This window comes from Rhodococcus sp. NPDC127593 (genome assembly GCF_042671975.1).
Lineage (GTDB): Bacteria > Actinomycetota > Actinomycetes > Mycobacteriales > Mycobacteriaceae > Rhodococcus_F.
In genome coordinates this window covers 1-55,864 of the sequence record NZ_JBHXWI010000024.1, presented here as the reverse complement: position 1 = coordinate 55,864, position 55,864 = coordinate 1, and the positions used below count along the sequence as shown (strand labels likewise).

Below are 55,864 nucleotides of genomic sequence, written 5' to 3'. Positions count from 1 at the left end.
CAATGGTGTCGGCGTTCTCGAGCACCCCGTAGACGACCCGGTGAAAACCCTTGAGCCGGACCCCCATCTGATGGGTGCGGCTGCGGGCGGCGGACCGTTGTTCCGTTGTCCCCTCCATCAGGTCCCAGAGCAGCTGGTCGAGTGCTTCGGCGCGTGCGGCGCTGGCCGCGCGCTGCTGGAGCTGGGTGAGCGAACAGACCATGGCGGCCTGTCCGCACGCGACCTCCATGATCTCGGCGTCCTCGTTGCCACCGATCAAACAGACTGCACCGTACTGATTTTCGGCGGCGATGACCGGGTGGGCCCAAATGGTGCGGCCATCGCGTGCAACGAGCTTGATCGCTCGTTGTGGAAGGGCGCCGTTTCGGCCGGCCACGTCGTCAAGCAGATCAGCGGCGTCGAAGGCACGAGGAAAGGTGGCCTCGATTTCGCCGGTGTCGGAGATGATGGCAACATCGCAGCCCAGCTCGGTTCCGACGGTGCGGGCGACGGAGCTGGTGACGGCGGAGTTGGCGAGCACGATCTCGATCAACGAGTGCTGCAGCGTGGAGGAACGGTTGAGTAGACGTAGTTGTCGTTCGAGGGAAATGCGGGTGTTGTCGAGTTCGTCGACGGTGGCGCGTTGGGCGTCGTAGAGCCGGCCGTTCTCGATGGCGATGGTGGCGAGGTCGGCCAACGCCACCAGCCTCCGGACGTCGCGGTCGGTGAACGACGAGTAGCGGCGCCGCCATACCTCGAGGACACCGATCAGGTCACCGTGCACCACCAGTGGCACGGCCAGCGCCGAACGAGTCGCTTCCTGTTCGGCGAGGGACATGAAGTCCTTGCTGATGGTGGCGTCCTGTAGGTAACTGTCGATCTTGGCGACCTTCCCGGTTTCGAAGACAAGTCCAGCCACGCCCTGACCCTTCTTCATGCGCAGCCGCGCGGTGTCGATCACTCGGTGCCCGGCGCAGCTGCGCATGCGCAGCTCTTCACCCTCCCGGAGAAACACGCCGCAGATGTCTGATTCGGACATTCGCAAGGTCTGGGTGGTGATGTTGAGAAGCACCTGGTCGAGGTCCTGGGCGCTGAGGATCTGGTGGGCCACGGTGCGCATGACCGCGGCCTCGTCGTCGAGGGCTGCAAACTCCTCGGTGGAGGCATGCGCCTGGGCGGTCAGGTCGATCCAGACGCACAGCTGGGCCAGCAGGGTGCGGTGCGCCGCGACCATGTCATCCGGTACAACCGGGTCGACGACGACGGCGACGTTCCCCACCGTGGCCGCGCGCGGCATGAGCGGCCCGGCGGCGCATTCGAGTGCGGTCAATTGGGTCTGGTCAGCGTGGGCTTCGGTACCGGCGAGGACGGACCAGTCGAGGTCGTGACGCTGGAAGACGGTGACCGGGAGGCTACTGCCGAACGCTGTCACGACCGCTTCCGCGGCATCGGCGGCGGTCTGCGGCAGAGTCGCCAGCAGCTCCCGAAGCCGCTCGACGGGAAACGCCCCGTTCAGCATCGCGCTAAACGGGGTGGCCTCGCGTGACCGCTGAGAGCTTCTCGGGTCGTCCATTTCCGCCTCGTCGGTAGTGTGCCTAGGACACTTCGATGACTGCCTTCAGCGTACGGCGGTCAGTCATCGCTTCGTACGCGGCGGGCGAGTCCTCGAGGCCGACTCGCAGGTCGATGATGACGGTCGGGTCGATCGCCCCGGAGGCCACCAAACCAGAGAGCTGGTCACGATCGCGGATCGCGTTTCCGATCGCGAAGCGCAGCGTCAGCTCGTCGGCGAACGCCCGTCCCACCGGCAGCGGCCAGGTCGATTGTTGATGAACTCCGACCGAGACGACGGTTCCGCGGCGGCGGACCAACCCGAACGCGGTGTCGAGTCCGCGGGGGCCGCCGACGGCCTCGATGACGGCATCGGCGCCGCGCCCATCGGTCAGGGCGTCGATGAGGGGGCGTGCGTCCTCCGGGGACGCGACCAGGGCACCATGCGCCTGCGCGATCGCTCGCCGCTCCGCGACCGGCTCGACCAACACGACCGGCCCGGCCCCGCAGGCCTGCGCGGCGAGGCTGGTCAGCTGTCCGACCGGACCACCGCCGATGACCGCGACGGTCTCGCCGGGCGAGATGTCACACCGTTGCACCGCCGCGTACCCGGTTGCCAGCACGTCCCCGAAGAACAGGGTGGCCTCGTCCGAGACTCCGTCCGCGATGTGATGCAGGACGACGTCGGCGTGCGGTACCCGGACTATCTCTGCTTGAGCGCCGGCCAGTGCGGGACCGAAAGCCTCGCCGGTGCCGAAGAACTGGCGCTGACCACACTCCCAGTGATTGCCGTGGCGGCACCACCAGCAGTGCCCGCACGCGGTGAAGTCGGCGCCGCTGACGCGATCTCCGGACGCAAAGGTGCGCACCGCGGATCCGACCGCGACGACGGTGCCGGTGAACTCGTGTCCGAGAACGGCTCCGCGGGACATGCCGTCGGGATGGCCGATCGTGTGCAGATCGGTTCCACAGATCGCCGCCCGATGCACCTTGACCAGAGCGTCCGTCGGATCGACGAGAACGGGATCGGACACACTGGAGACCTCGACGGCGCCGACCCCAGCGAACACCACCGCTCTCATGACGGGGCCGGTGTTCGCTCGAGGTCGGCCACCCGTTCAGCGATCCGGGTAGCGGCCGTGCGCACTGCCGTCAGTTCGTCCGCCGCCAGCGGCAGCTCGACGATCTCCCGCAACCCGGTGCGGCCCAACCGGGCCGGCAGACCGACGTAGCCGTCGGCGATGCCGTACTGCCCGTGAGCACGCACGGTGGCGGCGATGATTTCGTCGGAAGTGGTCGCCATCGCCAAGACCATCCGGGCGGCGGAGGCACCTGGGGCGAAGAAGGCGCTACCAGATTTGAGGAGTCCGACGATCTCGGCGCCGGAGTTGCGGGCCCGGTCGACCAGTGCGGTGACCTTCGCCTCCGGCAGCGCGTGGGTGATCGTGGTGCCCCCCACCCGGGCTTGGGAGAGCGGGATGACCATCTCGTCGCCGTGACTGCCCAACGCCAAGGCGCTCACTGTCGACGGGGCGGCGTCGGTGGCCAACCCGGTCAACGCCTGGAAGCGGGAGCTGTCGAGCACTCCGGCCATCCCGATGACCCGCTCGGCGGGCAACCCCGAGGCGCGCCAGGCGTGGTGGGTCATCTCGTCGAGCGGATTGGTGACCACCAGCAGCACCGTCTGGGGCGAGATCGCGGCCGCGTCGCGGGCGATGCCGCCGACGATGGCGGCGTTCACCTCCACCAGGTCGGTTCGGCTCATCCCGGGCTGGCGGGCACGGCCTGCGGTGATGACCACATACTCGGCGGACCCGGCCTCCGCGAGGCTGGTGACGCCGCGGACCTTGGTGTCGAAGCCGAGCAGCGCCGTCGAATGGGTCAGATCCAGCGCGATGCCCGCCGCCAGGCCTTCGGCGATATCGACGAGGACGACTTCCTCGATGATGTTTGCCTCGGCGAGCTTCATCGCGGTGATCATTCCGACATGCCCGGCGCCGACGACCACCACTCGCTTGACCGACTTTCCGGTGCCTGCGACCTCGGGGCGTCGGGGGCGGGGCTGATACAGCGCGGCAGGTGCTACGGAGGGATGCAGCGGCGCCCCGCGCCGGTACAGAGCCGGGGCCGGCGGCTTCAGCGGCGCCGGGGGAGTGGACGAGCCGTTCGAGGACGGGGGAGTGAACACCGGTGTCACCAGGGGGGATGCCGGGGAAGTCGCCCCGTTTGAGGTGGCCGGGGCGACTGGGGCAGTGGCCGGGCGGGCGGTGGCGACGACGATCGTCACTCCCCGTTCGCGGGCCAACTCCCGCGCGAGCGGGGTGACGATGTCTTTCGCACCGACCGTCAGCTCGCTAGTCCCCGCTGGACCAGTGAGAGCTTCCACCGCATCGACACCGAAGACGGTCATCGCCGGGCCTCCTCAGTCCCCTCGAGGGCTTCGAGGGCGGCGACTGCGGCATCCCGGGCGGTCGCCACTTCGCTCTCGCTGCCGGCCAGGAACAGACGACCGAACCGGCCCACGGCGCGGATTTCGATGACATCGATGTCGGCGGCCTTTTCCGCTTCGTTCGCGGCCAGCGCCACATACGCCGCGGGGGAAACTTCCATGACAAACAGACTCGACCCGGGCATCAGCAGAGTGCCCTTACGCCACTTGTTGAGCAGCTGCGCCTGGTAGCCGTGCACATTGGTGATGAACTGGGTCGACGCCACCACCGGCTTGATCCGGTCGGTTTCCTTCATGCCGAGCGCGTCGAGCACAGCCTCGCCGGCCGCCAGGACATCCGCCTGGTGCTCGGAGTGGATCTCGAGCAGGCCGAATTCTCGTTCGATGATCTGCAGGGCCGGCCGCACACTGGAAGACTTCAACGCGATGTCCGCCGCCCGGAATACCTCATTACCCGGGGCCATCTCGACGAACAACTCTGACATGCCAGCCAACGGCGGGTCGCCGGGACTTGTTGCAGCGACGTGCGCCGCACACTGCGGCTGCATTCGATCGATGAATGCGTATGTCCGGAGTGTTGCTGTGCCTGTCATGATGCGTACCTCGCGATTCCCAATGGAGTGATGAGCAGCGCGTGCGGATAAGCCTGCACGCGCCGGCCCAGGTATTTGCTGATGGTCGTATCGGCGCCCGGAAGCATCAGAGCGCCACCGGCGAGATGGAGTTCGAGGTGCTCGGCACCTTGGGTCAGATCCCGAATCGAGGAACAGATCCGCTCGATTCCCGGCCGCAGGATGGCGAGGTAGTCGTCGGAACCAGCGCGTTTGCATTCCTCGGCCTCGGCGACGGTGGCACCCAAGGCGCCGGCGAGAATCAAATCCAGGTGGTGTCCTCCGCCGGGGCGGTCATCGAGGGCGGTCAGTTGCCCGGATTCGAAGACCCCGACCCCGGTTGATCCGCCACCGACGTCGATGACCACCCCGTCGGTGACCTCGAGGGTCTTGTTGGCGGCGCTGACCTCGTCGACCAAGGTGACCTCGTCAAAGCCGGCACTTTCGAGGACGAACCGGCAGGCCCGACTGTCGGCCTCCCCGATGCACGGGGGAAAGGCGGTGGCCGCATTGACCAGCTCGATACCCAGTTCCGCCTCGGCGGTGGCCTTGAGCTTGCGCACCGCGGCAGCCGCAGCCGCGAAGTCCACCACGACACCGTCGCGAATGGCGGCGGTGCGATCGAAATCGATCCACACCGGCTGGCCCGCGGCATCGACCACGGTGATCACGCAGGTAGCGGTCCCCAGGTCGATGCCGGTGCGCAGATCACCGTCGTGATCCGTTCTGGCGGAACGGATGCGCTGGTGCGCTTGCTCGAGTGTCTGCGCGATGTTCTCGGAAGACATCAGTCGAACACTCCACGCCACGGCCGGGCCTCGTGAGCGATGCGCTTGATGTTCACCAGGTGCAGCGGGGTGACGTTGTCCGAGCAGATCGACCCGCTCCACGTTCCGGTGCCGATCTGAAAGGAGGGATCGACGTTCGTCGAGTACCCCATCCCACCGAAGAGGGCGGGAGTGTTGACGACGATGCGGCCGGCCGGCAGCTCTCCGAACTTGGCCACCACCTTCGGATCGGAGCTGTGCACGGCCACGGTATGTCCCTCACCACCCAGTGCCAGGATCTCCCGGCAGCGCCGCCACCCCGCCTGGTAGTCCGCCTCCCGGTAGATGGTCAGCACCGGACCGAGGATTTCCCGTGAGAGCAGGGCATGGTCACCGACCTCGGTCATCTCGGCGGCCAGTACCTTCGTCGCCGCCGGGACAGTGAACCCGGACATCTCGGCCAGCCGGATCGCGGACTGACCCACCGCGTTTGCGCGCAGTCCACCGCGCTCGTCGAACAGCGTCTTCGTCAAGGCGGCCTGTTGGTCCGTCGTCAGCCAGGCGGCACCGGCGCGGGAGAGTTCCCCGACGAACTGATCGGCGACAGCGGTGGCGACCACGACGGATTGCTCGGCGACACAGGCGGTGCCGTTGTCGAAGGACTTCGAGGTCACGATCATCGTCGCCGTCTCCGCGAGATCCGCGACCGTCGAGTCGACGTACGCCGGGACGTTCCCCGCGCCGACCGCAATGGTCGGTTTGCCGCTCGAGTAGGCGGCCGCGACCATGGCGGGACCACCCGTGGCAAGAACCAGACGGATATCTCCGTGCCGCATCAGCTCCCGGGTCGCCTCCAGGGTGGGCTGCTGCAGGCAGGCGACCAGACTCTCCGGGGCACCGGCACGCACCGCCGCCTCCGCCATGATCTCCGCCGCCCGGGCGGAGCACCGCGCCGCCCGCGGGTGCGGCGCATGTACCACGGCGTTGCCCGACTTGATCGCGGCCAGACTCTTGAACAACACGGTGGCCGTGGGGTTGGTGACCGGGATGATCGCAGCGATCACGCCCATCGGAGACCCGACGGCGGTGACCTTGTTCTCCTCGTCGGCCCAGAGCACGCCGACCGCGCGGCGTTCGAGCATCCAGTCCGCCACGAAACCGGTGTTGAAACGGTTCTTGATGATCTTGTTTTCGTAGACGCCGTAGCCGGTCTCGTCGACCGCCATCCGGGCGAGTTCTTCGGAGGCGGCGTAACCCGCTTTCGCCATGGCCCGAACGATGTTGTCGAGCCATTGCTGGTCGGCGCCTTCGATCGCGTCGAATGCCTTCTTCGTGGCGGAAACCTGCGCGCGAACATCAACCAGCGCCGCCAGGTCCGCGTCAAGCGTTGCTGTCACGGTCTTCTACCTTCCATGGCTCGGTCCGGAGCGCAGACGGGTGTCGCTGCGCTCCGAGCGAGATCGATTCTCAAGCACCCTTGGGCCGAGTCAGGTTTGACAGCACACTCTCGGTTTCGTCGTGGGGACGCGGGATGACGTGCACTGAGACGACCTCGCCGGCCTTACCTGCGGCGACTGCGCCGGCATCGGTGGCGGCCTTGACCGCGCCGACGTCACCGCGCACCATCACGGTGACCAGGCCTCCACCGATTTCGCGGTGCCCGAGCAGTTGTACGTTGGCTGCCTTGACCATGGCGTCGGCTGCCTCGATCGCCCCGACGAGACCCTTGGTCTCGATCAGGCCGAGTGCTCCGGCGCCGCGGGCGGGCAGGGTGGTCTGAGTGGTTGCCATGGTCTTTCCTCCATTTGTGGTCGTGCTGGGTAAATCGACGGGTGATGTGGGCACTGCGTCAGTTCTTGTGGTCATTTCGAGTACGTGACCTCACCGTGAGTGACGATCGTGTCCGCGATGGCGACGATCGCCTGGTCGACCGGGACACCGGTGGTGGCCTGGTCCACTCGTGCCGCGCCTCCGGACACAACCAGGACGACTTCGTCCTGTCCTGCGCCGACGAGGTCGATAGCGGCATACGACCGCCTGCTCTCGCCGTCTGATTGGGCGATATCCTCGACGACCAGAATCGTCGTTCCCGACAGTTCGGGGACCTTGGCGGTGGACACCACCTGGCCGACAACACGTGCAAGTCTCACCGTGAGGACCGCCTTCTTTACTGGTCGCCGAAAACGAACGGGATCGATGCACTCCCGCTCACCCCTAGTGACCCGGGAGTGCATCGATGAGGACGCTACGGTGACGCCCCCCACAAGGTCGTTATCTCTCAGGGACAGCTCTCGACCGGGCAGTTGTCCCGCATGGATGTGGCGGGGGCATCTCGGGTTCGGCAAGGTGTGCGGTGACGAGGACCGCGTCGGGTAATCAGACCGTGCGGCAACCGCCAGAGCCTAGGAGAGTCAGATGATCGAAGACATCGACGCCGATTTTCACACCCCCACCAGCGACGATCCCACATGGACGGAGACGAATTTCTTCGGCTTCTACATCCCGGAAGCCACCCTGAACGTCGGAGTGTATGCGCTGTTCCGGCCGAACGCGGGCGTCGCGATCTCCACGATCGCCATGAACTCGAAGTTCGTTCAGGCGCCCTGGCAGGCCGAGTACTGGGACGCCCAGCACCATCTTCCCATTCCGGAGCCGCGCAACCTGCGCGACTACCGTTTGAACAATGGCCTGCACGTGGTCTGCCGCGAACCGAACCGGGTGTGGGATGTCGAGTTCGACAACGGTGACGATGTCTCGCTGGCCTTCCGCTACACCGCGATCGCCGACGCCTTCGACATCCACGACCCCAAGCAGGATCCGATCGTCGCCAAGCAGGCCGACGACGGCGTTTTCGCCTGGGGCGAGGCCTACGCCGGGCACTTCGACCAGTCGGGCCACTTCGAGGGGGAGGTGAACCTGCGCGGCAAGAAGTATGCCGTCGACTGCGTCTCGACGATGGACCACAGCTGGGGTCTGCGCTCGGAACACCAGGGTCACACCATGAGCTGGTTGCACGCGCACTTCTCCAAGGACTTCGCCATCCACGGAATCTTCGACTTCGATCCCAACGGTGGCCCCGACGCCGCCACCGAATTGACCCTCCAACACGGTTACGTCGTCGACAAGGGCGAGCTGTATGGGTTGGCGGCGGGCCGCGGGCGCACGATCCGGGAAGGGTTCTTCGCGAAATCGGTCGAGCTCGAACTCACCGACAGCGAGGGCCGGGAGTACGAACTCCAGGGCTTCGGGCGGACGAGTTTCCCTTGGCAGGCCGGCCCGGGCACGGTGGGGTACAACGTGCTCGCCGAATGGCGTTCGGGATCGCGACGCGGGTGGGGCGAGATCCAGGATTTCATCGGCCCCCAGCAGCTGTGCAAGATCTACAGCGCGTCCGACGCGACCGGCAGCTGACCATGTGCCGACCAGAGCCACCCCAGGCGGTGATCTTCGACCTCGACGGCACGCTCGTGCAGACCCGCGAGGCATCCTGGCGTGTTTTCGAAAAAATCAGTGCCGCACACCGTCTCGGGGTCACAACACCCGAACAGTTCTACGAGATGTTCGCCAACAACTTCTTCGTCTCCCTGCGCGGTCTCTGCCGCGACGCCGAGCATGCGCACGTGGTCGAGGAGGACTTCATGCGCAGCCTCGGCGCCGACTACGCCCCACTGATGATCCCCGGCATGGTCGACGTCGTGAAAGCGCTGGTGCCGCATGCGACATTGGCCGTTCTGTCGTCGAACTCGACCGAGGTCATCCGCCGAATTCTGCGCAAGAACACGCTCGAATACTGCTTCGGGCACGTGTTCGGGGGTGACGTCGAACCCGACAAGGCCAAGGGCATCCGGCGGTTCCTCGACGATGCGGCGCAAGGCTCTGGTCGGCGCTGCCAGGCGTTCTACGATGAATCGGCGGCCGGCGGTGCGGTTCCGGCGGGGGCGACCGCCATCATCACCGACACGGTCGGTGACGTCGAAGCGGCAGTGAGGGCCGGGATCCGAGCGGTCGGGGTCGCTTGGGGTATGCATACCGAAGAGCAGTTGCTCGCCGCGGGCGCGGAGTTCGTCGCGATCTGGCCGCAGGAGATTTTGGCGCATCTGTTCGCCAGGGCGACCGAGACGTCGGCATGTGCATGCCCGGCTTCGCCAGTCGTAGCGTTGCCCACGTCCCCCGAGGTGCCGGCGCGGGTTCAGCGCAGAGTCTCCGGAGCGAAGGCCTTACAAGCACGGATCACTCCACACCGGCCCCCGGCGACGCAAACTTTACAGGCGGACTCGACCTCTGCCCCCGGGCCCGGGGGGAAGCCGTTAGTGGCCGGCGCCGAACCCGCGGAGGACAATGAGTTGCTGCTCGCGGTGCGATTGGCGATGCCGTGAGGCGTCGACCCCACGTGCTGGTCACCAACGATGACGGGATCGACGCGCCGGGGTTGCTCGCCCTCGCTCGTATCGCATGTGAGCAGGGGTATGACGTCACGGTCGCCGCTCCTCACCGTCAAGCCAGCGGTTGCGCCGGCGGTTTGACGATGTTCCTGGTCGACGAGCGCCTCGAGGTAAGCCATCGTCGGCTGCCGGGTCTACCGGGAGTCGAGGCCTACGCAGTGGCGGCGCATCCGGGCATGATCGCGCTCGCGGCGGTGCTCGGCCGTTTCGGCCCAGTGCCCGACCTCGTACTTTCCGGGATCAACGAGGGTTCGAACCTTGGTGCTGCGGTGCTGCATTCGGGCACCGCCAGCGCGGCAATGGTCGCCGGCGCCCACGGCGTGACCGCACTGGCAGCATCGCTTCACCTCGACTTCGAGATCGAAGAACCCGAGGCGGACGGCGTTGAACGTCATTGGGACACCGCCACGGCCGTGGTCGGCGCCATTTTGCCGAACATCATGAGCGCGGACGCCGGATCGGTGTTCAACCTCAACGTGCCCAATCTGCCCGGTGAGCAAGTGCGACCGCTGGTCGCGGCGCCGTGGACGCTCGCCGGCACTGCACCAACGCTGCTGCCGTTCATCGCCGACTTCGATCGGCACGCCGACGCGCTGCCGGTACGGGATCTGCCGTCCCCCGGTATCAGCATCGTCGAGGGATCTGACATCGCGCATGTGCGCGGCGGTCACCCCACGCTGTCACTGCTCCGATGGAACGGCGACACCGCAATCGAGTGGGTCGACAGCGTGGCTCACTTAGTTCATCATCCGCGGTAATCGTCGAGGTGCCCGTGGCTGTCACAGCCACGGGCACCTCGACGATGTAGCTCTGTGTCAGTCGACCGCGGGAATCGCGGCCGACAGTACGTCCTCGGTCTCACCGTGCGGGCGGGCGATGACGTGCGAGGTTGCCAGTTCCCCGGTTTCGCGGGCGGCGACGATGCCCGCGTCGACCGCGGCCTTCACCGCTCCGACGTCACCGCGCACCATGACCGTGACCTGGCCATTTCGCAGAGTGCGGTAACCCACCAGGTCCACGTTGGCAGCCTTCACCATCGAGTCGGCCGCTTGGATCGCTCCGACCAGCCCCACCGTTTCAATCAGACCAACAGCACCGAAACTCATTGGCCGGCCTCCCTTTGCGTTAGTTATGCGATGCCCGTCACATCCGTGGCCGACGTTAGCGCGGGCTGTTGCCACGGTCGCTATCCCGCGGGGATATAACAAACCCCAAATCATCGCTGCGGGAGCAGGGGGCACGCACCGACAACCTCACTAGGTTAAGAGTCATTAACCGAATCTGCGAGGTAATGAGGCGTGATGGTAGGCAACGATCCGCGCAACAGGATTGAACACGCGAAGTTGGTGGACGAGTTGAAGTCGAGGCTGGCCGTGGCCGCGCTCGGTGGCAGCGAGAAGTCGCGCGAGCGGCACGTCAGCCGAGGCAAGCTCCTGCCCCGCGATCGAGTAGACACCCTGCTCGACCCCGGAAGCCCGTTCCTCGAGATCTCCCCGCTCGCGGCGAACGGCCTGTACGACGACGAATGCCCCGGAGCGGGCGTCATCGCCGGCATCGGCCGGGTGTCCGGGCGGGAATGCGTGATCGTCGCCAACGACGCGACCGTCAAGGGCGGCACCTACTACCCGATGACGGTGAAGAAGCACCTGCGGGCGCAGGAGATCGCGCTGCAGAACCAGTTGCCGTGCATCTACCTCGTCGACTCCGGCGGCGCGTTCCTGCCCAGGCAGGACGAGGTGTTCCCGGACCGCGAGCACTTCGGCCGCATCTTCTACAACCAGGCCACGATGAGCGCGCAGGGCATCCCGCAGATCGCGGCGGTCCTCGGCTCGTGCACCGCGGGCGGCGCCTACGTGCCCGCGATGAGCGACGAGGCCGTCATCGTCCGCAACCAGGGCACCATCTTCCTGGGTGGCCCGCCGCTGGTGAAGGCCGCCACCGGTGAGGTCGTGACGGCGGAGGAACTCGGCGGTGGCGACCTGCACTCGAAGGTCTCCGGCGTCACCGACCACCTCGCGGAAGACGACCAGGACGCGCTGCGCATCGTGCGGAACATCGTCGCAACCCTCGGCCCGCGCGCCGAGCGTCCGTGGGACGTGATCAGCGCCGTCCCCGCGTCGGCACCGCAGACCGACCTCTACGACGTGGTCCCCACCGACCCGCGCACCCCGTACGACGTCCACGAGGTCATCGACCGCATCGTGGACGGCGTCGATGGATCCGGCACCGCCGGTGGAAGCGAGTTCCAGGAGTTCAAGGCGGAGTACGGCAAGACCCTGGTCACCGGTTTCGCGCACATCGAGGGCCACCCGGTCGGCATCGTCGCCAACAACGGCGTGCTGTTCGCCGAGTCCGCGATGAAGGGCGCGCATTTCATCGAACTGTGCGACAAGCGCAAGATTCCGCTGCTGTTCCTCCAGAACATCGCCGGCTTCATGGTCGGTCGCGACTACGAAGCGGGCGGCATCGCCAAGCACGGCGCCAAGATGGTGACCGCGGTGGCATGCGCCCGGGTTCCCAAGCTGACCGTCGTGATCGGCGGCTCCTACGGTGCGGGCAACTACTCGATGTGCGGGCGGGCGTACTCGCCGCGGTTCCTGTGGATGTGGCCGAACGCCCGGATCTCCGTGATGGGCGGCGAGCAGGCGGCGTCTGTGCTCTCGACGGTGCGCAGCGAGCAACTCGACAGCGCGGGCAACCCGTGGTCGGCCGAGGACGAAGAGGCGTTCAAGGCGCCGATCCGCGAGCAGTACGAGGCGCAGGGCAATCCGTACTACTCGACGGCCAGGCTGTGGGACGACGGCATCATCGACCCCGCCGACACCAGAACTGTTCTCGGACTGGCGCTCTCGGTGTGTGCGAACGCACCGGTCGAGCCGGTCTCCTACGGCGTTTTCCGGATGTGAGTGGAATGACTGAAATGACTCGGATAGATACCGTCCTGGTAGCCAACCGCGGCGAGATCGCGGTGCGCGTGATCCGCACCCTGCGGGCCATGGGAATCCGCTCCGTCGCCGTGTTCAGCGAGGCGGACCGGGACGCGCGGCACGTCCGCGAGGCCGACACCGCGGTGCTGCTCGGTCCGGCCGCGGCACGGGAGAGTTACCTCGTCATCGAGAAGGTGATCGCGGCGGCGCAGGCAACCGGCGCGCAGGCCATCCATCCCGGTTACGGGTTCCTGTCGGAGAACTCCAAGTTCGCCGGGGCCTGCGCGGACGCGGGAATCGCGTTCCTCGGCCCGTCCGCTCACGCGATCGAGGTGATGGGCGACAAGATCACCGCCAAGAACGCGGTGGCGAAGTTCGACGTGCCCGTCGTACCCGGCATCGCCCGTCCCGGCCTGTCCGACGACGAACTGATCGCGGCCGCAGGCGACATCGGATACCCGGTCCTCGTCAAGCCGTCGGCAGGTGGCGGCGGCAAGGGCATGCGACTGGTGGAGGAGCCGGGCGCACTCGCGGAGGCACTGCGCAGCGCGCGGCGGGAGGCGGCGTCGGCGTTCGGCGACGACACACTCTTCCTCGAACGCTTCGTGCTGCGGCCCCGGCACATCGAGGTGCAGATCCTCGCGGACGGGCACGGGAACGTCGTCCATCTCGGTGAGCGCGAATGCAGTCTGCAGCGTCGCCACCAGAAGGTCATCGAGGAGGCGCCGTCGCCGCTGCTGGACGAGGCGACGCGCGCCCGGATCGGCGAGGCCGCCTGCAACACGGCGCGCAGCGTCGACTACTCCGGAGCGGGAACGGTCGAGTTCATCGTCTCCGCCGACAAGCCCGACGAGTTCTTCTTCATGGAGATGAACACCCGGCTGCAGGTCGAGCACCCGGTCACCGAACTCGTCACGGGCCTGGACCTCGTCGAGTGGCAGGTGCGAGTGGCCGCCGGTGAGCCTCTCGGCTTCACCCAGGACGACATCACCCTCACCGGTCACGCCATCGAAGCCCGCGTCTACGCCGAGGATCCGAGTCGCGGATTCCTCCCCACCGGTGGACTCGTGGCCGACGTGGTCGAACCCGCCGGCCCCGGTGTCAGGGTCGACTCCGGGCTGCAGCCCGGCACGGTGGTCGGCAGCGATTACGACCCGATGCTGGCGAAGGTCATCGCCCACGCCGACGACCGCGCCGGTGCGCTGCGCAAGCTGGACCGGGCACTGGCCGGCACCGGTGTGCTGGGAGTGGTCACCAACATCGAGTTCGCACGCTTCCTGCTCGCCGATCCCGACGTGGTGGCCGGCAACCTCGACACCGGTCTGCTCGACCGACGGCTCGAGGACTTCGTCGCCGCGGAGGCCACCGACGCCGCCCTGATCGCCGCTGCGGCTTTCCGCTGGTTGCAGCGCTGGCCCGAGCGGGCGCAGGCGGATCCGTGGGACGTTCCCAGCGGCTGGCGGGTCGGGGTTCCCGCGCCCACCAGCATCCGGTTGTCGTCTGCCACCCGCACCGACCACGTGCGGATCACGGGCAGTCCGTCCGAGGCCACCGCGCAGGTCGAGGACGGCGACACCCTGTCCCTGACGGCGGCGCTCGACGGAACCACGCTGTCCGTGGTGATCGACGGCAGGCGCGAAACCTACCGGGTCGCCCAGACCGACGGGCACATCTGGCTCGCCGGTTCCGACGGAACGACGATGCTGCGTGAGGTCCGCGAACTCAGTGTCCGCACCGGCGACGTCCACGCCGGCGAGGCCGAGATCACCAGCCCCATGCCCGGATCCGTCATCGCCGTCGGCGCCGAGGCGGGCGCCCATGTCACCGCAGGCCAGACACTCGTCGTGGTCGAGGCGATGAAGATGGAGCACTCGCTCACCGCCCCCGTCGACGGCGTCGTCGACATCCTCGTCGCACCCGGTGACCAGGTGATGGTCGACCAGCTGCTCGCACGAGTCACCCCGCACACCGACACCACCGACACGAAAGAAGACGCGTCATGACCGAATTCCTTGCCGATGACGTCAAGCGGATCGTTCAGCGGGGCCTGTGGTTCGAGGAGTTCGAGCTGGGTGCGGTGTACGAGCACCGTCCCGGCCGGACCGTCACGGAGGCCGACAACGTCCTCTTCACGACGCAGACGATGAACACCCAGGCACTGCACCTGGACGCCACGTACAGCGAGAACACCCAGTTCGGTGAGCGCCTCGTCAACTCGATGTTCACCCTCTCGACCGTGGTCGGGTTGTCGGTGGCACAACTGACGCAGGGGACGATCGTCGCGAATCTGGGGTTCTCGGAGATCAGTTTCCCGAAGCCGCTGTTCCACGGCGACACCCTCTACGCGGAGACGAAGATCGTGGACAAGCGTGAGTCGAAGAGCAGGCCCGGCGAGGGCATCGTCACGCTCGAGCACACCGGCCGCAACCAGAACGGCGACGTGGTGGCGATCGCGGTCCGCAAGACCCTCGTCCAGAAGAAGCCGTCGTGAGCTGGGAACTGCCCGGGCCCGCCTGGTTGTTCTGCCCGGCCGACCGGCCCGAACGGTATGCGAAAGCGGCTGCAGCAGCCGACGTGGTGATCCTCGACCTCGAGGACGGGGTGGCGCCCGCGGACAAGGAAGCGGCGCGGGTCGCCCTGATCGACACCCCGTTGGATCCGGATCGCACGGTGGTGCGGGTCAATCCGGTCGGAACCGAGGACCACGAGCGCGATCTGCTGGCACTCGACGGCACCCGCTACACGAGGCTGATGCTGGCCAAGTGCGAGTCCGCCGACCAGGTGCTGTCGTTGGCGCCGCGTGAGGTGATCGCCCTCGTCGAGTCGCCTCTCGGTGCGCTCGCGGTGAGCGAGATCGCGCTGGCGGCGAGCACGATCGGCGTGATGTGGGGCGCCGAAGATCTCGTGGCGGCGATGGGCGGTAACTCCAGTCGCCACGAGGACGGCAGCTATCGTGATGTCGCCGATCACGTGCGGTCGTCGACGCTGCTGGCAGCCAAGGCATATCACCGGCTCGCCCTGGATTCCGTCTATCTCGACATCAAGGACCTGGGTGGGTTGCGCGCCGAGGCGGTCGACGCCGTCGCCGTCGGATTCGACATCAAGGTCGGCATCCATCCCAGCCAGATCGCGGTGATCCGGGAGGCGTACGCGCCGTCCGACGAGGACGTCGACTGGGCGACGCGGGTTCTCGCCGCCGTCGCCGACGAACGGGGAGTCTTCGCGTTCGAGGGAAAGATGGTGGACGCACCGGTGCTCCGCCACGCGGAACGGGTCCTGCAGCGTGCAGCCCTAACCGTCGTATAGGAAGAGGGTGAGCAGTGGCGTCAATCGGGAGACGATTCCTCAGCCTGGGCCGGACATCCAGATCGGGCTACTGGTGCAATACAGGTGGGCTAGTTGACATAATATAAGTTATCGGTACTTCGAAAAGGCCTTTCTGTCAGCGTATTTGGTCGGTCCTCGCCGTGCCTGGATTGGTTCGCCGAACTGATCATGACGGTGAACATCGATGACGTTGACGATGTGGTCGTCGGCTCACTCGTGGCCGCGTACCGCGCGGTTCCTGGGTGCGGGAACGGCCCAGGAATGAGCCGCAAGAGCATGGGCTCACGATCGATCGGCTGTTGTCATCGCGGTATCCGGTGCATCTCCAGCACGGTGAATCCGAGGTCGTCCAACCGGGCCAGGATGCTTCGCATCGCCGCTCGACCGGGCATACTTCCCACCAGGGTGGTTGTCGCATGTTCGTCATCGAAGATGTGATCCAACTCGGGAAAAGCTGCCAACGCCCGGTCGGACATGATTGCGTCCACGAGAAAGTGATAACACTGCGGTCCGGTCATCATCGGTGCCCTCCGGCGATGAGTGCTGCAGGCCCGGAGGCACTGTGTGGCACGGTGCGGCGGCGGGACGGTGTTGTCCTACCATCCGCCGATGGCGTCGCGGCCGCATCATCCGCAGCGTGTGACCCGTAGTGGTAGGTGGAGCCCTGGTGTGTGGTGGCGCCCGAGGGGGCGGGACCGGCAATCAGACTGTCGTCTGAGAAGACGGTGACCATGACATCTCGTATCGCTCTGCCGATCGGCCAGGTCCTGCTCAGTCAGTGGCCTCGAGGTGGTCGTCGTCGGCGAACACCAGTCGTCCGTCATCGAGGGCCACAGCCCCCCGTCGCACCGGTGCCCATCGGCGACCGATCTCCGCCGCCATGCCTGCCTCGTCCGCGAAGTCCTCGACGACCACGCCCGCGAAGGTCGCTTCCGCTTTCCTGGTTTCGGAGTCGGGGTGGACGATCACCCGGGATCGGCGACGAATCCGCCGCGATTGATGTTACTCGACATTTCAGACACCCTAATCGCTGGTAGATGGACCAGCCTGGAGGCCGCCACCCGTGGGCTGCGACGGATGTTGAACGGATGCCGGTACCGGCACGGTGCCCCTCCACCCAGGGTTTCCCGGGCCACCCGCGAAACCCTGGGTGAAGGGGTCGGGCACCCGAGGGCTCACGGATGACAGCGGCTCTCGAGTCAGAGGTCGGCGCGAGAGTCTGGCTGCCCGCGAAGCCGTCGACCCGCGCGCAGTGTTCCTGAGGGATACCCACGGACCAGCACTTCACTCCGTGGACGCCAATGATCGCGCCGCTACCACGTCAGCTGTCTCATCCCACCAGGGGGCGGTATTCGCGGAGGTGGAGCAGGGCGCGGACGTACCCCGCTTCGGCCGCCGCGGTGACCTCGTCGAGGTGGCCGAGTTCGGCCGGCCCGGCGGTGTCGGGGTCGAGATGCAGTTGTTCGGCAACCCAGCGCCGGATGGAGTCATGGGTAGTCATAGGTTCACTGTCTTCGAACTAAACGGTGCGAGCCCTCTCGGCCAGCGCGTCGTGTGTCAGGTCTGATCCTCGGTGGCCGCTGTTGCAGCAGTGGCTTTGATGGACGCAATCCCATTCTGCGCCGCCGCCTTCGTGGTGTAGCCCTGACTGGCCGCGATGATCTCACCGTTGGCGGCCTTCAGATGAAACCGGAATTGGCCGGCGGTGTCCTTGAACAGCTCAAACTTCGCCGTCATCGCCCCTCCTCGGGATGGTCGTCGGTGGTGGTCGCGACACCGCTCACGGTAAGCCGACCGATCACATATCGGCGGCCGAACGGACGATTCTCGGCGGCGCGCACAGCACCCGGCGGGCGTCCTGTTCGCGTCCGCGTCCGTCTTCAATGGGCAGGCCCGCAGGTCAACGGCGCGCGTGAATCTCGTCGGTGCCGCACCGCCACCGCGACCACGGGGCAGCAACAACATCATCACCAGAAGCAGTGCCCGCCGGCAGTTTCCGGCTGCTGTGCTACTCGACGGTAGGAACATCTGGCGGGTCGGGAAGGTCGACGTCGAGGAGGAAGTCCAGCCAGATCAGTGCGTCGGCGAGAGTTTCTGCCCGCCGCAATGGGTCGAGCTGCCGTGCCGCCTGCGCCAGCTGATACTCCGCCTCGGCGGGGGCGTCGGCCAGAAAGGCCGCCGCGGTCCGCAGCACCCATGCCCCCGATGCGGGCAGCTCGCCCGAGACCAACTCGCACCCGTCGGTGCGGCGGACCTCGAGGACGAACGTCTCCCCGGGCGGGGCCGCCCCCAACCGCGCCTCCACGACTTCGACGATCGCCCCCATGACCCAGGCCAGCACGTCCTCGTAGCGGGGACGGTCGGTGTCCGCCCCGGGTATCAGGGCGACCAGGGACACCTCGTGCGCGAGTGCGGCACCGTCCCGGTCGCCGACCAACCGCACCAGATATCCACCCACCGCGGCGGGGCTGAGCGGATGGTCGGCACCAAAACCCATGCCGGACGAGTTCCCCGTCACCCCCGCCCGCACACCCCGGGTGAACCCCGTCGGGCATACGATTCGGGCCGTATAGGGGTGTGGCACACTTCCGGTGTCCGCCGAGCCCGCGCGGCAGCAATGACGGCGACGGCTCAGGATGTGCTGGGCGGGAGGGGTATCGCATGAGTGAGCTCGACGAGGTGGTCGGGGCCGGTGCCCCGCAGCGGGTGGGTAGTTTCCGGTTCTTCCTCGACGGTCACCGTTGGGAATGGTCCGACACCGTCGCCGCCATGCACGGCTACACCCCGGGACAGGTCACCCCGACCACCGAACTGCTGCTCTCGCACAAACATCCCGACGATCACCCACAGGTCGCCGCGATCTTCGACCAAATGATCACCGCCGGGCAACCGTTCAGCAGCCGCCACCGCATCTTCGACACCGACGAGCAGATCCATCACGTCATCGTCGTCGGGGACCGGATGCTGGACGAGGACGGGCAGGTGGCCGGCACGTCCGGGTTCTACATCGACGTCACCGATCTGCGTGCCCAGGATCTCCGGGACATGACCGATGAGATCGTCGCCGACCTCGAGCAGTCGCGGGCGGTGATCGAGCAGGCCAAGGGCATGCTGATGTTCGCCTACGGCATTCCCGCCGAGCGGGCCTTCGACATCCTCACCTGGCGGTCGCAGCAGACCAACACCAAACTGCGCATCGTCGCCGAACACCTCGTCGCTGCCGTCGCCGCCGCCGCGTTGCTCCCGGATGCGGTGCGGGCCCGGTTCGACCATCTGCTGCTCACCACGCACCGCGACGGCACCGGGTGAGGTTCGGCTCCGCGCGCTGCTGGGACTGAACGCACGGAACCTCGGATCGTCCGGTCGCCGGCAACCGAAACGATCTTGATCCAGAATTGCCCACTACAGGGCATCGGCAAACAGTTCCGATCGCAGACGGGCGGCCCGGAGCGGCGTACCTGGCTGTGGATAGCCGGCCGGGGTGAAGCTGCAGGGGCACGGGATATTCGGTGCCACAGCGCGGTGATGCGCGATAGTGGCAGGGGTTCGGACACGGGCTCGATTGAAGGAGGTCTCCTGGTGGCACTGTCGCTGGCCGCGGTGGCGGACCTGGCCGAGGAAGAGGGCCAGGGCATCGTCGAGTTGTTTGCGCCGCGGGTGCGGTTCCGGAGTGTGGGTCACAGCGACCTCGACGCCTGCCTGGACTGGTTCGCCGAACTGGTGATGACGGTGGACATCGACGACGCCGACGACGTGATCGTCGGCTCCCTCGACTTCACAGTGATCCGCCTCGGCACCGGGGACCCGATCGCCCTGTGCCTGGACCAATTCGACGGCGATCACGAGATGCTGGCGGGGTTGTTCGACGGCAATCAACTCGCCGAGCAGGTCGCCGAACAGTACGAGACTCTGACCGTCGTCACCGAGGCGGTCCTGATCCCGAACATCGCGTTCGTCACCGAACCGCTGCGGGGCCACGACCTGGGACTGTGGCTGGTGGCCGAGACGATTCATCGGATGCTGCCCACCGGGATGGTGCTGATGTGGCCCTACCCGGTGCTCACCACCGACTCCGTCCTCGCCACCGACCTCGGTGCGGATCCGGACGCGGATCCGGTGCAGATTGCAGCGCTCGACAGCGCCATCGGCCGGCTCTCGGACCACTTCGCTCGGTGTGGGCTGACCCCGGTCGAGTCGGCGCCGTGGGCACTGGGCATGTCGACCACCTTCGAAGCGCTGACCGTGGCACGGTCCCACCTCGGTGCGGCCGGTCGCACCACGGTGTCACTGACGCTCGATCAGCTCCGGACCGCCTCCCCACCACCGGCACCGGACGAGTAACGAAAGTCCACGCCATATCGTCCGCCCGACACAGAGGAGAACACCCGATGCGCACCTCCGTCCATCTGGTCCTGTTCGCGTGCGCCATAGCGGTCGCGATCGGTGCCTTCCGTCCCGTCGCCTGGAGCATTGCGCCGGGCGACGTCGCGCTGATCGATCTGCGCGACGGCTTCCCCACCGGAATCACCGTCGAGCAGATCGAGAATCAGGCGGTGACCTTCTACAAGTCCATGATGGCATTGCTGCTGGGGGCCGCGGTCTTGCTGCTGGTCGCCGCGCTGGTGGGTTCCCGTGCGGCCGGGTGGCTGGGCGTGATCGTGGGGATCGGCACCCTCGCGGTGTTCTTCTGGCGGCTCAATGACCGTGTCGGCGACTACCTTCGGGACAACTACGACACCGTGCTCACCGATCGCTGGGGGCTGTACCTCGCCGGCGGCGGCATGATCATCGCCCTTCTTGCGCTACTGATACCGAAGGAACGACCGACTGCGTGACCGGGGGCACTCCCCCGCGACGGTCGCGGAACCTGGTAGACCCCTCCCGGTTAATTCTGCCGTCGCTGAACCCGCCGTAGGCGGTCGGTCAAGGTGGGGTGGATGCTGAACCGCTTCACAGGTGATGTCGCCGGATGCTGCTAAATTCGTGGTCAGAGCCGGTTGTTGCACGGCTGACCCCGAGCCACCATCGATGCCCGCATCATCATTTCCGGTGGCACTCGAGGGCAAGGTCCACCGGATCTGCGACAGCCGATCCGTCACTGACCGCGGCGGCGAATGCGGGGCGTCGCCCTCGAGTAGTGATGGGACCACCGCGATGACGAAGAATTCCGCGAAGAAGAAGGCCGCCCGCGCCTACCAGGCCACCCACCCAGGAACGACCCTCCCCGAGGCGCTCCGCGCGGTCGAAGACCCCGCCGCCGGCGCAGACGCTGCGATCGCTCCTGTGGGTGCGCAGCCCCCTCCTGCCCTGGATGACGACTGGCCGATCGGCCGCCTCGTCGAAACGATCTGGGCCATGGATGCGGACGCGAACGGCGGCGTCGACGCCCTGCGACGGAATCGGCTCGCCGACTGGGTTACCCGCGCCCGCGCCGTGCACCGGTGCGGGTGGGCGGCCGCCGAACCCTGGTCCTCGGGCGAGCGGGAAGCCGCTGCCTGGATCCTGGACGATCACGACGCGATGACCAGGTTCGACACCACACCGGCAGAGGTCGTCACACGCCTCGGCTACGACATCCAGGCCCGCAGCCGTGCCGACGCCGAGCATTACCTGGGCCTTGCGAAAGCCACCTTCGCGGCCGAGCACGATCCCACCGCCGGGCCGACCGATGTCCAGAACGGACCATGAGTTGCCCGGTCCAGCTGACCGCCATTAGGGGACCGTGACACTCGGGGGTCGAGCGCAGTGAAGACATTTACGCTCCGCCGAAATTCGATGCACCGTGATGGGTCGAGATTGCCCTCGGCACCGATCTGCGATCTGACGGGCTGCACCGAGTGGTATCACCGGTGATACCATCATTTGCATGTCGAGCAGGCGAAACTCCTCGCAAGTATGCGCGCCAGTCCGCAGAGCGTGACCTACACCGAGCTGTTCAACTTCTGCTGCGACGTCTTCGGGGATCCACGTCAGAACGGCACCTCGCACGCGGTGTTCAAGACGCCGTGGCCCGGAGACCCCCGGGTGAACATTCAGAAAAGCAAAGGCGGCAAGGCCAAGCCCTACCAGGTCGACCAGGTCCTCGCCGCCTACGACAAGCTCATGAAGGAGGCAGACAATGGCTGACGCATCGCACTACACCTACCGGGTGACCTGGTCGGAACCGGACAGCGAGTTCGTCGCCACCGTCGCCGAATTCCCCTCGCTGTCCTGGCTCGCCGAAACCCAGAACGAGGCACTCGACGGCGTCATTACCGTCGTCCGCGACGTCCTCGAGGACATGGCGGGCAACGGCGAGAAGCCACCCGTGCCGATCGCGGACCGCTCCTACAGCGGCACCTTCACCGTGCGGACCTCACCACAGGTACACCGCACTCTGGCGGTCGAGGCCGAGGAGCAGGGTGTCTCGCTGAATCTGCTGGTCAACCAGAAACTCTCCGCCCCGGCCCCAGCCCGCGGTACCCCCGATGTGAAGGCGGGGTAAGGGGGCGAGTAGCGGCACCGGTCCCCTTGCGACGGCGTCCGCCGGCAACGGGGCACTCCCGCAATCGCGATCAGGGATCACCAGATGGCGAGCTGACCGGTTTCACCCCGACGCGATGCAGCCGGGGTGGTGTCCCACCGCTTGCTGGCCTGGCGGGCGGTCAGGCTGGTGGCTTCGCCGATCTCCGCCCACCCGGCACCGGCCGCACGGGCGCGAGCAATGTCCTCGGCGAGGTCGAAATGCGCCTGATGCGCGATCGCGATCCGCACTAACAACCGCTTCTTCACCGAGTCCGCCGCGGTGCTCCGGTGCGTGTACCAGGCCCTCGAACCCGGCGTGGGAACGGCCATCACCCGGTCCGCTAGGCGTTCGAGCAGCATGTCCGCCTTCTGCGTCAGCAGTTCCGCCGCGTCGGCAATCGCCGCATTCGACACCGCGCTCTCGCCCATGCCGCGCAGCGTAGCGACGGGGTACGACACATCCTCCGATGCCGCCGAAGCCGCGCCGCCCACTAGCCCGCGCCGTACGGCGCCGGTGGCCCCAAGTTCCGGTGGTCCGATCGGGCCGCTGGGCCCAGTACTGTCGTCTGGTCCGTACCGGAGAAGGAGTGAATCTGTGGCACGCAAGGTCGTAGTGGAGATGGTCGACGACATCGACGGCACCGTGTTCGGTGACGACGGCGAGAGCATCAGCTACGCCGTCGACGGCGTCGAGTACGTGATCGATCTCAAGGACGAGCACGCGACAGAGCTCCGCGAGACCTTCGAGTACTACATCGCCCACTCCACCCGGGTCGGTGGCCGCAAACACCGCTCGGACCGGCAGTCCAACCCCGCTACCGCGAGGCGGTCGTCGGACGAGACGAAGAAGATCCGAGCATGGGCGATCGAGCAGGGCTACACGCTGTCCTCCCGCGGCCGCATCCCCGCCGAGATCGAGCAGGCCTTCTACGACGCCCACTGACCACGAGTGACCCGGTGGCAGGACAGTTCACTGTCGCGAACGCCCCCGCCCCTCGGAATACCACCAACTCGTCCGCTGTTGAAGAGGCTGACGGTGGCGCGCATACCCCGGGTACCACACCAGAAAAGTCGCTGCGAGCGACCACTTGCCGAGAGGCGATATGGCGTCACCGTCTCCCCCGACCGGGTAAGACCTGCACTGCGCAGCGTTCCCGGGCGAAGGGGATGAGGAGCCGCTGACACCGGGGAAGGTGCCGGCGGCTTCCCCACTTATCGGATGCACTCCGTCACAGGGCATCCCGGGTGATCGACCCCGGATCCAGGTCCCCGCGTTGTCCCTTGAAACTGGGATGCCGAAGCCCGCCCGGAAGGTATTCGCGATACGCGACGTCCACCACAATCACCGGTTCGACCCAGCGCACGATCCCGTGCTCCTCCGCGGCTGCGGCATCGGTACCGAGTGGGCTGGTGCGGCGTTCGAGGGTGGTCAGCTTGTCCTTCAGCTGGCGGCGCACCGCCATGGTGAATCCGGTCCCGACCGCACCCACATAGCGAAGAACACCCGTCTCGTCGTAGGCGCCGAGGACGAGGGCGCCGACCATGTTGCGCTGCACACCGCCGCCCGGGACCCAGCCGACCACCAGGGCAGAGCTTCTGGTGCGTAACAACACTTTCCGCCACGACCGGGAGCGTTGACCTGGCAGGTAAAGCGAGGACACCCGCTTGAAAACCGCGCCTTCCATCCCGGAATTCCGGGCGGCCTCCAAAATGACAGGACCATCGACGCCCATCCAGTGCGGCAAGATCTGGACGGGTAGGCCGGCGCCGTGCAGCTCGTGGCCGAGGTCGTTCAGGGCGGCACGGCGCTCCAGATACGGGGCCGCCATCAGATCGTCGCCGTCGGCAGTGAGAACGTCGAACGGCAGAAACGTGACCGGTACCTGCCGCTGCAGGGCCGTGGTCGGGCGCAGGGTGTTCGACCGTTTCTGTAAGCGTGCGAACGATGGCCGACCCTGGGTAAGGGCCACGATCTCACCGTCGAAGACGATCCGGCCGCGGCCGCCGAACTTATCGGCCAGCGCCGCGGCCACCTCCGGGTACGAGGAGGTGACGACGTTGAGGTTGCGGGACCACAGCACCGGCGGCTCACCGCCCCCGGCCGCGGCCAGCAGACGGAAGCCGTCGTACTTCATTTCCGCGGCCCAGGCACCGTCCATTTGCTCCGGTGGTTCACCCGGGGTGGCCAGCATCGGCGCGATCAGCCGCATGGGCCGATTGTGCGCCCATTTTCGCAGCTCGGGCGGCCTTTACGGTTCCGGAGCCCGAGAATGCGGCGCGTTCATCTCCACCCGCCGGCCTGCTTGACCACCGCCGGCATGACACCCTGTCCCATGAGAATCGCCGAACGTCGGAAGGACCCGCGCCCACCCATGACCACCTGGACCCTCTGGCTCGGCGCCCTGCTGGTCGTCGGCGGCTCGGCAGCCCTGTTCAAGCGTCAGGCGGTGGCGGCTCGCGTACTCTGGGTGCTCGCCGTGCTCGCCTTCGCCGCCGCGGCTGTTGGGGCGGTGACCGCGTCCGAGGTCTCGCTGCCCTTGCTGCTGGCCGTCGTTATCGCGATCGTTGCAACCGGCGCCCTGGTCGCAGTCACCGTTCCCTCGAAGAACCCTCGCGAGAGGTTCGCGTCGAATGAGCAGCGGCTTCTGCGCCATCGTGCTTGGCGTCGCCAGCTGCGTGCGGTAGGTACTGGGTCAGTGCCAGGAGTTCCACCAGAGAACGATGGGCACCAGCCAAGGTGTCCACACCATCCAGCTGTCGCCCAACCCGTACGGGGGAATAGGAATTACCGTCATCACCTCCGGGGTTAGTTGAATGGAAGCGACTGCCACCACCTCGTTGCTGCAACCATTACGTCGACAACAGGCGTGAGCCAGGGGTACCAGAACAAGAGGTCCATCGTGATCTCCTTGGTCGGAAACGGGCTCAGTTGAATGGAAGCGCACCTCCTGCGCTGTGTATCGCCCGCCGGAGGCGGATCGGTACAGCTACCCAATCGAGTGGGCCCAATTAGGTGCAGGCCGAGTGATGGCGGGTTCACCCGCAGATCGCAAAGAGAAACAGGCCGCCACGCACCTGCCAATCCGCGGAATACCGCAGATCAGGACCGTGATCAGATCACCGGTCTGGGCAGTGAGTGGCGACCTGTTGCTCGTCGCGGTTGTCAGAGTAGATCGTCCCTCTGACAGAGACGATCAGGACTTCGCCGGGACGAGAAACTTCACCGCGACGCTGAACGCGTATTTCCCTGGGGAGTCGATGATTGACTCGATGCGAGCGTGATCATCTTCGATGTCGAGAATGCTGAAGACCGAAACACCCTCCGGATGCAGCATTACGCGATCGCCAACATTCACGAACCAATTCCTCCGTGCCTAAACCACTGAAAACGCAGGTCAACGGTGGTTGAGAGTATATGCCCCGGTCGGCTTCCCTCCGAGCCGGGGCACCGCCCACAGTACCTCGAGTCGAACGCATGTGCGACTAGAATGGGGTGGTGAAGTTCGTCGAGGAGGCTCCGGTTCGATGCCCCAACAACCATCTGTTGGTCGGCGGAAATTGTCTTGTCGGCTGGGAGGTCTGTGGATGCTCGGCGGCCGCCGCCACCAGCACAAATGGCCACCGAACCTTCTTCTGCAGTTCCTGCGGGGAAACCGTGCGAATCCCGCCCTGCTCCGGTGCGCAACCACAGGCAGACCGGTGGTTCACTCCACCCAAATCTGTCTGACTGCGATTCGTGGCCCACGTGATCACCTGTCGGGTGTTGCAACGACCGATAGAATCCAAGCCCCCGATGTCGGGGCACAACATGCGCAGGGTCGGACGAGAAGATCGAGGCATGACGCATACGAGGCCGGGTCGGATCCCGGTGGGCGATCCGATCGGACTTCGCTTCGACCCCGACACCAAACGCCGACTCGACGAGATGGCCGAGGCCATCGGCCCGCGCCGAGTAGGGGCGCTGATCCGCGTGGCCTGCCGACGACTGGTCGCCAAACCCGAACGCATCGGCCGTGCTCTCGCGGAACACCGTCGGCTCTCCGAAGCGCTTCGGGTGATTCCGCTGGTCATGGTCAAGATCAAGCTCGAACCCGAGACCGTGCAGCAGGTCGCGGCCCTGGCCGCCGACCACGGCACCACGGTCAGCGCACTCATACGGGTCGCGCTGCACCGGTTCCAGGAAGCGCCGGGCCGGTACAAACACCCGATGCTCCGTGAAGCCGAGCGGACCGGGCTGTCCGACCGGGTCGACGTGATGATCACCCCGTCCAGCAGGCAGCGGATCCGGCACCTCGCTGGCCGATACGGCGACAAACTGGGCACCGCACTCCTTCGGGTCGCACTACGGCGCCTCCTCGACGAGCCCGGTGACCTCGCCGCCGACCTGGACACCATCGCCCCGCTGCGTGATCTGCGACCCGAGAACTATCCCGCCACGATCAAGGTGCACTTCGACGACCCGTTGCGCGACCAGCTCGACGAGCTGGCCGCCCGCGTCGGGTCCGATCGCACCGAGCTCGTCCGCCTCGCCGCCCGCCGTGTGCTCGACCAGCCCGGACTGATCGAGCACGCCGTGAACGACGAGATCATCCGCAGCGACAAGCACAAGGCACACCTGTTGGCCCGGCACGCCCGCCGCCGGGCACGACGCTACCCACAGCCGGACTGACCCCCCGGGCCTCTTCCGCCCCACGCACCGCCACCCGGCGTGGTTCTCACCGTCACCGAAATTCGGGCGGTGACTGCCGGGTCCGCTTGCCGCGGCGTCTCCGGCTCCCCGATGTACCCGCCTCCGGCGGTTACCAGGCCACCTGCGGTGTCCCCCGATCGGAGCTGCGCTGCGCTCCGCCCCGGAAGAAGAACATCGTTCTTTTGACCTGCTGGCCTGGCGATCCTGATCGACGGCGGCCGGGGAACAACCCCTGGCGGCGCAAGCGCCGGCACAAGGCTCCGAGAACTTTCCCACCCGCACTCGCTTCGCTCGCAGGGAAACTTCTCGGCCCAGGGGTTGCACCCCGTCCTGATACCGCCGATCCGGACTCTCCCTGCCAGCAGGGCAAAAAGAACGATCAGGGCGCCGCAGGTGGCCTGATCCGAGCACGGGAGGCTTTCGTTGAGCAACACCAACATTCTCGATTCCGTCTTCGACCCGTTCGACGTCGCGCGCGTGATCTACGCCGAACTCACCGTCCCCGGCGATCCAGGGTTCGACGACCTCGACACCGACACCCGCACCATCCTTCTCGGCATGGTCTTCGGCCTCGGACCGGACGACCCTCGCATCCTCGCCGCCCACCGGCCGGTGAACCCGGCCGACTTCGGTCTCACCGCCTGAACTCAAACCCCCATCACCGAAGGAGAACCCATGACCCGCAGCACCGACACCATCACCGGCATCACCATCGAAACCGGCGGAACCTTGCAGGTCACCGACATGCGCGTGGACGACTTCTGGACCAGCCGCCGGATCACCGATGGGCGCGGCGCGGCACTGGACGCCGTCCGCGACTATCGCCTCGCCGCCTACCCGATCGGCGGCAACGGCCGACCCGGTATCGCCTGCCTGTTCGCCGGAGCCAACCACCGCTTCGACCCCCTCCAACCCGACAACCATGCGGCCCGCGCGATCGTCGCCCGCTACGGGGCCGGTGCCGACATCCCGATCTGGGGTCGGGCCGTCATCCTCGCCGGATGGGAGAGCGACCCGCGACCGATCCTCGAGCTGGTCGCCCGCGAGCTGGTTGCGCAGATCAACACCGACCTGTTCGCGGCCTCGTCGACGCGGATGCTCCGCATCGCCTGACACCCGCCGAACACCCACGGAGAAAAGGAAAACACCGGACAGTCGTTACCTGCCCGGTGTTCTCCTCTCACCCTAGGAGAGAGAACACCATGACCGCAAACACCACCGAAATCGCTACAGCCGCACACGCGGAACTGGTCTACCTGAACCCGGCCGAGGCCGAGATCGAACCCAACACCCGCGACACCGTCGACCCGGTCAAGCTCGCCGAACTCACCGAATCGATCCGCGAACACGGCGTACTCCAAGCGATCAAGGCCGTCCGCTACGCAGACGGCACCATCCGGGTGCGAGACGGCCAGTGCCGCACCCTCGCCAGCCGCGATGCCGGTGTGACCAGCCTCCCTGCGCTGGTCACACCGGACACCGCAACCAACGACGCCGAACGCGGCATCCAGCGGATCACCCAGCAGATCGTCGCGAACGATCATCGCAACGACCTGACCGACGGGCAGCGCGCCGCCGGTATCGCCCAGATGCTCGACCTCGGCGCCTCGGTGACCAAGATTGCCAAAGCGGTGCACCTGCCCCGTACCCAGGTCAAGGCCGCCGCCGCCGTCGGCACGTCGGCCACCGCCCGCACCGCCCTCGACTCGGGTCAACTCGACCTCGAGCAAGCCGAAATCGTGGCCCGGTTCTTTCTTATGTGGACATCTCACGGCGAGTCGGCACGCGGATCGGATCACCCGGTGGTGGGCTGGGGTCATGCACGTGCAGACCGTGAAGACGGGCGGGATCGTGTCCTCGGTGGTCCTGGTGGGACCCGATGGTGAACCGGTGCAGCCGGTGACCCGGTTCCTGCGGTACGTGCTGGACTCCGGCCGGAGCCCGAACACCGCGCTAGGGTACGGCTACGACCTGCGCCTGGTGTTCGAGTTCTTCGCCGAACGCGGAATCGATTGGCGCGAGTTCCGGCCAGCATTGGCCCTGGAACTGCTCGGATGGCTGCGGCGACGACCGGTACGCGGACCTGCCCAGCGGTTGGGCCTCTCGTCAGTCGGGTCCGGCGGGCGGCTGTTGGCGCCGGCGAGCGTGGCGCGGGTGCTGGCGGCAGTATCGAGCTTCTACGACTGGGCGATCGTCGCCGAACTCGTCACCGGCGAGAATCCGATGCAGCGCCGCCGTGATGTCGCGCTGGCGATGGTCGCCGAACGGCACCGCCCCTTCATGGGAAATGCAAGTAGGCAGCAGCCGGTCAGCCGGGAGGTGCGGGTCCGGTTGCCACACCGGTTGCCACGTCCGATGAGCGAGCCCGAGGTGACTGCGCTGTTGGAGAGCATGACCTGCTTGCGGGATCTGACGATGGTGCTGTTGATGCTCGACGGTGCCCTGCGGCCGGGAGAGGTGCTCGGGCTCCAGCTCGGCGACATCGCCTACGGCCGACGGCGGGTCACGATTCGTAAACGAGACGACCATCCGCGGGGCGTGCGGGCGAAGTCCCGGCACGAACGGGTCGTCGACCTGCTCGAGCCGCGCACGTTGGATGCGGTCAATCGGTATGTGCTCCATGAACGTCCGGTCGACGCACCGAGTCCGTTCGTGTTTCTGGTCGGGGGCAGGGGCGCTCGCCGCTGCGAGCCGCTCTCGTACGCCGCGCTGGTGCGGATGTTCGCCCGGCGTCTGGACACGCTCGGGATACGCACGGTGGACAAAACCCCACACGCCCTGCGGCATACCCACGCGACAGCGATGTGGGAGGCGGGGATGCGGGAGTTGGCGTTGCAACGCCGCCTTGGACACGCCTCACCGGAGTCGACCCGGATCTACACCCGGGTCTCCGACCACCAGGTTCGTGACGAGTACGCGGCCGCGCTGCGGGATCGCCGATGACCGGGCCGGCAGCGGCTGGGCCCGTACCTCTCCCGCGCCGGCACGTCGATGAAAGTGAATACCGGGGGTGGGTGGACGCGCACGTTCCCCACGTGCCGGCCCGGTGGGAGCGGATGGGTGCCTATCGGCGGTTCGTCGAGCGATGGCCGAACCTCGAGGCGTGGTTCGAGCAGCCACTGCCGGTGCGCTTGGGATTTGTCGGCGAGGGCATGCGATCGAACGGGCGCACCGACTCGCATCGCGCCAGCGGATATCTGGTGTATCTGTCCATGGTGCAAGGGGTTGGCCTGGACTTCGACTTCCTTCTCGGCAGAAAGTACGCACGTCTGCTGGACCGGCGCAGTGGCAGCACCGGCCTCGGCGTCGATCTCCTATTGTTCGAGCAGTGGGTCGCGCGACTGACCGAACTGGGCCACTCCCCGGCCAAGGCCCGGAACAGTCTGACGTGGTGCCTGGGCCGGGTCATGCTCCACCGCGGCGACCCCGACATGACCGCGATCACCGCCGCCGATCTGTTCGCATTCGGGTCAGCCATCCGCGACTTCGCCGCACGCGACGATTTCAATGTTCTGCGCCGGACCCTGTTCGCGAACGGCCAGTTTCACGATGATCCGGACGCCAACCGCGGGTTCCTCCGCAATCACCTCGCGAACCTGCACGCCACCCACGTGCTGCTGTACAACGTCGGCCAGGTCACGGCAGCGCCACGCATCGGCACGCGAACGATCGAAAACTGGACCGACCGACTGCTCCCCGAACCGTGCCCGCCCAAAATCAGGACGGTCATCGAGCGATACCTACAACTGCGGCTCGACGCCAAGCTCGATCGCCCGCAGACAGTGCACAACGCCCGGCAGGCTCTGCGCCGGTTCGTCAACTGGCTCGGCGAAAATCACCCGCAGGTCAACAGTTTCGCCCAGGTCGATCGCGCCATCGTCGAGGAGTACATGCGGTGGCTGCCGACCTGTCCGAGCCAACACACCGGTCTACCGCTGGCGACGACCACGGTCAAGCACGAACTCAACGCGATCGCCGGGTTCTGCCGCGACACCGCGGTCTGGGGATGGGCGGAGGTGCCAGGGCGACCGTTGCTGACCTCTCGTGACACACCGCGGCGTCCGGAGTCGATTCCCCGGTATCTTCCGCAACACGAACTCGACGCGATCATGACCGCGGTCGACGACCTGGCCGATCCGCTACAACGGGCCGCGCTGTTGTTGCTGCGGTGGTCCGGCGCCCGCCGCGACGAGATTCGCCGACTGACCTGGGATTGCCTCGACACCTATCCGGGCGGGCATCCACGGCTGCGGATCCCGGTCGGCAAAGGCCGCACCGAACGGATCGTCCCGTTGCACCCGGACGCGGCCACGGCGCTAGAGCTTGCCATCGGCCTGGCCCGGGCGCAACGCTCGATCGCCCGGATCGACGAGGTCACCGGCCGCCGGGTCGATTACGTGTTCGTTCGGCGCGGCAAGCTGCTCTCGGTCACCACCCTCTTCGACGAGGCGTTCCGCACCGTCTGCGCGGCAACGGGACTGGTCGACGATCGAGGATCCCCGACCGTCAGCGCGCACCGGTTTCGGCACACCCTCGGCACCCAGCTCGCCGAGGGCGGCGCCCGGATTCAGACGATCATGGCGATACTCGGACATCGCAGTGCCACGATGTCGATGATTTACAGCCGCATCTCCGATCCCGAGATCCGGCGCCAGTACGAGACGGCCCTCGCCGACGGGCACCGGATCGCCGGCCCGGCCGCCGACGCCCTCCTGCACGACGCTCTCGACGACAAGACCGTGGACTGGCTGAAGACGAACTTCCTCAAGACCGAACTCGAACTGGGGCACTGCCTGCGGCTGCCCGCCGAGGGTCCGTGCGAGTGCGACCTGGTCCTGACCTGCCCGAAGTTTCTCACCACCAGCGAGTACGCGCCGCGGATCCGGGCGCGCCTGGCGACCGAGCAGGTCCTGATCGATGACGCCCGCGCCCGCGGCTGGGACCGGGAAGTCGAACGGCACGAAGCGACCTGCCGGCGGCTGCAGCACCTGCTCGACGACCTCGACGACGGCGAAACCCGCTGAGGTTCAGGAATGGTTGGGGCACAACAGGTCCGACTCCACTACCCAGTCCTGTTGCGCGAGCCAGTCCCGCACCGCCGCCGGGATTTCGTCGGTGCCGGAATCGGTGCCGGTGACCAGCGGACCGTCCCCGCACCGGGAGCAGCTGACCACCAGGACGTGGTCGTGGGGCTGACAGTGGGCGCAGTGCCGGGCCTCGCGCAGCTCGCCGCGATCGCCGAGGTGCAACCAGATGGTCGCGAGATCGGCGCGGTGCGGAATGAGGTCCCGGCGGGTGGCGGGCTCGTATCCGCAGGTCGGACAGGACGACGGTCCGGCCGCCGGGGACGAAGGCGCCGTGACGGGTGTCGGGGTCTTCGTGTCCTCGGGTTGCGGGATGTCGGCGGTGAGCGTCTCCGGCGGACGAGACGGGAGATGGCGGTAGAGGGTCGAGCGGGTCAGTCCGGTCTTGTCGGTGATCTCGGCGATGGTGGCGCCGCCGTCCCGGAGTTGGGTGGCGTAGGCGAGTTGGGCGTCGGTGACCACGCTGGGTCGGCCGGTGCGTCGTCCCTTCTCGGTGGCCACGGTGCGGGCGTGGGCGGCCCGCTCGACCGCGTAGGTGCGTTCCATCTGCCCGAACAGGGCCAGTAGCACCACCGCCAACTGGCCCATCGGGTCGTCCGGGTTCGTCGAGTCGATCCGGATCGGATCGGCCAGGTTTCGGAATCCGATGCCGCGCTGGTGCAAGTCGTGGATCAGGTTGAGGGTGTCGCGGACGGTGCGGCCGAGCCGGTCGAGGGTGTGCACCACGATCACGTCGCCCTTGCGGGCGTAGCCCAGCAGCGCCTGTAATCCGGGACGTTCGGTGGTGGCCCCGGACTTCTTGTCCACGTAGATGTTCGCCTGGTCGACCCCTGCCTTGCGGAGCGCGTCGATCTGCCGCGTCAGGTCCTGCTTGCTCGTCGACACCCGGGCGTACCCCAACTCCATGTCACGAGAGTACCGAAAGTTAGGTCTGTACGATGTTGTGACACGGAATATAGGACGAATTTTCGAGCTGTTAGCTGGGCTTTTTGTTGGTATTCGGGACGGGCCCGATGGACCGCAAGAACGCCGAGCGGCAGGTATCGGATCGACCGCCCCTGGGGGTCTGGTTGGCGATCGTGGCCCAAACTCTATTTTCGTATTACGATAATGGGTATGGCTGAGGAGACGATCAACGGAGTACCCGTCACGGACGGGATGATCCAGAAGTGGGCAGACGAGGCCGAGGCCGGTTACGACGTCGAAAAGTTGCGCAAACGCGGCCGACCGACCGTGGGGGCCGGCCCCGGCGCGGTGGTGCCGGTACGGATGGACGAGGCGTTGTTGGAGGCATTGAACGCACGTGCCGAGCAGGAGCATGTTTCCCGCTCCGAGGCGATTCGAGAAGCGGTGCGTGCCTGGACCCGGGTCGCGTGAAGGCGCATAAATCCGCGCTCAAACACGGGATCAGCGAAAACGATGGCATCTACGCGGCAGAGCATCACGTGTATACCGCTGGTCTGGACGACGACAACCCCGCGCGCGAGTTCCGGCTGGGTTTCGACCCGAACGGTCGGCTCCTGGAACTGGTTGTCCTGCGCTTCGACAGTGGGACCGAGCTGCTCATTCATGCCATGAAGGCTCGCTCACAGTACTTCGACCTCTTGTAGCGATCGCCGCTCGGCCCGGTGCGAGAGCCTCCCCCTAGAGGCGGACGGTGCGGCCGCCGGAGTGTGCACCACGATCACATCGCCCGTTCGAACGTAGCTGCAGTTCGGGACGTTCAGTGGTGGCCCCCGGACTTTCTGTCCGCGTAGACGTTCGCCGGGGGTTGATCCCAACTTTGGTGAGCGCGTCGATCTGGCCGCGCGAGTTCCTGTTTGGGCGTCGTTATCCGTGCGTACCCCAAATCCATCTCCAGGGGCGTACTGAAAGTCAGGTCTGCACGAAGGTTGTGACACGCAATTGTGGAATTAACTTGTGAGACGCCTCGACCAGGGTTTTTATAGGATCCGGATACGGTCCGGGTCGCGTCTCATTTTTCAAGGTAATGAGCCGCCGTTCAGGTTCTCCCCTATCGCTGTGAGTGCCGCGGTCTCAATCGAACTGTCAACGTGGGAAGTCGAGCGCTGGGGCGAGTTGAGTAAGTGTGGGCAACAGGTCTGCGGTGCGCGCGAGGGGTTGGATTGCTACATGGTCGGCCCCCGCGTCGAGATGTTCACGAAGTTGGGTGGCGATGGTCTGCGGTGTCCCTTGGGCGACGAGGGCGTCGATCAGTGCTTCACTGCCTCCGTCGCCGAAGTCGGAGTCGGTGAACCCGAGTCTCCGGAAGTTGTTGAGATAGTTTTTCATTCGCAGGTTCAGGTAGGTTTTCAGGCCCTTTCGGCCGAGGGTGAGGGTGTGGTCGCGGTCCGTGCCGACGGCGATTTTATGTTCGGGGGCGAGCAGCGGGCCGTCGCCGAGTGTGTCCCGGGCCGATCGGGTGTGGTCCGGAGTGACGAGGTAGGGGTGGGCTCCGGCGGTGCGGTCCGCTGCGAGTGCGAGCACGCGGGGCCCGAGTGCGGCGAGAACCCGGCGTTCGGCGGGGACGGCATTCTCGTCGAGAGTGTCGAGGTAGTTAACCAACCCTTGGTACGGCTTGACCGCACCGTTCCCGTTGACCTCACGGTGGCCGGCGCCGATCCCGAGCAGGAATCGGCCGGGGTAGGCGGTGTCGAGACGGTGATACGACTGCGCCAGCCGGTCGGCGTCGGTGCTCCAGATGTTGACGATGCCGGTCGCGACGGCGAGGTGAGAGGTGGCCGCGAGTGCGGTCTCGGCCGTTACCAGATCGTCCGCGGGTGATCCGCCGATCCACAGGGTGCCGTAGCCGAGTCGTTCGATCTCGGCGGCGAAGGCCCCGGTGATGTCGGTGTGGCGCACCCAGACGCCGAAGGTTCCTAGCTTGACCGGTGTCGCGGTCAGACTCATGCGTGGGGCTCCTTGATGGTGGGGAGGGGCGGTGCTCGGGCCTTATGCGCCGATCGGCGCGAGTGTGCGGAACGTGCTGCCGTGGAAGACGAGTGGGTTTCGGGTGGGGTCGGCGGCGAGGGTTTCGATGCGCAGCAGCACGATCTGGTGATCGCCTGCCGGGATGTCGCCGATGATGGTGCATTCCATCGTGGCGACGGCGTCGTCGAGCAGCACTGCACCATCGGTTCCAGCGCGCCACTGGACGTCGGCGAAGCGGTCGGTGCCCCGGGCGGACAACGCACGGCACACCAGGTCCTGGCCTTCGGCGAGGACGCTGACCCCGAGCCGGGCGATCTCGCGCAGGGCGGGCCAGGTGGTCGAGGTGTGGGCCATGGCGACCGAGACGATCGGGGGGTCGAGCGAGACGGTGGTGAACGAACTGGCGGCGAGACCGCGGGGGCGCCCGTCGTCGCCGAGACCACACAGGGCGATGACGGTCTGGGGAATGTTCGCGAAGACGGTGCGCAGGGCGGCCGGGTCGGTGGGGGCGGCGACTGTAGTCATGGCGGTGTCCTTCCTTTGGAGGCCGAGGGGGCTTCAGTTCGAGGCGGCGAGGGATTCGGGGAGCGGTGCGGTGGTGGCCAGGTGGTGGTCCAGGCGGGTGCGCTTGGTGTGCAGGTACACGGTGTTGTCCACGGTCGGTGCGGTGAGCAGGGCTTCGCGGCGGGTGATCACGGCACCGGCATCGGTGAGTTGCCCGCATTTGTCGGGATTGTTGGTGAGCAACCGGATGCCCCGGACGTCGAGGTCGCGCAGGATATGCGCTGCAGCGGTGTAGGACCGGGCATCGACGGGAAGCCCTTGGGCGAGGTTCGCGTCGACGGTATCCATGCCCTGGTCCTGCAAGGAGTAGGCGCGGAGCTTGGCGGTCAGCCCTATACCGCGGCCCTCGTGGCCGCGCAGGTACACCAGGATTCCGCGGCCTTCGGCGCCGATTCGGGCCAGTGCCTGATCGAGTTGCTCACCGCAGTCGCAGCGCAGCGATCCGAGGATGTCGCCGGTCAGGCATTCCGAGTGGACCCGAACCAGCACCGGGGTGGTGCGGTCGGTGACGTCACCCATCACCAGGGCCAGGTGCTCGCTGGCCTCGGTGGTGGACCGGTAGGTGATCGCGGTGAACTCGCCGTGGCGGGTCGGGATGCGGGCCTCGGCGGTCCGGTCCAGGGGGTGGTCGTTCCGGCGCCGCCAGGCGATCAGGTCGGCGATCGCGATCATCGCCAGCCGGTGTTCGTCGGCGAACGCGCGCAGCTCGTCGGCGCGGGCCATCGCACCGGGCTCGGTGCGGCTGACGATTTCGCAGATCACCCCGGACGGACGCAGGCCCGCGAGGCGGGCGAGGTCGACGGCGGCCTCGGTGTGGCCGGCACGGGCGAGGACTCCGCCGTCGCGGGCACGGAGCGGGACCACGTGACCGGGCCGCGTGAGGTCGTGCGCGCCGCTGTCGCGGTCGGCCAGGACCCGGATGGTGGTGGCGCGGTCGGCGGCGGAGATGCCGGTTCCGATGCCCGCTGTCGCATCGACCGTCACGGTGTACGCGGTGCCGTGCTTGTCCTGATTGATGGTGCACATCGGCGGCAGGGCCAGGCGGTCGCAATCCTCGCCGGTCAGTGGGACACACACGAATCCGGAGGTGTGGCGCACCATGAAGGCCAGCAGCTCCGTGGTGGCCTTCTCGGCGGCGAAGACCAGATCGCCTTCGTTCTCACGATTTTCGTCGTCGACCACGACGACGGCCTTGCCTGCCGCGATGTCCGCGATCGCGCGATCGATGCTGTCGAATCTCGTCACGGTGGCCTCTCATCCTCTGAACCTACTGTGTAAGCATGCTTATATTAGCCAGCAGGCTTACATCGTGTCAACGGCTACTCGTTGCATGGGGACCCGCGAACAGCACCGGCCACTCGCCGGGTGGTTCTCACCCGAGGAGCGGCCGGTGCCGGAACGGTCTGTGTGCAGTTGTGGTGTGCGGTCAGGGTGCCGACGAGGTGCTCGCCGGCCACGCGAACGAGTCCCTCGGCGTTCTCGATCGCCCACTTGTGCGTGGGCCAGGCCTTCGCCCACGCGATCAGCGTGTTGTAGCCGGTGAGTGTGGCGTCGATGCGGATCGAGCCCGAGGTCGGTGTTGGTGGCCGAGTCGACCGCGGTGGCGGTGTGGCTGGACTTGTGGGGATCAATTCCGATCACGATCATGGAAGGCGGTTCCCTTCTCTGCTCGGATTGGGGAATCCGCGGAGGACAATCCGACTTCAAGCACCTCTCACAGCAGCTTGTGGTCACCTCCATTCAGTCACTCCGCGAACGCACCGGGAGCGGTGGACACACCCCAGGAGGGTCAACCCAACGCGGGTGACAGGAATGGAACGACGCTACGGGCAGCTAACCCGACCACGGACCGATGACACGAAGATAAGTCGGAATTTCGTGACCGCTGACACAACCACTGACCGGCCTTGCTGGTGATCGAAGAGGAGTCATGTAAGGGCAGTACTGCCTTGTCCGGGTGCTCGAAGCCGAACGCGTCTGCACGGCTCGTCGACTTCGCCGGTGTCATACTCCGTGGCCACCGGGCGCCGGGATGCGTTGAAATACGCTGAACGCGAGTAGAAGTGAACCGCAATACTAAGCTGGTGGGATTGGTCATCCGGGTCAGCAGAAGTACGAATTGGTTCGCCAATCGACCTCGGTGGAAGCTTCCTCATCTTTCAGTCAGTTTGATTATCGCGTTCTCCTGGTCTGCTGCCACGTAGACCGCCCCGTCGCTACCCGCCGCGATACCGCCAGAACGGGCATATGGTTCTTGGAGATATCCAATGGGAAGATTCGACGCTATGGTGACGACGTCTCCCGTTTCAGGATCCAGGAGCCACAGGTCGCCGCTATCGGCTTCCAACACCGCGAGTCGTCCATCCGGCAAGACGTCGATGGATCTGATGGTGTCGAAGTCATCGGCGATCTCTGTGAGGGAACCAGAATTCGTTTCGAGCTTCAGAATCCGTCCGGCTGTGCTCTCCGCGAAGTACACGCTGTCATTATCGGCGCGTACCAACGAGGTCGGCGTGGTAAGACCGTCTGCAACCACTGTTCGGTCCTCGCCCAGGACTCGAACAATTCGGCCGCTGTTTCCTTCCCCAACGAGCAAGCTTCCGTCCGAGAGCCCTATAACATCCGAGGGATGGTCGAAACCTTCCACCTTCTTCGTGAATTCACCTGTGCTCTTATCCACGACCTGGACGGATCCAGTGTTTTCGCTGACAAGGTAAACATGCTGGGAATCGACACCGATTCCTGATGGAAACTGGAGTGCAGACGTCATACGCCGGGCGAGATCGATGACTTGTCCTGTGCCGGTGTCGACGCTGCGCATGGCAGTGCTGTCGGCGATATAGAGGACATCGCGACCGTCCACCGACGCCAATGCGATGTCCTTCGGGAAGGCAAGTTCCCCGTGCGTAAGACTTGTGGCAACGCCCCTCGCGATATCCACTGCGATGACCGCATTGTCAGCCATGTTCGTGACGTAGGCCGTACCAGTATCGGTGATAACCATGTTGTCGACCGGTGCTGCTACTTGCGCGACTAGTTTGGTGGCTCCCGTATGTGGGTCGATCTCCAGAAGCTCGCCGGTCTCTCCCGCCAATGCGTACAGGTGATTGTCGGGTCCCCAGCGCACTGAGACCGGAAGTTTCATGCCGCCGGCCACGACTTCTGTCGCGCCGGTGTCGGGGTCCATACGCACTATCGTTCCGTCGTGGGCTATCGGACCATAGATCTTGCCGTCCATGCCGAACGCGAATGCGTTGACGCCTCCGGTATCCGCTGCGACACGTCGTGGTGGTTGGTGACCTTCTGGATCGATCTCCCAGAATGAGTCGCCGGAGGACGTTTGCCCCACGAATAGTCGCCCCTCGGGGGAGAACGCTATCGAGTTCACACCTGGCAAGTCCTCGGCGATGACTGTGACCGCACCGTCGTCGCTCCTGGTCCGTACAACGCCTGACCGTGGGTCCGTCCAGAACAGATTGCCGGAGGACGACACGGTGAGATCATCGGAACGACCATCCCGCCCGGCGACTTCGGTCTGCACCCTTTTTGAATCCGGATCGAATCGAAAGATCGTCTCACTCGCGATACTGGCGATCAGAATGTCACCATTTTGGTCAAGCGTGAGTCCGTTGACAGTGTGAAAGGGCGATCCCGGAACGAGTGTCTCCTGCTTCCACAGCCCGGTAGGAGCGACGTCGGCGCCGGTCGCCGCGTTATTGCACCCGGTGATCGTCGCCGCTAGGATTCCGCAGATTGCAACGTTGAACAGGCGGATTCGCCTCACCTGAAATTTTCCAACTCTATGCATAATCTCTCCCCTCGATAAAGGTCTTCTGCTTACCGAGTGCAGTGCAGCGGCGCTCGCTTCCCCTGTGCCGACTTGGTCTCGAGGATGAAATCGGGGCGCATAGTGGGGGGGGGGTTCGACGCTGAGTCGTTTGCGCACCCACAGGGCGGTGACAGCGCTGAGAGTGGCACCGAACATCAGTAGGAAGGCGGGCGCGTTCGGATTGCCGTGATGTTGACCAGAAGCTGGCCGAGGTAAAGCGCCGACCATCGCGGCAAGCGTGACTCGCCGTAGGGTCGGGGATTCGTCCAGCGCGGAAGTTGATGACGGAATTGTGTTCACCGTTCTCCTCGAGAAATCGGAAGCGGCCTCGCGCGGAGGACAACGAGCCGCATGTGACACGCCGAGGCGCGGTCCCGAGCTGTGTCCCGGACGACTATCAGCATGCTTACGCTATATCAGCATTCGAGTACTATGCAAGCATGCTTACGGTGTCTCACCGAGGCGAAAGGCGCAGCGGGCCGACATCTTCAAAGGCGGCATATTCGGACAGTGAGAGGTTCCACCGCTCGAGACGCTTGTTGCCGATTCTGCTGATTGCTCGTTCGAGGCGAAAGACCGCGATCCTTGACGACGCCTTGGCCGTCGCGGTTCCGCGCGAGAACCCGCGGTGTGGTCAGGCGCGACCTGGAGGTCCGCTATCGGCGCCCGGTCCCGGTGTCGAGACCACTGTGGATCATCGCGCGAGTAGTCGAGCGCGAGGAGCGAACCTGGGGGTTACGGCGGAAATGCTGCTCGACGATCCCTCGCGCCCGGTCCTGGCGACCGCGTCGGCACATTTCGTAGCTCGCCCCGAGGAGTACTACGAATGCCACCGCCGACGGCCTGAACAGCGCAGAGCGCTAGTGCTTTTGGTGCCAGGTCTCTCGTCGCGGTGGCCTCTCTCATCCTCTGGACCTTTCATGTAAGCATGGTTACGCGATGTCAACGGCTCTCCGCTTGCCACGGGGACCCCGCGAACAGCACCGGCCACTCGTCGGGTGGTTCTCACCCGAGGAGCGGCCGGCGCCGGAACGGTCTGTGTGCAGTTGTGGCGTGCGGTCTGTGTGCAGTTGCGGTGTGCGGTCAGGGTGCCGACGAGGTGCTCGTCGGCCACGCGAACGCGGGACGATCACGGCGGCGATCCTCCGCAGACCGCGGCACGGGCCCGGTGTGGCGGAGAAATCCCGGGCTGCGCACCCCGACGACCTCGGCGAGCCAGGTGGCGGCCTCGACCAGCGCGGGAAGATCGAGGCCGGTGGGGATACCCATGAGCTCGAGCATCGCCGCCGCGTCCTCGGTGCAGACCCCGCCGCCGCGGGCGGCCGGACGGGCCGGGTGCCCCCCGGCGCCGCCGAGGGCGGTGTCGATGTTCGTGACTCCGAGGCGGGCGAGTTCGGCGATACCGGCAACCCCCATGCCTCGGTGGTCGTGAATGTGGACGGTGAGCCGTCCCAGCTCCGTGATCTCGGTCGCGGCTTCCACCATTGCCTGGATCTGCGGCGGCGCCGCATACCCGAACGAATCGGCGAGAATCCAGTCGTCCACCCCGATCGCCTGCAGCCGCCGCGCGAGCGGCGCGACATCGTGCCATGTGCGGGGCAGTCCGGCCGGCCCGCCGAAGGCCCCGATCAGATAGGTGCCGAGGGTGATGTCAGCGGTGCCGGCCACCGCCGACATCTGTTCGAGGGTGGACAGTGCCTGCTCGATGGTCCGGCCGGTGTTGTTCACCGAAAAGGCTTCGTCGACCGAGAGCAGAAACCACGCCTTGTGGGCGCCGGCGTCGATCGCGCGGCGCAGCCCGGTGAGGTTGCCGACGCAGCACTCGAGCGAGACTCCCGGGCGGCGTTGCACCCGTGCGAACACTGTGTCGGCGTCGGCGAGGCGGGGCACGAGGTCGGGCCGGACGAACGAGGACACCTCGATCGCCGGAACACCGGCAGTGATCAGTCGGTCGACGAGCTCGATCTTCTGCTCGGTGGTCGCGTCCGCGGACTGGAACGCGAATCGGGGCGCGACGTCGCGCACTCGCACCGCCGGTGTCGCCTCAGTGACGGGCGCGGTGCTCGGCCCGGTCACCGGGACCACGCGAATTCGCCGCGCTGCGGGTCGACGTCGGCGGCTGTGCGGGGCACCGCACCGGTGCGGCGGACGAACCCGCCTTCGCCGCCGCCAAGGATTTCGTCGAACCAGTTCGCCGCGTCGATGAGAGCGCGCAGGTCCACCCCGGTGGCGACGTCGGAGCGTTCGAGCAGTTGCACGGCGTCCTCGGTGCAGACCCCGCCGGCCCGCGCACCGGGCACGGCGGGGTGCCCGCCGGCGCCGGCGAGGGAGGTGTCGATGTTGCGCAGTCCCATCCGCGCCAGCTCCGCCACGTTCGCCACCCCCATGCCGCGGCTGTCGTGGACCTGCACGGTCAGCTTGTCCATCGCATTGATCTCGGCGGCGAACGCCACGGTCTCCCGTATCTGCACCGGGCTCGCGTACCCGCAGGAGTCCGCGAGAATCCAGTCGTCGACCCCAATTTCGCGCAGCCTCCGCAGCAGGGGTTCGAGATCTTCGGGGCGCCTGGGGGTGCCCAGTGGGCCGCCCCAGGCGAAGATCAGGTACGTGCCCACGGTGGTGCCGGTGCCGTCGGCCTCGGCCCGCAGCCGCTCGAGGACGGCCAGTGATTCGTCGATCGAGCGGCCGGTGTTGTTGCGGGAGAATTCCTCGTCCGCCGACAGCAGGAACCAGGCCTTGTGGGCGCCGGCGTCGACCGCTCGGACCAGACCGCTCTGGTTGCCGATGCAGCATTCGAGGGAAACCCCCGCGGGGCGCTGCACCCGGGCGAAGACTTCGGCGGCGTCGGCCAGCCCGGGAACCAGATCGGGGCGCACGAACGAAGACACCTCCACCGCGGTGATCCCGGCGGCGGTGAGCCGATCGACCAATTCCACCTTCTGTTCGGTGGTGGCCGGTTGGGCCTGAAAGGTCAACCGGGGGGCGACGTCCCGGATGCGGACAGTGTTCATCTCAGGGTGCTCCTGCACTGGCGAAAACGGTGTGGGCCGCCGCCGGGTAGGTGGGTCGGGGAAGCTCAGAGGTTGCGGGTCGGGCGCATGCCGGCGGCGTCGGCGTCCCAGGTTCCGGCGGTGAGGCCGTCCTCACGCAGCGCCACCTTCCGCAGTTTCCCGGTGGGGGTGCGGGGAAGGGTGGTGGTGAGCTCGAAGTACCGCGGAACCATGAAGTGCGGCAACTGCGCATCGCAGTGCCGGTAGAGCACCTCGAAGTCGATGGTGGCCGGGTCGTCCACCTCCAGCACAACCTTGACCTCGTCCTCGCCGAGTTCCGAACGCACCGCGACCGCGGCCACTTCCTTGATGCCGGGGAATTGACCGACGGCGGATTCGACTTCGTGGGAGGAGATGTTTTCCCCGCGCCGGCGCAACGCGTCCTTCTTGCGGTCGACGAAGTAGAAGAACCCGTCCTCGTCGACGTAGCCGAGATCGCCGGTGTGCCACCACAGATCGGCCATCCCGGCCAGCGTCGCCTCCGGGTCCTTGAAATAGCCGGCGAACATGATGTTCGCCATCGTCGGCCGATACACGATCTCCCCCACCTCACCCGGCGAGACCGAGCGGCCCAGCTCGTCGTGGATCTCGACGATCGAGGTGGCGGTGGGCTTGCCGAGCGAGCCGACCCGGCGACCGCGGAGCGGGTTGTACAGGAAGTTCTTGGCCTCGGTGGAGCCGTAACCCTCGACGATGTGCACCCCGAACCGTTCCTCGAAACGGTAGAGCACGTCCGCCGGGGCCGGGGCGGCGAAGACCCGCTCGACCGCATGGTCGCGATCGCGCGGTGACGGTGGCTGCGCGAGCAGCATCGGCAGGATCGAGCCGAGGGCGAAGAACTCGGTAGCCCCGGTCTCCCGGATCTCATCCCAGAACCGGCTGGCGGAGAACCGCGGCGACAGACAGATCGTTGCCCCCGCATAGATCGCGTGCATGCTGCAGGTGATGGTGGCCGCACCGTGGAACATCGGCAGGCAGGTGTAGAGACGGTCCCGGGTCGTCGTGCCCATCGCGACGGCGGCCTCGCGGGCCATGACCACCCCCTTCAGCGCCGGACTGAGCACCCCCTTGCTGCGGCCGGTGGTGCCGGAGGTGAAACTGAGGCTGGTGAGATCTCCGGGTGCGACCATCGGGAGGTCCACCGTGACTTGCCCCTTGGTGTGGATGTCGTCCCAAGCGTAGGTCGCGACATCGCCGGCGGGAAGCCGGTCCGGCTGTCCGTCGAGGTAGATGAGGTTGGTCACGGACGCAGGCAGATTTTCCAGATCGGCGAGGGGGCCGGTCATTAGCCGCTCGGTGATGATCGCCCGGGATTCGGAGTGCTCGAGTGCGAACTCGAGGAACGAGCCCTTGTAGGCGGTATTGATCGGCACATACTGCAGGCCGGCCCGTCCGAGACCGAAGAGCGCGATGAGGAATTCGGGCCGGTTGGACAGGAAGACGCTGACTGCGTCCCCGGGCTGCAATCCGATCGCGAGTAGTCCACGGGCCAAGCTGGTAGCAGCGTCATCGAGCTCGCGGTAGCTCAGTTCCGTTCCCTCGAAGACCAGTGCGGTCTTGTCGGGAATTTGACTGGCTCGGGCGGCCAGCAGACCGGACGCGGTTCCGCCGCCGAGATCCCGAAGGTCGTGTGTGCTCATTGTTACTTTCCTCCATGTGCGGGCCGGACCGGCCACGGTCGTCGACCGTTGTCACCCTGTGGTGACAGGAAACATCAGGGCAGCATGCTCGTCGTCAGAAGCATGTTTAGGTCAGTCGTGTGGTGCTGCCGTCACGGGTCAAGGACCATCATCGCGCCGACATGGGTTGCCGGAGAAGGATGCGGTGGCCGGTGACGCTGCACCCGGGTCGGGTCAGGCGTGCTTCTCGCCGGGTGTCCGCGCAGGTTCGTCGACCACGTGTCCGGAACCCCGCGATCGGACGCGGCTTCAGAGTTCGCGCTTGACCCGTGCGAGGAAGTCGTCGAGTTCGGGGGTCCACTTTGGTTCGGTGCCGGTGGTCAGCAGGAAGGCGCCCACCCCGAGGTCGCGGTACTGCCGCAGGGATTTCATGATTCGGTCGGGGGTGCCGACCAGGGCCGCGGAGTTCGCGAATCCGCCGAGGAGAGAGACCAGGCGGGCCCAGAAGCAGTCGTCGTGCAGTTCCTCCTGGGCGTAGGCGAGCTGACGTTCGCGGCCGACGGAGGCGTCGGTGCTCGACGAGCGCAGAAAGGTGTGGGTGCCCTGGGCCTCGAGGATCTCGTTCTCCGCGCGGCGGGCCGCTTCCCAGGCCAGATCGTCCGTCTCGCCGAGGAACAGCCGCAGGCTCAGCGAGAACTGCGGGGCGCGGCCGTAGGTTGTCGCCGCCGCCTGCACCCGTTGAATCCGTTCCCGGGTGCCGGCGAGGGGTTCACCCCAGAGCATGTAGAGGTCGGCGTGGCGGGCACCGAAGTCGATGGCCTCGTCGCTTTCGCCGCCCATGTAGATCGGGACCTGCCCGTTTACCGGGCGGACGAGCTGCTTGACTCGTTCTTCCTTGTAGTACTTGCCGTCGTGATCGAATGCTTCGGGGTCCGCCCAGGCCTGCCGCATCACGTCGAGGTACTCGATGGCGCGTTCGTAGCGGGCGGTCTTCTCGGTGTAGTCCCCCTCGCGGTGCAGGTCCTTCTCGGAGCCGCCGCTGACCATGTTGATCGCGATCCGGCCGCGGGAGACGACGTCGAGGGTGGAGAAGTACCGGGCCGCGGCGGCCGGGTCCATCACTCCCGGGCGGTGCGCGACAATCAGTCCGAGCCGCTCGGAATTGGCCAGCATGTACGGGGCGTAGGCGTGGTTGTGCGGCCAGATCGAGGAGTAGCCGACCAGCACCCGGTCCAGTGCCTGCGAGCCGTCCAGTTCGCGGGTGCTCTTCTCGAGTTTGTCGACGGCGGCCTCGTTGAACGGCATTGCGTTGGCCACACTGAATATCTGAACCATCAGGTCTCTCCTCGAGGTATTTCGTCGAACCGATCACCGGCGGCCGGTGCCGCGGGAAGGCCGGAATGTCGCCCGCGGGGCCTGCCTCGCGAGTCAACTCCCACTTCGTATGCGTCACGACCACAGAAGGCATGTAAGCATGCTGTCAATTATGACAGCATGCTTACACGCTGTCAATCAATCGTTCGTCTCATTGCCCGCGCCACACCGGGGCGCGCCTCTCGGCGAAGGCGCGGGCACCCTCCTGTGCGTCCTTCGACGCGAAAACCGGTTCCGTGTACTGCTTCTGGGCAGCAAAGTCATCGGCGTCGGTATAGCGGGCGGACATCGCGACGACCTGCTTGGTCGCGCGGATCGCCAGCGGGGCATTGCCGGCGATCCGGCCCGCCAGCTCGCGGGCGGCGGCCAGGGCGCCGCCCGGGTCGGTGAGGCGGTTGACGAGGCCGTGGCGGTGGGCGGCCTCGGCGGGCAGCGGGTCGCCGGTCAGGGCCATTTCCATGGCGAGCTGGTAGGGCAGGATCTTCGGCAGCCGCAGCAGACCGCCGCCGCGGGCCACCAGCCCGCGGGTGACCTCGGGGATACCGAACTTCGCGTCCCTGGCTGCGACGATCAGATCGGCAGACAGCGCCAGCTCGCACCCGCCGGCCAGCGCCCACCCCTCCACCGCGGCGATCAGCGGCTTGGACGGCGGCGCCTCGGTGAGACCGGCGAAGCCGCGACCGGCAATTGTGGGCCGTTCTCCTCGCGCGAAGCCTTTGAGATCCATTCCTGCGCAGAATGTTCCACCGGCACCGGTGAGGATTGCGACGGTCAGGTCCGGTCGGGATTCGAATTCGTCGATCGCGACCGCCAGCGCCTTCGCCAGTGCGAGATTGACCGCATTCTTGGCGTCGGGGCGATTGAGGGTGATGACGAAGATTCCGTGGTCGGACTCGGTCAGTACCTCACTCACTCTGGCCTCTTCCGCATTGCGCATGGACGGCCGGCTCACTGTGATGCCGACTCGGTCGGCGCGTCCTGCGGCCCAAGGACGCGGAGCGCGTCGCGTTCCGGGTTGATCGCGAGCAGGGCGAGGGCGGCGCCGGCGATCGAGACGAGGCCAAAGACCTGGAACGCCTGGGCGTAACCGGCGGCGGGTGAGGCGGCGGCGTCGACGATCTCGCCGGTGATGAACGGCGCGAACACTCCGCCGAGGGACATGAGTGCGAAGAAGACCCCCAAGGCGCCGGCGAGCTGACGCTGCGGGCAGATCTGCGAGATCGCGCCACTGAGCTGCGGATAGATGACAGTGCCGAAGCCGTAACCGATGGACACCACCGCGACGACGAGACCGGGAGCGCCGAGATACGGCACCGAGACGAGGCAGAGGCCGCACAGCAGCAGTGCGATGCCGGGCAGCACGCCGCGCAGCGCCCGCGAGCTGTAGCCACGGCTCATCAGGAAGTCGCTGACCGGTGTCACCAGGAACAGCGCGAGGAGAGCGCCGACGCTGGGCAGGACGAACAAGGTGCCCGCCTGAACGCGGGAATAGCCCAGACCCGCTTCGAAATACGAGGGAATGAACGTCAGCGCGACGGAGAGCACCGCGTTCATCGCGATAACCGCGCCGGTGGCGGCGATAAACGTCGGGGTCCGGAAGATGCGCAGCCACGGCACCGTCGGAACCGCGCCGGCCTCGATGTCGTCGGCAGTCACGCCCTTGGATGCGGCGGCCGCCTTGGACTCACTGTACGGGCCCTCGGTCCAGGTCAGCAGCCACAGCACGCACCACGCGACACCGATACCCGCGAGGATGAGGAATCCGGTGTGCCAACCCCAGTGCACAATCGCCAAGGTGAGGCCCGGGACGATGAGCAGCTTCGCGAACGAGCCCGCGGAGGTGATGAAAGCCCCAGGGAAAGAACGCTTTTCCATCGGATGCCAGGTATAGACCGCGGTGAAGATGAGTGAGGCACCCGGCCCCTCGGACAGGCCGAGGAGGAACCGGCTGGCCAGCAGCACGGCGAAGCTGGCGGCGAAGACCATCGGCAACATGCACACCGCCCACGCCAACGACATCAGGATCAACGACCAGCGCAGCGCCAGCCACTTGTTGAGCAGCCCGGTCGCCATGCCGCCGATGATGTACGCGAGGAAGAACGCGCTGCCGGCCAATCCGATCTGGGACGAGGTCAGGCCCAGGTCTTCCTGGAGAGGCCGGGCGACCAGGCCGAGCAGCATCTTGTCCGCATAGGTGATGACGTAAAGAGCGGAGAGCACCAGCGTCAGGCCCCACGCCCGAAACCGGGAATAGGAGGGTCCGGACGAGTTCAATGGCGCGTGCGCCGAGGTCTGCAGAGCGGCTTCGGACATGGTGGTCCCTTCGAGGAGGGGAGGAATGTGATCCACCCGGGATTCGGCGCCACGATCGTTTTCGGGCCCGATCATCCGGGTAGCTGCTATGTACGCATGCTTACACTAATCAGCATGCGTACGTGATGTCAACCACACATCCGCTCCATCGACGGGTCACACGGAGCGACCGCGCCCGCGTTACAGCACGTCGTCGCCGGAGAACTCCTTGATCTCGGACTCGACCGCATGGGCGCACTGACGCAACATCGTGTTCAGCTGCTCGATCTGCTCGGCGTCGAACAGATCGGTGAACGTCGAGTTGATCTTGTTCACCCGCGTCCCCATCTCGGCCAGCGCTTCCCGCCCGGCCTCGGTGACATGCAGCGACAGTGCGCGCTCGTTCTCCGGGCGTTGGTGGCGTTCGACGTAGCCGCGCTTCTCGAGCTGAGTGACCATCCGCGTCATCGTCTGCGGCCGGACGAACGCCCGTCGGGACAATTGAATCAGGGACAGGTTCGGCTGATCTGCCATGATCCGGAGTGCGGCGTAGCTGGCCAGGGTCAGATTCCACGGCGCCAACCGCATCGTGCCGATCTGATGCACCGAGCGCTGCAGGCGTGACACGGCATCGATGACCAGGCTGGCGGGCTCGAGTGGTGGCAGCGTCGCGGCGGTGGTGTCACGGCTTCCGGCCGGGTCGGTGGTAGTCACGGCTACAGAGTAGGCGCTCGGACCCACACCAGGTCCACACCTCGCGCTCGGGCGGTTTCACCGACACGCTGTTGACGATTATGTAAGCATGCTGATGTAATGCAGCAGGCTTACATCCATCGGTGGTCGCCACACGCCCGCCATCCCACGCGCACGTGATGTGACCCGGACTAGGAGATACCGCAATGATTCTTTCCGTCGATAACGCGCGATCGCTCGCCGAGGCCGCGATGACCGCGGTCGGGCACACCCGCGCCGAAGCGGCGATCATCGCCGATCACCTGATCGACTGCGAATTGCGCGGACTCTCCTTCGGCGGCCTTCCCCGGGCGCTGTCCGTGACCGAACACATCCAGTTGACTCAGCCGACTCGCCGACCCATCGAGATCGTCCGGGAGACACCCGTCTCGGCGACCCTCGACGGCGGGAACCAGGTCGGCTACCTGGTGGCGCGGCGCGCCACGGAGATCGCAATCGAGAAGGCCGCCGCCACCGGCGTGGCCGTGGTCGGCGCGTCGAAAACCTGGTACACGGGCATGTTCTCGTACTACCTGGAAAAAATCACCCGCGCCGGACTGGTCGGAATGATCGCCGGAAGCGGTGGCCCGAAGGTCGCCCCGCACGGCGGAACCGAGCCCCGGTTCAGCACGAACCCCATCGCATTCGGATTCCCCACCCAGTCCCACCCGGTGATCTGGGACATCGGCACGTCGAGCATCATGCTCGGCGAGGTCATGCTGGCAGGGCGGCTCGGCACCGAACTGCCCGAGGGCCGCGCGTTCGACACGGCCGGCCAGCCGACCCGCGATCCCAATGCCGCTCTCGACGGCGCATTCACCGTCTGGGGTGGCCACAAGGGCTCGGGGCTGGCGATGATGGTCCAACTGCTCGGCATCCTCGGCGGCCAGGCGGCCAAACCCCAGGGCCTGACCGACTGCGGATTCTTCGCCGTCGTGGTCGACCCCGCCATCCTCGGTTCGACCGAAGACTTCCGGCAAAAGGTCACCGACTTCACCGACAGTGTTCGCTCGACCAACCCGCTTGAGCCCCAGGCCCCGGTCCGGGTGCCGTTCGACCGCTCAGTCGCAGAACGGACCCGGCGCATCGCCGCGGACGCTATCGAGGTACCCGATCAGGTCGTCGACGCCCTCACCCGGATCTCCGGCGTGAGCGCCTCGGCCTGAGCGGCGATTCTACCGCCGTCGTCATCATCACAAGTCACCGCCACGAAAGGACAACACACTTGTCTATCAACCGGATTCGGGTCGTCGGTGCGGGCGCCATGGGCCGAGGCATCGCCCAGGTCGCCGCTGTCGCCGGGATCAGCGTCGAGATCACCGATGTCTCCGACGAGGCGGTCACCACGGCGCTGGATTTCGTGGCCAGGATGATTCGCCGATCGGCGGAGAAGGGTCAACGCTCCGTCGCCGACACGGAGGCTGCGGTGTCGCGGCTGCGTGCCGGTGCCGGTCCCACCATCCCCGATCACGGTCTCGACCTGGTCATCGAGGCGGTCGTGGAGAACCTCGAGGTCAAGCAACGGCTGCTTGCCGAGATGGAAACCGCCGCACCTCATGCCCTTCTGGCATCGAACACCAGCTCGATTCCGATCACCACCATCGGCGCCGGTCTGCAGAATCCCGGCCGGCTCGTGGGGCTGCACTTCTTCAATCCGGTGCCGCTGATGCCCTTGGTCGAAGTGATCCCGGGTCTACGAACCGATCCAGGAGTTGTCGAGGAGGCCGTCGGGTTCGTCGACACGCTCGGCCACACTCCGATCGTGGCCCGGGACACCCCGGGATTCCTGGTCAACCACCTCGGCCGGGGACTGCCGACCGAGGCACTCGCCCTGCTGTCCGAGCAGGTCGCCTCCGAGGTCGACATCGACCGCATCGCCCGCGACACCCTCGGGCTGAAGATGGGGCCGTTCGAGCTGATGGACCTGACCGGCCTCGACGTCTCCCACCCGGTGATGGAGATCGTCTCCGCCGGATTCTACGGAGATCCACGCCTGCGGCCCTCGCCCCTGACCGCCTCGCGGGTAATCGCCGGGTTGCTCGGCCGCAAGACCGGCGCCGGGTTCTACCACTACTCCGGCGGTACCCAAGCCGTCCCCGACGAGGAGTTACCCGCCGCGAACCCCGCGGCGGTGCCGGTACACGTGCACGGCAACATCTCGTTCACCGACACCCTGCGCTCGGTCGGGATCACCGTCACCGATACCGCCGAACCGGACGCCGTCTCGATCGTCTTCCCTCTCGGTGAGCCCGCACACCGCACCATCCTTCGCGCGGGACTCGACCCGGCCCGAGCCGTGGGCATCGACCCGCTGACCGTGTCCGGACCGCGGCTCACCGTCGTCGTCCCCGCCACTCTCGATCCGGCGGCCGGTCAGGCGGCGCTGAAAACCCTGGCCGCGCTGGGCCGCCCGATCACCGTGACCGCCGACGGGCCCGCACCGGTGGCGCAGCGTTTGCTCGCCGCCATCATCAACATCTCCTGCGCGCTCGCCGAACACGGAATCGGCTCGCCCGCCGACATCGATGGGGGTGCCCGTCTCGGTCTCGGCTATCCCCGCGGCCCCCTCGAATGGGGCGACCGACTCGGCCCCGACCTGATCGTGCGGATCCTCGACGGGTTGCTCTCCTACACCGGCGACCCGCGGTACCGCGCCAGCGGATGGCTCCGCGCACGAACTGAACTCGGTATGTCCCTGCGCGAACATGGCACCAGGCTGCCTGTGGACATCCCCCACGCACACGCCGGCATGACCGGATGACACGTCCAGCGGAGTCGATGAGCGACGAACACGCGTTCTTCACCGCCACCGGCCTGGAGTTTCTGCCCCTACCGACCGCGAGGGGCGGTTGGTCCGCCGACATGATCACCGGGCCCGCGGTGACCGGCCTTACAGCGCGGGCACTCGAGACGGCGCACAGCGCGGCAGGATTTCATCCGGCCCGCCTGACCGTGGATCTCTGTCGGCCCGTGCGAAACAGACCGCTGACCGTGGTGACCACCAGCGTCCGGGAGGGCAACCGAATTCGGGTGGCCGATGCCGAACTTCTCCAGGACGGTGAAACGGTGGCCCGCGGATCGGTCGTGCTGCTGAAGCGCTCCTGCCCGCCACCCGGGACAGTGTGGCAACGTCCCGGACTTCCCGGATCACCCCCGCCGCACCTCGTCGATGACCTTTCCGTTCCTCCAGGATCGGCATGGTTCGGCAGCGATGACCACCCAGCCGGATGGTCCACGGACCGGACCGAACACCAGGGGCCCAGCAGAAAGCGGATGTGGCAACGCCCAAGCAACATCGTCGCGGGCGAGGAGCTCACACCTTTCATCCGCGCCGCCATCGTCGGCGACGCCACCAACCTGATGACGAACTGGGGCACCGCCGGCGTCGGATACATCAACGCCGACCTCACCCTTGCCTTAGCCCGACTACCCGATGGGGCGGAGATCGGGCTCGAATCGGACAATCACCTCAGCGCCGACGGTATCTCTGTCGGAACAGCGACCATGTTCGACCGCCACGGACCTGTCGGGACATGCACAGTCAGCGCACTAGCCAACGAGGGGCGCCAAATCGACTTCGCGTCACAACGCCCAAAGTGCACTCGCGCATCCCGCAAAGAACACCCGAAACCTGGCACTTCGGTGTACGCGGATCCTGACGGGCCGCGTTCATTGTCAGCCAATTGACTTGTGAGGATTGTCCACATAATCGAGACGGAGGGGGATACCGAGGCCGTCGACAAGCTGATGACCGCTGGCCGGTATCAGTTCCGCTACATCGCGCAGCGGCTGTTCGACGACCGCGCGGAGAAGGCCGAACGCGCCGCCGCCGCCCAGCCCTATCTCGACAGGGGATACACGATCCTTGCCGAAGAACCCCAGTACGGAACGGATGTCCTGCTCGCGGACCTGGTCACCGTAGACGACGGCGGCGAGGTCACCGCCGCCCACACCGAGACCGACCCGGCCCGGTGGGCGGTGTGGCTGAGCAAGGACGAACGCTACTTCGACACCGAGAGCGGCGAGGAAGTCGACGGCGAGGAGGTGGATTGGTCCACCGAGAACCACCCCGACGCCACCCCGTACGAGGGGCACCGGCACGCGAACACGGTGCAAACCCGCCAGGTCTGGACACCGGAGTACGTGTGCCTCGACCTCGACGGTGCCGCAGTGGCGCTCTCACCGGTACTCGCAGCCGCCCGAACCGCCACCGAGGGTGAAGGCACCGAGGACGACGCTGCCGCAGCCCTGCGGATGGAAGCCGAGTCCAATGAACGCCAGCGTAAGGAACGCCGCCAGGTGCGGGAGCTGAACAAGCAGGCCGCCGCCGCGACCACCGTCCGCCGCGACTTCCTGCGCACCACACTGCTGGCACGCAAGACCGCCCCGAAGGGCACCGCCACCTTCATCGCCGCAACCCTCGCCGCCGACTCCGGACTGCTCTCCGAGTACAACGCCAGCACCCTGGTTCCCGAGCTGCTCGGCTTCACCGACTTCAACATCGGCAGCGGCGTGCTCACACTGCTCGACACGGCCACCGATAACCGCGCCCAAGTGATCACCCTCGCGCTGGTCGCCGCCGCACTGGAAGCCCGAATGGTCAACGACGCGTGGCGCTCGCGCCCCCGAAGCGCCGACCGCTACCTGACCTTCCTGACCGAGCACGGCCACACCCTTGCCCCGGTCGAGGAAGTCATCGCAGGACAGCGCACCCCCGACGACGTCGAGATCGACTGACCAAAACCCCACTGGCCGAGGGCGAGAACCCACCTCGCCCCGGCCAGGGGGGCCAGCCGGGTCACCGCGCGCACGCGGTCGGCCGCACCCCGCGCCGAAGACCCAGCCCCACCCCACCCAGCCCACACGCGGCGCGGGCTGCGGCCGAAGGCGGACCACTCGCCACCGCGGCCGGCCCGCGGGCCCGGCGCACCAACGGCAGGTGCCCCGATAAAAAGAAAAAGCGCCGAGAAGCGAAAAGAAAAACAATCCGGGCACCTTTTCCCTTTTCTCTTTCAGTTTTCTATCGCCACGCCTCCGCATCAAGGCCGCTCCCCGGAAACTTTTCCACGCGGTCGTCCACTCCCTTATTTCGCGGAAAAGTTTCCCCGCTCACCTTGACGCTCCGGCGACGCGCCAGAACCTTCGCCAGTGCAAGGGAGGGCGGAAGTACGGGCAGGTGAGAGGGCTTAGCGGTTTGCTCGCCTGGGTTGATCGCGGGCCGTCGTATCGCGGAAGAATGGCGTATCAATATCTATTAATGGCCTGTAATTTTCTCTTCGAATAACTGGGAAAGGCTTGGAAATGGCGCAATTATTCGATAAAATAAACACAATCAGAAATTCGGCGAAGGGGGAAATTGTGACGGTCACCGTATACGCCAAACCGGACTGCGTTCAGTGCAATGCCACCTACCGCGCCCTCGACAAAGAGGGGGTCGACTATTCGATCGTCGACCTCACTGAGAACCCCTCCGCCCGCGACCGTGTGATGGGACTCGGCTACCTCCAAGCGCCCGTCGTCGTGGCCGGCGACCAACACTGGTCCGGCTTCCGCCCCGACCGCATCGCGGCACTCGCCGCAGCCTGACACCCCGATGTCCGCGAGAAAGGATCGAACCGGCATGAGCGCTGCACTCTCCGTCGTCCCCGGCACCCCCGAGCTTGCCGGTGTCGACCCGATTCAGCCAGAAGATTACGCAGATGACCTGCACAACGACGTCGAAGCGCTGTTCCTGTGCGCCCTGCTCTGGGCACCGGCCGCAGCCGCCACCCGAGCCGTCGACATCCTCGAGACCACCGACTTCGAACGCACCACCCACCGGGAGTTCTTCCGCCTCATCACCCGCCTGCTCCGCGGCGGCGCACCCCACAACCCGGCCATGGTCGGAGCCGCCCTCGAGCAGTCCGGTCACCTCGCCGGTCACCACGGATCCGAACGCTCCCGCCACCTCGCCAACATCACCACCCTCGGCGCCGAACACACCGCCGTCGACCACTACGCCCGCGCCGTCTTCAGTCAGGCCTACCGACGCTCCTTCGCCGCCGCCGCCACCGCCCTCACCCAAGCCGCACAGCAACTCCCCGAAGACCAGCTCTACGAGCACATGTGCGAAATCGGCCGCCGCCAACGCACCTTCACCGAACGCCGCAACACCATCAAAGGAGACACCCGATGAGCCTCGACCACCACGTCCACCCCGACGACGAACGCGACGCCTTCCAACTCCACGAATCCGGATTCACCTGGACCCAGATCGCCCACGAGATCGGCTGCACCGAAGGAGCCGCCCAAGCCTTCGCTGCCGCCTACCAGCAACGCACCGATACCGCCGCCGCCGAATCCCAGATCACCCTGTTCTGACGCTCTGACACGCACCTGATTATCAACGCCCACGAAAGGATCCGCTTGCCGTGACCGGAGATCTCCAGGACCTGCAAGGACGGACAGCGGCCGCGGTCGCCGAGATCCGCCCAGCCGCCGTCCTCGACCCCGCTGGGACCGCCATCCTCGACAACTTCCTGCGCGCGCACTACCTCCGCACACTCACCACCGACGGCAACGATCACACCATCGAGTAACCGGCCCGAGCCCCACGCCGAAGCCGCGTGTCAGACCCCTCGGGAATGCTGTCACCACACGGCCCCAGCAGAAAGGTCCACCCATGGCAGTGGCAGCACTCATCGCCATCGGGGCGCTACTGATCTGGGCATTCGGCTCCATCACCGCACGGCTTATCGGTGCCCTCATCATCTTCGAGGGACTGCTCCGCATCGGATACACCGGCGCGGGTCCCCTCTCGGTCGCGCTCCTCGCTACCGGATTCGCCGCATGGTTACTCGGACACTGGATCTGGGCATACAAACACAAAACCTGGCGCACCCGACTCGCACTCAACGCCTACAGCCTCCCCGGCCTCCACCACCTCGCACCCATCCGAACAAACCGTGCACCACGCCCCATCGTCAAGTGGCCATCACAGCGGTAAACCCGGGCCTACAAAACAAATCTGGCATACCTGGCTCGCACTCAGTTCCGGAACGCACTCTAAGCTTGTCGTTTAACCTCGGCCATCGCGCGGGGCAGTTGGTAATGATGTTGTTCGGCGTGTCGCCACGGCATGGGGCGACCACCGCCTGATCATC

The 55,864-nt window shown here is 66.4% G+C and carries 59 protein-coding genes and 2 pseudogenes (1 of these 61 cut by a window edge); 32 read left to right on the top strand and 29 right to left on the bottom strand.

What is annotated here, in order from left to right:
* From ACFVJ3_RS22800 to ACFVJ3_RS22765, 8 genes are all read right to left on the bottom strand, one after another.
* Positions 1-1,552, bottom strand: the 5' portion of a protein-coding gene (locus ACFVJ3_RS22800; RefSeq protein ID WP_378454189.1) for a helix-turn-helix domain-containing protein. The gene continues 683 nt to the left of window position 1, outside the view; only the first 1,552 of its 2,235 coding nucleotides appear in the window; it begins with the start codon at positions 1,550-1,552; the stop codon falls past the left edge of the window.
* 22 nt (positions 1,553-1,574) lie between these two features.
* On the bottom strand, positions 1,575-2,612 hold the full coding sequence (locus ACFVJ3_RS22795; RefSeq protein ID WP_378454188.1) for an alcohol dehydrogenase catalytic domain-containing protein: 1,038 nt from the start codon (positions 2,610-2,612) through the stop codon (positions 1,575-1,577).
* Positions 2,609-3,940 (bottom strand): malate dehydrogenase, encoded by a 1,332-nt coding sequence (locus tag ACFVJ3_RS22790; protein WP_378454187.1) that lies wholly within the window; start codon positions 3,938-3,940, stop codon positions 2,609-2,611. The genes ACFVJ3_RS22795 and ACFVJ3_RS22790 overlap by 4 nt, the downstream gene beginning before the upstream one ends.
* Positions 3,937-4,572, bottom strand: a complete 636-nt coding sequence (locus ACFVJ3_RS22785; protein ID WP_378454186.1) for a hypothetical protein — start codon at positions 4,570-4,572, stop codon at positions 3,937-3,939. Before ACFVJ3_RS22785 ends, ACFVJ3_RS22790 begins: the two co-directional genes overlap by 4 nt.
* Positions 4,569-5,378: an ethanolamine utilization protein EutJ gene (gene eutJ, locus ACFVJ3_RS22780; protein ID WP_378454185.1), complete on the bottom strand. Its 810-nt coding sequence runs from the start codon at positions 5,376-5,378 to the stop codon at positions 4,569-4,571. Before eutJ ends, ACFVJ3_RS22785 begins: the two co-directional genes overlap by 4 nt.
* On the bottom strand, positions 5,378-6,754 hold the full coding sequence (locus ACFVJ3_RS22775) for an aldehyde dehydrogenase family protein (RefSeq protein WP_378454184.1): 1,377 nt from the start codon (positions 6,752-6,754) through the stop codon (positions 5,378-5,380). The genes eutJ and ACFVJ3_RS22775 overlap by 1 nt, the downstream gene beginning before the upstream one ends.
* 70 nt (positions 6,755-6,824) lie before the next feature.
* A complete protein-coding gene (locus tag ACFVJ3_RS22770; protein WP_095866474.1) occupies positions 6,825-7,148 on the bottom strand; it encodes a BMC domain-containing protein in 324 nt (107 codons plus the stop codon).
* A gap of 71 nt (positions 7,149-7,219) precedes the next feature.
* Positions 7,220-7,507 carry a EutN/CcmL family microcompartment protein gene (locus ACFVJ3_RS22765; RefSeq protein WP_378454183.1) on the bottom strand — a complete coding sequence of 96 codons (288 nt, stop codon included), beginning with the start codon at positions 7,505-7,507 and terminating at the stop codon, positions 7,220-7,222.
* A 265-nt stretch (positions 7,508-7,772) separates the two neighbouring features.
* Here ACFVJ3_RS22765 and ACFVJ3_RS22760 point away from each other — a divergent pair, with 265 nt between their 5' ends.
* Genes ACFVJ3_RS22760 through surE form a run of 3 tightly spaced genes read left to right on the top strand, consistent with a single transcriptional unit; the run spans position 7,773 to position 10,557 of the window.
* Entirely contained in the window at positions 7,773-8,768 is a 996-nt protein-coding gene (locus tag ACFVJ3_RS22760; protein WP_378454182.1) for a hypothetical protein, read from the top strand.
* 2 nt (positions 8,769-8,770) lie between these two features.
* Positions 8,771-9,733 (top strand): HAD family hydrolase, encoded by a 963-nt coding sequence (locus ACFVJ3_RS22755; protein ID WP_378454181.1) that lies wholly within the window; start codon positions 8,771-8,773, stop codon positions 9,731-9,733.
* Positions 9,730-10,557, top strand: a complete 828-nt coding sequence (gene surE, locus ACFVJ3_RS22750) for a 5'/3'-nucleotidase SurE (RefSeq protein ID WP_378454180.1) — start codon at positions 9,730-9,732, stop codon at positions 10,555-10,557. The genes ACFVJ3_RS22755 and surE overlap by 4 nt, the downstream gene beginning before the upstream one ends.
* Before the next feature lie 57 nt (positions 10,558-10,614).
* Here surE and ACFVJ3_RS22745 read toward each other — a convergent pair whose 3' ends face one another.
* On the bottom strand, positions 10,615-10,905 hold the full coding sequence (locus ACFVJ3_RS22745; RefSeq protein WP_378454179.1) for a BMC domain-containing protein: 291 nt from the start codon (positions 10,903-10,905) through the stop codon (positions 10,615-10,617).
* Positions 10,906-11,100: 195 nt separating this feature from the next.
* Here ACFVJ3_RS22745 and ACFVJ3_RS22740 point away from each other — a divergent pair, with 195 nt between their 5' ends.
* The 4 genes from ACFVJ3_RS22740 to ACFVJ3_RS22725 are packed head-to-tail and all read left to right on the top strand — an operon-like array spanning position 11,101 to position 16,032.
* Positions 11,101-12,705, top strand: a complete 1,605-nt coding sequence (locus tag ACFVJ3_RS22740; RefSeq protein ID WP_378454261.1) for a carboxyl transferase domain-containing protein — start codon at positions 11,101-11,103, stop codon at positions 12,703-12,705.
* A gap of 14 nt (positions 12,706-12,719) precedes the next feature.
* A complete protein-coding gene (locus tag ACFVJ3_RS22735; RefSeq protein ID WP_378454260.1) occupies positions 12,720-14,729 on the top strand; it encodes an acetyl-CoA carboxylase biotin carboxylase subunit in 2,010 nt (669 codons plus the stop codon).
* A complete protein-coding gene (locus ACFVJ3_RS22730; protein ID WP_378454178.1) occupies positions 14,726-15,217 on the top strand; it encodes a MaoC family dehydratase in 492 nt (163 codons plus the stop codon). The genes ACFVJ3_RS22735 and ACFVJ3_RS22730 overlap by 4 nt, the downstream gene beginning before the upstream one ends.
* On the top strand, positions 15,214-16,032 hold the full coding sequence (locus ACFVJ3_RS22725; protein WP_378454177.1) for an HpcH/HpaI aldolase/citrate lyase family protein: 819 nt from the start codon (positions 15,214-15,216) through the stop codon (positions 16,030-16,032). The genes ACFVJ3_RS22730 and ACFVJ3_RS22725 overlap by 4 nt, the downstream gene beginning before the upstream one ends.
* A gap of 323 nt (positions 16,033-16,355) precedes the next feature.
* On the opposite strand, the gene ACFVJ3_RS22720 is transcribed toward ACFVJ3_RS22725, so the two are convergent.
* From ACFVJ3_RS22720 to ACFVJ3_RS22700, 5 genes and pseudogenes are all read right to left on the bottom strand, one after another.
* Positions 16,356-16,541, bottom strand: coding sequence for a hypothetical protein (locus ACFVJ3_RS22720; protein WP_378454176.1), 186 nt, complete (start codon positions 16,539-16,541; stop codon positions 16,356-16,358).
* A gap of 283 nt (positions 16,542-16,824) precedes the next feature.
* Positions 16,825-17,075, bottom strand: a pseudogene (locus tag ACFVJ3_RS22715) (hypothetical protein).
* A 308-nt stretch (positions 17,076-17,383) separates the two neighbouring features.
* Complete coding sequence (locus ACFVJ3_RS22710) at positions 17,384-17,554, bottom strand: hypothetical protein (protein ID WP_378454175.1); 171 nt, start codon at positions 17,552-17,554, stop codon at positions 17,384-17,386.
* A gap of 56 nt (positions 17,555-17,610) precedes the next feature.
* Positions 17,611-17,790, bottom strand: coding sequence for a DUF1508 domain-containing protein (locus ACFVJ3_RS22705; RefSeq protein ID WP_247253897.1), 180 nt, complete (start codon positions 17,788-17,790; stop codon positions 17,611-17,613).
* 271 nt (positions 17,791-18,061) lie between these two features.
* Complete coding sequence (locus tag ACFVJ3_RS22700) at positions 18,062-18,550, bottom strand: hypothetical protein (RefSeq protein WP_378454174.1); 489 nt, start codon at positions 18,548-18,550, stop codon at positions 18,062-18,064.
* A 164-nt stretch (positions 18,551-18,714) separates the two neighbouring features.
* Here ACFVJ3_RS22700 and ACFVJ3_RS22695 point away from each other — a divergent pair, with 164 nt between their 5' ends.
* The 6 genes from ACFVJ3_RS22695 to ACFVJ3_RS22670 all read left to right on the top strand — a co-directional run bounded on the left by ACFVJ3_RS22695 (position 18,715) and on the right by ACFVJ3_RS22670 (position 22,537).
* Positions 18,715-19,362 carry a PAS and ANTAR domain-containing protein gene (locus tag ACFVJ3_RS22695; protein ID WP_378454173.1) on the top strand — a complete coding sequence of 216 codons (648 nt, stop codon included), beginning with the start codon at positions 18,715-18,717 and terminating at the stop codon, positions 19,360-19,362.
* Positions 19,363-19,632: 270 nt separating this feature from the next.
* On the top strand, positions 19,633-20,394 hold the full coding sequence (locus tag ACFVJ3_RS22690; protein WP_378454172.1) for a hypothetical protein: 762 nt from the start codon (positions 19,633-19,635) through the stop codon (positions 20,392-20,394).
* A 47-nt stretch (positions 20,395-20,441) separates the two neighbouring features.
* Positions 20,442-20,888 carry a hypothetical protein gene (locus tag ACFVJ3_RS22685; protein WP_378454171.1) on the top strand — a complete coding sequence of 149 codons (447 nt, stop codon included), beginning with the start codon at positions 20,442-20,444 and terminating at the stop codon, positions 20,886-20,888.
* Between the two features lie 319 nt (positions 20,889-21,207).
* The gene (locus ACFVJ3_RS22680; RefSeq protein WP_378454170.1) at positions 21,208-21,741 is read left to right on the top strand and encodes a hypothetical protein; all 534 of its coding nucleotides are present in this window, start codon (positions 21,208-21,210) and stop codon (positions 21,739-21,741) included.
* 228 nt (positions 21,742-21,969) lie between these two features.
* A complete protein-coding gene (locus ACFVJ3_RS22675; RefSeq protein ID WP_378454169.1) occupies positions 21,970-22,179 on the top strand; it encodes a hypothetical protein in 210 nt (69 codons plus the stop codon).
* Positions 22,172-22,537 (top strand): type II toxin-antitoxin system HicB family antitoxin, encoded by a 366-nt coding sequence (locus tag ACFVJ3_RS22670; RefSeq protein WP_378454168.1) that lies wholly within the window; start codon positions 22,172-22,174, stop codon positions 22,535-22,537. The genes ACFVJ3_RS22675 and ACFVJ3_RS22670 overlap by 8 nt, the downstream gene beginning before the upstream one ends.
* A 77-nt stretch (positions 22,538-22,614) precedes the next feature.
* On the opposite strand, the gene ACFVJ3_RS22665 is transcribed toward ACFVJ3_RS22670, so the two are convergent.
* Entirely contained in the window at positions 22,615-22,986 is a 372-nt protein-coding gene (locus tag ACFVJ3_RS22665; protein WP_378454167.1) for a hypothetical protein, read from the bottom strand.
* 166 nt (positions 22,987-23,152) lie between these two features.
* Here ACFVJ3_RS22665 and ACFVJ3_RS22660 point away from each other — a divergent pair, with 166 nt between their 5' ends.
* A complete protein-coding gene (locus tag ACFVJ3_RS22660) occupies positions 23,153-23,500 on the top strand; it encodes an Lsr2 family protein (protein ID WP_378454166.1) in 348 nt (115 codons plus the stop codon).
* A 286-nt stretch (positions 23,501-23,786) separates the two neighbouring features.
* Here the strand turns inward: ACFVJ3_RS22660 and ACFVJ3_RS22655 are convergent, their stop codons facing one another.
* The gene (locus ACFVJ3_RS22655) at positions 23,787-24,767 is read right to left on the bottom strand and encodes an ATP-dependent DNA ligase (RefSeq protein ID WP_378454165.1); all 981 of its coding nucleotides are present in this window, start codon (positions 24,765-24,767) and stop codon (positions 23,787-23,789) included.
* A 162-nt stretch (positions 24,768-24,929) separates the two neighbouring features.
* On the opposite strand from ACFVJ3_RS22655, the pseudogene ACFVJ3_RS22650 reads away from it, so the two are divergent.
* Positions 24,930-25,172 (top strand): annotated as a pseudogene (locus ACFVJ3_RS22650) (hypothetical protein); the annotation flags it as partial.
* 579 nt (positions 25,173-25,751) lie between these two features.
* Here the strand turns inward: ACFVJ3_RS22650 and ACFVJ3_RS22645 are convergent.
* Entirely contained in the window at positions 25,752-25,913 is a 162-nt protein-coding gene (locus ACFVJ3_RS22645) for a hypothetical protein (RefSeq protein WP_196775347.1), read from the bottom strand.
* Positions 25,914-26,395: 482 nt separating this feature from the next.
* Between ACFVJ3_RS22645 and ACFVJ3_RS22640 the strand changes: the two genes are divergently transcribed.
* The 6 genes from ACFVJ3_RS22640 to ACFVJ3_RS22615 all read left to right on the top strand — a co-directional run bounded on the left by ACFVJ3_RS22640 (position 26,396) and on the right by ACFVJ3_RS22615 (position 32,271).
* A complete protein-coding gene (locus ACFVJ3_RS22640; RefSeq protein ID WP_378454164.1) occupies positions 26,396-27,226 on the top strand; it encodes a CopG family transcriptional regulator in 831 nt (276 codons plus the stop codon).
* A gap of 444 nt (positions 27,227-27,670) precedes the next feature.
* Positions 27,671-27,892, top strand: a complete 222-nt coding sequence (locus tag ACFVJ3_RS22635) for a hypothetical protein (protein WP_378454163.1) — start codon at positions 27,671-27,673, stop codon at positions 27,890-27,892.
* A 30-nt stretch (positions 27,893-27,922) separates the two neighbouring features.
* Positions 27,923-28,360, top strand: a complete 438-nt coding sequence (locus ACFVJ3_RS22630) for a hypothetical protein (RefSeq protein ID WP_378454162.1) — start codon at positions 27,923-27,925, stop codon at positions 28,358-28,360.
* A gap of 89 nt (positions 28,361-28,449) precedes the next feature.
* The gene (locus ACFVJ3_RS22625) at positions 28,450-29,133 is read left to right on the top strand and encodes a ParB/RepB/Spo0J family partition protein (RefSeq protein ID WP_378454161.1); all 684 of its coding nucleotides are present in this window, start codon (positions 28,450-28,452) and stop codon (positions 29,131-29,133) included.
* Positions 29,066-30,190, top strand: a complete 1,125-nt coding sequence (locus tag ACFVJ3_RS22620; RefSeq protein WP_378454160.1) for a tyrosine-type recombinase/integrase — start codon at positions 29,066-29,068, stop codon at positions 30,188-30,190. The genes ACFVJ3_RS22625 and ACFVJ3_RS22620 overlap by 68 nt, the downstream gene beginning before the upstream one ends.
* Before the next feature lie 71 nt (positions 30,191-30,261).
* Positions 30,262-32,271 (top strand): tyrosine-type recombinase/integrase, encoded by a 2,010-nt coding sequence (locus ACFVJ3_RS22615; RefSeq protein WP_378454159.1) that lies wholly within the window; start codon positions 30,262-30,264, stop codon positions 32,269-32,271.
* Positions 32,272-32,274: 3 nt separating this feature from the next.
* Here the strand turns inward: ACFVJ3_RS22615 and ACFVJ3_RS22610 are convergent, their stop codons facing one another.
* Positions 32,275-33,237 carry a recombinase family protein gene (locus ACFVJ3_RS22610; RefSeq protein WP_378454158.1) on the bottom strand — a complete coding sequence of 321 codons (963 nt, stop codon included), beginning with the start codon at positions 33,235-33,237 and terminating at the stop codon, positions 32,275-32,277.
* 210 nt (positions 33,238-33,447) lie between these two features.
* On the opposite strand from ACFVJ3_RS22610, the gene ACFVJ3_RS22605 reads away from it, so the two are divergent.
* Positions 33,448-33,708 (top strand): ribbon-helix-helix domain-containing protein, encoded by a 261-nt coding sequence (locus ACFVJ3_RS22605; protein ID WP_378454157.1) that lies wholly within the window; start codon positions 33,448-33,450, stop codon positions 33,706-33,708.
* Positions 33,705-33,941: a toxin gene (locus ACFVJ3_RS22600; RefSeq protein WP_378454156.1), complete on the top strand. Its 237-nt coding sequence runs from the start codon at positions 33,705-33,707 to the stop codon at positions 33,939-33,941. Before ACFVJ3_RS22605 ends, ACFVJ3_RS22600 begins: the two co-directional genes overlap by 4 nt.
* Positions 33,942-34,380: 439 nt before the next feature.
* Here the strand turns inward: ACFVJ3_RS22600 and ACFVJ3_RS22595 are convergent, their stop codons facing one another.
* The 11 genes from ACFVJ3_RS22595 to ACFVJ3_RS22545 all read right to left on the bottom strand — a co-directional run bounded on the left by ACFVJ3_RS22595 (position 34,381) and on the right by ACFVJ3_RS22545 (position 48,704).
* Complete coding sequence (locus ACFVJ3_RS22595) at positions 34,381-35,241, bottom strand: LLM class F420-dependent oxidoreductase (RefSeq protein WP_378454155.1); 861 nt, start codon at positions 35,239-35,241, stop codon at positions 34,381-34,383.
* A gap of 42 nt (positions 35,242-35,283) precedes the next feature.
* Entirely contained in the window at positions 35,284-35,787 is a 504-nt protein-coding gene (locus ACFVJ3_RS22590) for a flavin reductase family protein (protein WP_378454154.1), read from the bottom strand.
* A 33-nt stretch (positions 35,788-35,820) separates the two neighbouring features.
* A complete protein-coding gene (locus tag ACFVJ3_RS22585; RefSeq protein ID WP_378454153.1) occupies positions 35,821-37,071 on the bottom strand; it encodes a bifunctional 3,4-dihydroxy-2-butanone-4-phosphate synthase/GTP cyclohydrolase II in 1,251 nt (416 codons plus the stop codon).
* Between the two features lie 907 nt (positions 37,072-37,978).
* The gene (locus ACFVJ3_RS22580; RefSeq protein ID WP_378454152.1) at positions 37,979-39,634 is read right to left on the bottom strand and encodes a DUF6923 family protein; all 1,656 of its coding nucleotides are present in this window, start codon (positions 39,632-39,634) and stop codon (positions 37,979-37,981) included.
* 1,104 nt (positions 39,635-40,738) lie between these two features.
* Positions 40,739-41,731, bottom strand: coding sequence for a pyruvate carboxyltransferase (locus ACFVJ3_RS22575; protein ID WP_378454151.1), 993 nt, complete (start codon positions 41,729-41,731; stop codon positions 40,739-40,741).
* Complete coding sequence (locus ACFVJ3_RS22570; RefSeq protein WP_378454150.1) at positions 41,728-42,666, bottom strand: pyruvate carboxyltransferase; 939 nt, start codon at positions 42,664-42,666, stop codon at positions 41,728-41,730. The genes ACFVJ3_RS22575 and ACFVJ3_RS22570 overlap by 4 nt, the downstream gene beginning before the upstream one ends.
* Before the next feature lie 65 nt (positions 42,667-42,731).
* Positions 42,732-44,345: an AMP-binding protein gene (locus ACFVJ3_RS22565; RefSeq protein ID WP_378454149.1), complete on the bottom strand. Its 1,614-nt coding sequence runs from the start codon at positions 44,343-44,345 to the stop codon at positions 42,732-42,734.
* A 288-nt stretch (positions 44,346-44,633) separates the two neighbouring features.
* The gene (locus ACFVJ3_RS22560; protein ID WP_378454148.1) at positions 44,634-45,659 is read right to left on the bottom strand and encodes an LLM class flavin-dependent oxidoreductase; all 1,026 of its coding nucleotides are present in this window, start codon (positions 45,657-45,659) and stop codon (positions 44,634-44,636) included.
* A gap of 190 nt (positions 45,660-45,849) precedes the next feature.
* On the bottom strand, positions 45,850-46,611 hold the full coding sequence (locus ACFVJ3_RS22555; RefSeq protein WP_378454147.1) for a crotonase/enoyl-CoA hydratase family protein: 762 nt from the start codon (positions 46,609-46,611) through the stop codon (positions 45,850-45,852).
* Positions 46,612-46,646: 35 nt separating this feature from the next.
* Positions 46,647-48,011: an MFS transporter gene (locus tag ACFVJ3_RS22550; protein WP_378454146.1), complete on the bottom strand. Its 1,365-nt coding sequence runs from the start codon at positions 48,009-48,011 to the stop codon at positions 46,647-46,649.
* 180 nt (positions 48,012-48,191) lie between these two features.
* A complete protein-coding gene (locus tag ACFVJ3_RS22545; RefSeq protein WP_378454145.1) occupies positions 48,192-48,704 on the bottom strand; it encodes a MarR family winged helix-turn-helix transcriptional regulator in 513 nt (170 codons plus the stop codon).
* Between the two features lie 185 nt (positions 48,705-48,889).
* On the opposite strand from ACFVJ3_RS22545, the gene ACFVJ3_RS22540 reads away from it, so the two are divergent.
* The 9 genes from ACFVJ3_RS22540 (at position 48,890) to ACFVJ3_RS22500 (ending at position 55,707) form a co-directional block, all read left to right on the top strand.
* Positions 48,890-49,888, top strand: coding sequence for an Ldh family oxidoreductase (locus ACFVJ3_RS22540; protein ID WP_378454144.1), 999 nt, complete (start codon positions 48,890-48,892; stop codon positions 49,886-49,888).
* Positions 49,889-49,947: 59 nt separating this feature from the next.
* On the top strand, positions 49,948-51,483 hold the full coding sequence (locus tag ACFVJ3_RS22535; RefSeq protein WP_378454143.1) for a 3-hydroxyacyl-CoA dehydrogenase: 1,536 nt from the start codon (positions 49,948-49,950) through the stop codon (positions 51,481-51,483).
* 17 nt (positions 51,484-51,500) lie between these two features.
* The gene (locus tag ACFVJ3_RS22530; protein ID WP_378454142.1) at positions 51,501-52,409 is read left to right on the top strand and encodes a thioesterase family protein; all 909 of its coding nucleotides are present in this window, start codon (positions 51,501-51,503) and stop codon (positions 52,407-52,409) included.
* A 3-nt stretch (positions 52,410-52,412) separates the two neighbouring features.
* Positions 52,413-53,459, top strand: coding sequence for a hypothetical protein (locus ACFVJ3_RS22525; RefSeq protein ID WP_378454141.1), 1,047 nt, complete (start codon positions 52,413-52,415; stop codon positions 53,457-53,459).
* Positions 53,460-54,080: 621 nt separating this feature from the next.
* Complete coding sequence (gene nrdH, locus ACFVJ3_RS22520) at positions 54,081-54,308, top strand: glutaredoxin-like protein NrdH (RefSeq protein ID WP_378454140.1); 228 nt, start codon at positions 54,081-54,083, stop codon at positions 54,306-54,308.
* Positions 54,309-54,342: 34 nt separating this feature from the next.
* Entirely contained in the window at positions 54,343-54,897 is a 555-nt protein-coding gene (locus ACFVJ3_RS22515; RefSeq protein ID WP_378454139.1) for a DnaB-like helicase N-terminal domain-containing protein, read from the top strand.
* Positions 54,894-55,082, top strand: coding sequence for a hypothetical protein (locus tag ACFVJ3_RS22510; RefSeq protein WP_378454138.1), 189 nt, complete (start codon positions 54,894-54,896; stop codon positions 55,080-55,082). Before ACFVJ3_RS22515 ends, ACFVJ3_RS22510 begins: the two co-directional genes overlap by 4 nt.
* 50 nt (positions 55,083-55,132) lie before the next feature.
* Complete coding sequence (locus tag ACFVJ3_RS22505) at positions 55,133-55,300, top strand: hypothetical protein (RefSeq protein ID WP_378454137.1); 168 nt, start codon at positions 55,133-55,135, stop codon at positions 55,298-55,300.
* Positions 55,301-55,383: 83 nt separating this feature from the next.
* Complete coding sequence (locus tag ACFVJ3_RS22500) at positions 55,384-55,707, top strand: hypothetical protein (RefSeq protein ID WP_378454136.1); 324 nt, start codon at positions 55,384-55,386, stop codon at positions 55,705-55,707.
* The last annotated feature ends 157 nt before the right edge of the window (positions 55,708-55,864 follow it).

What these genes read in the sequence shown, in the direction of transcription:
- ACFVJ3_RS22795 (WP_378454188.1), bottom strand. Translation starts at nt 2,612, where the DNA reads ATGAGAGCGGTGGTGTTCGCTGGGGTCGGCGCCGTCGAGGTCTCCAGT.
- ACFVJ3_RS22790 (WP_378454187.1), bottom strand. Translation starts at nt 3,940, where the DNA reads ATGACCGTCTTCGGTGTCGATGCGGTGGAAGCTCTCACTGGTCCAGCG.
- ACFVJ3_RS22785 (WP_378454186.1), bottom strand. Translation starts at nt 4,572, where the DNA reads ATGACAGGCACAGCAACACTCCGGACATACGCATTCATCGATCGAATG.
- eutJ (WP_378454185.1), bottom strand. Translation starts at nt 5,378, where the DNA reads ATGTCTTCCGAGAACATCGCGCAGACACTCGAGCAAGCGCACCAGCGC.
- ACFVJ3_RS22770 (WP_095866474.1), bottom strand. Translation starts at nt 7,148, where the DNA reads ATGGCAACCACTCAGACCACCCTGCCCGCCCGCGGCGCCGGAGCACTC.
- ACFVJ3_RS22760 (WP_378454182.1), top strand. Translation starts at nt 7,773, where the DNA reads ATGATCGAAGACATCGACGCCGATTTTCACACCCCCACCAGCGACGAT.
- ACFVJ3_RS22755 (WP_378454181.1), top strand. Translation starts at nt 8,771, where the DNA reads ATGTGCCGACCAGAGCCACCCCAGGCGGTGATCTTCGACCTCGACGGC.
- ACFVJ3_RS22745 (WP_378454179.1), bottom strand. Translation starts at nt 10,905, where the DNA reads ATGAGTTTCGGTGCTGTTGGTCTGATTGAAACGGTGGGGCTGGTCGGA.
- ACFVJ3_RS22740 (WP_378454261.1), top strand. Translation starts at nt 11,101, where the DNA reads ATGGTAGGCAACGATCCGCGCAACAGGATTGAACACGCGAAGTTGGTG.
- ACFVJ3_RS22735 (WP_378454260.1), top strand. Translation starts at nt 12,720, where the DNA reads ATGACTCGGATAGATACCGTCCTGGTAGCCAACCGCGGCGAGATCGCG.
- ACFVJ3_RS22730 (WP_378454178.1), top strand. Translation starts at nt 14,726, where the DNA reads ATGACCGAATTCCTTGCCGATGACGTCAAGCGGATCGTTCAGCGGGGC.
- ACFVJ3_RS22710 (WP_378454175.1), bottom strand. Translation starts at nt 17,554, where the DNA reads ATGACTACCCATGACTCCATCCGGCGCTGGGTTGCCGAACAACTGCAT.
- ACFVJ3_RS22705 (WP_247253897.1), bottom strand. Translation starts at nt 17,790, where the DNA reads ATGACGGCGAAGTTTGAGCTGTTCAAGGACACCGCCGGCCAATTCCGG.
- ACFVJ3_RS22700 (WP_378454174.1), bottom strand. Translation starts at nt 18,550, where the DNA reads ATGGGTTTTGGTGCCGACCATCCGCTCAGCCCCGCCGCGGTGGGTGGA.
- ACFVJ3_RS22695 (WP_378454173.1), top strand. Translation starts at nt 18,715, where the DNA reads ATGAGTGAGCTCGACGAGGTGGTCGGGGCCGGTGCCCCGCAGCGGGTG.
- ACFVJ3_RS22685 (WP_378454171.1), top strand. Translation starts at nt 20,442, where the DNA reads ATGCGCACCTCCGTCCATCTGGTCCTGTTCGCGTGCGCCATAGCGGTC.
- ACFVJ3_RS22680 (WP_378454170.1), top strand. Translation starts at nt 21,208, where the DNA reads ATGACGAAGAATTCCGCGAAGAAGAAGGCCGCCCGCGCCTACCAGGCC.
- ACFVJ3_RS22670 (WP_378454168.1), top strand. Translation starts at nt 22,172, where the DNA reads ATGGCTGACGCATCGCACTACACCTACCGGGTGACCTGGTCGGAACCG.
- ACFVJ3_RS22665 (WP_378454167.1), bottom strand. Translation starts at nt 22,986, where the DNA reads ATGGGCGAGAGCGCGGTGTCGAATGCGGCGATTGCCGACGCGGCGGAA.
- ACFVJ3_RS22655 (WP_378454165.1), bottom strand. Translation starts at nt 24,767, where the DNA reads ATGCGGCTGATCGCGCCGATGCTGGCCACCCCGGGTGAACCACCGGAG.
- ACFVJ3_RS22640 (WP_378454164.1), top strand. Translation starts at nt 26,396, where the DNA reads ATGACGCATACGAGGCCGGGTCGGATCCCGGTGGGCGATCCGATCGGA.
- ACFVJ3_RS22630 (WP_378454162.1), top strand. Translation starts at nt 27,923, where the DNA reads ATGACCCGCAGCACCGACACCATCACCGGCATCACCATCGAAACCGGC.
- ACFVJ3_RS22625 (WP_378454161.1), top strand. Translation starts at nt 28,450, where the DNA reads ATGACCGCAAACACCACCGAAATCGCTACAGCCGCACACGCGGAACTG.
- ACFVJ3_RS22620 (WP_378454160.1), top strand. Translation starts at nt 29,066, where the DNA reads ATGCACGTGCAGACCGTGAAGACGGGCGGGATCGTGTCCTCGGTGGTC.
- ACFVJ3_RS22610 (WP_378454158.1), bottom strand. Translation starts at nt 33,237, where the DNA reads ATGGAGTTGGGGTACGCCCGGGTGTCGACGAGCAAGCAGGACCTGACG.
- ACFVJ3_RS22605 (WP_378454157.1), top strand. Translation starts at nt 33,448, where the DNA reads ATGGCTGAGGAGACGATCAACGGAGTACCCGTCACGGACGGGATGATC.
- ACFVJ3_RS22595 (WP_378454155.1), bottom strand. Translation starts at nt 35,241, where the DNA reads ATGAGTCTGACCGCGACACCGGTCAAGCTAGGAACCTTCGGCGTCTGG.
- ACFVJ3_RS22590 (WP_378454154.1), bottom strand. Translation starts at nt 35,787, where the DNA reads ATGACTACAGTCGCCGCCCCCACCGACCCGGCCGCCCTGCGCACCGTC.
- ACFVJ3_RS22580 (WP_378454152.1), bottom strand. Translation starts at nt 39,634, where the DNA reads ATGCATAGAGTTGGAAAATTTCAGGTGAGGCGAATCCGCCTGTTCAAC.
- ACFVJ3_RS22570 (WP_378454150.1), bottom strand. Translation starts at nt 42,666, where the DNA reads ATGAACACTGTCCGCATCCGGGACGTCGCCCCCCGGTTGACCTTTCAG.
- ACFVJ3_RS22565 (WP_378454149.1), bottom strand. Translation starts at nt 44,345, where the DNA reads ATGAGCACACACGACCTTCGGGATCTCGGCGGCGGAACCGCGTCCGGT.
- ACFVJ3_RS22560 (WP_378454148.1), bottom strand. Translation starts at nt 45,659, where the DNA reads ATGGTTCAGATATTCAGTGTGGCCAACGCAATGCCGTTCAACGAGGCC.
- ACFVJ3_RS22550 (WP_378454146.1), bottom strand. Translation starts at nt 48,011, where the DNA reads ATGTCCGAAGCCGCTCTGCAGACCTCGGCGCACGCGCCATTGAACTCG.
- ACFVJ3_RS22540 (WP_378454144.1), top strand. Translation starts at nt 48,890, where the DNA reads ATGATTCTTTCCGTCGATAACGCGCGATCGCTCGCCGAGGCCGCGATG.
- ACFVJ3_RS22530 (WP_378454142.1), top strand. Translation starts at nt 51,501, where the DNA reads ATGAGCGACGAACACGCGTTCTTCACCGCCACCGGCCTGGAGTTTCTG.
- ACFVJ3_RS22515 (WP_378454139.1), top strand. Translation starts at nt 54,343, where the DNA reads ATGAGCGCTGCACTCTCCGTCGTCCCCGGCACCCCCGAGCTTGCCGGT.
- ACFVJ3_RS22510 (WP_378454138.1), top strand. Translation starts at nt 54,894, where the DNA reads ATGAGCCTCGACCACCACGTCCACCCCGACGACGAACGCGACGCCTTC.
- ACFVJ3_RS22500 (WP_378454136.1), top strand. Translation starts at nt 55,384, where the DNA reads ATGGCAGTGGCAGCACTCATCGCCATCGGGGCGCTACTGATCTGGGCA.